The sequence below is a fragment of the Burkholderia anthina genome (assembly GCF_902498995.1).
Lineage (GTDB): Bacteria > Pseudomonadota > Gammaproteobacteria > Burkholderiales > Burkholderiaceae > Burkholderia > Burkholderia anthina.
Map to the genome: position 1 here is coordinate 1 of NZ_CABVLY010000006.1, position 54915 is coordinate 54915.

51 protein-coding genes, 3 pseudogenes and 3 riboswitches (1 of these 57 only partly in view) are annotated in these 54915 nt (G+C 69.1%); of the genes and pseudogenes, 19 read left to right on the forward strand and 35 right to left on the reverse strand.

All coding sequences use genetic code 11. The annotated features are described in order from the left end of the window. Positions 1 to 161 (forward strand): annotated as a pseudogene (locus BME24068_RS09870) (ISNCY family transposase); the annotation flags it as partial. A 367-nt stretch (positions 162 to 528) separates the two neighbouring features. On the opposite strand, the gene BME24068_RS09875 reads toward BME24068_RS09870, so the two are convergent. Next, on the reverse strand, positions 529 to 1746 hold the full coding sequence (locus tag BME24068_RS09875; RefSeq protein WP_174925949.1) for an alpha-hydroxy acid oxidase: 1218 nt from the start codon (positions 1744 to 1746) through the stop codon (positions 529 to 531). A 103-nt stretch (positions 1747 to 1849) separates the two neighbouring features. Between BME24068_RS09875 and BME24068_RS09880 the strand changes: the two genes are divergently transcribed. Beyond that, positions 1850 to 2737 carry a LysR family transcriptional regulator gene (locus tag BME24068_RS09880; RefSeq protein WP_174925950.1) on the forward strand — a complete coding sequence of 296 codons (888 nt, stop codon included), beginning with the start codon at positions 1850 to 1852 and terminating at the stop codon, positions 2735 to 2737. Between the two features lie 63 nt (positions 2738 to 2800). Here BME24068_RS09880 and BME24068_RS09885 read toward each other — a convergent pair whose 3' ends face one another. After that, on the reverse strand, positions 2801 to 4120 hold the full coding sequence (locus tag BME24068_RS09885; protein WP_174925951.1) for an MFS transporter: 1320 nt from the start codon (positions 4118 to 4120) through the stop codon (positions 2801 to 2803). Between the two features lie 401 nt (positions 4121 to 4521). Here BME24068_RS09885 and BME24068_RS09890 point away from each other — a divergent pair, with 401 nt between their 5' ends. The 4 genes from BME24068_RS09890 (at position 4522) to BME24068_RS09905 (ending at position 6625) form a co-directional block, all read left to right on the forward strand. Beyond that, a complete protein-coding gene (locus BME24068_RS09890; protein WP_174925952.1) occupies positions 4522 to 4941 on the forward strand; it encodes an organic hydroperoxide resistance protein in 420 nt (139 codons plus the stop codon). Positions 4942 to 5004: 63 nt separating this feature from the next. Then, positions 5005 to 5337: a DUF4148 domain-containing protein gene (locus tag BME24068_RS09895; protein ID WP_174925953.1), complete on the forward strand. Its 333-nt coding sequence runs from the start codon at positions 5005 to 5007 to the stop codon at positions 5335 to 5337. 73 nt (positions 5338 to 5410) lie between these two features. Beyond that, positions 5411 to 5740 carry a DUF4148 domain-containing protein gene (locus tag BME24068_RS09900; RefSeq protein WP_096505248.1) on the forward strand — a complete coding sequence of 110 codons (330 nt, stop codon included), beginning with the start codon at positions 5411 to 5413 and terminating at the stop codon, positions 5738 to 5740. A gap of 141 nt (positions 5741 to 5881) precedes the next feature. Continuing rightward, positions 5882 to 6625 (forward strand): GNAT family N-acetyltransferase, encoded by a 744-nt coding sequence (locus tag BME24068_RS09905; RefSeq protein ID WP_174925954.1) that lies wholly within the window; start codon positions 5882 to 5884, stop codon positions 6623 to 6625. A gap of 120 nt (positions 6626 to 6745) precedes the next feature. On the opposite strand, the gene BME24068_RS09910 is transcribed toward BME24068_RS09905, so the two are convergent. The 6 genes from BME24068_RS09910 to BME24068_RS09935 form a co-directional block, all read right to left on the reverse strand. Then, on the reverse strand, positions 6746 to 7201 hold the full coding sequence (locus tag BME24068_RS09910; RefSeq protein ID WP_174925955.1) for a MarR family winged helix-turn-helix transcriptional regulator: 456 nt from the start codon (positions 7199 to 7201) through the stop codon (positions 6746 to 6748). Between the two features lie 242 nt (positions 7202 to 7443). Further along, the gene (locus tag BME24068_RS09915) at positions 7444 to 7815 is read right to left on the reverse strand and encodes a GFA family protein (RefSeq protein ID WP_174925956.1); all 372 of its coding nucleotides are present in this window, start codon (positions 7813 to 7815) and stop codon (positions 7444 to 7446) included. 141 nt (positions 7816 to 7956) lie between these two features. Then, positions 7957 to 9057, reverse strand: a complete 1101-nt coding sequence (locus BME24068_RS09920) for an NAD(P)H-dependent flavin oxidoreductase (RefSeq protein WP_174925957.1) — start codon at positions 9055 to 9057, stop codon at positions 7957 to 7959. A 271-nt stretch (positions 9058 to 9328) separates the two neighbouring features. Then, a complete protein-coding gene (locus tag BME24068_RS09925; protein WP_174926077.1) occupies positions 9329 to 10594 on the reverse strand; it encodes an MFS transporter in 1266 nt (421 codons plus the stop codon). Continuing rightward, positions 10591 to 11796, reverse strand: a complete 1206-nt coding sequence (locus tag BME24068_RS09930; protein WP_239008033.1) for a YbfB/YjiJ family MFS transporter — start codon at positions 11794 to 11796, stop codon at positions 10591 to 10593. The genes BME24068_RS09925 and BME24068_RS09930 overlap by 4 nt, the downstream gene beginning before the upstream one ends. Before the next feature lie 116 nt (positions 11797 to 11912). Next, positions 11913 to 12839 (reverse strand): LysR family transcriptional regulator, encoded by a 927-nt coding sequence (locus BME24068_RS09935; RefSeq protein WP_096505262.1) that lies wholly within the window; start codon positions 12837 to 12839, stop codon positions 11913 to 11915. A 157-nt stretch (positions 12840 to 12996) separates the two neighbouring features. On the opposite strand from BME24068_RS09935, the gene BME24068_RS09940 reads away from it, so the two are divergent. Further along, a complete protein-coding gene (locus BME24068_RS09940) occupies positions 12997 to 14124 on the forward strand; it encodes an SGNH/GDSL hydrolase family protein (protein WP_239008032.1) in 1128 nt (375 codons plus the stop codon). Positions 14125 to 14616: 492 nt separating this feature from the next. Then, entirely contained in the window at positions 14617 to 16074 is a 1458-nt protein-coding gene (locus BME24068_RS09945) for an MFS transporter (protein WP_174925960.1), read from the forward strand. Positions 16075 to 16144: 70 nt separating this feature from the next. Here the strand turns inward: BME24068_RS09945 and BME24068_RS09950 are convergent, their stop codons facing one another. The 5 genes from BME24068_RS09950 to BME24068_RS09970 all read right to left on the reverse strand — a co-directional run bounded on the left by BME24068_RS09950 (position 16145) and on the right by BME24068_RS09970 (position 20776). Further along, a complete protein-coding gene (locus tag BME24068_RS09950) occupies positions 16145 to 17038 on the reverse strand; it encodes a LysR family transcriptional regulator (RefSeq protein WP_174925961.1) in 894 nt (297 codons plus the stop codon). Positions 17039 to 17138: 100 nt separating this feature from the next. After that, the gene (locus BME24068_RS09955; RefSeq protein ID WP_174925962.1) at positions 17139 to 17966 is read right to left on the reverse strand and encodes an alpha/beta hydrolase; all 828 of its coding nucleotides are present in this window, start codon (positions 17964 to 17966) and stop codon (positions 17139 to 17141) included. A 237-nt stretch (positions 17967 to 18203) separates the two neighbouring features. Continuing rightward, positions 18204 to 18587, reverse strand: a complete 384-nt coding sequence (locus BME24068_RS09960; RefSeq protein ID WP_034207330.1) for a VOC family protein — start codon at positions 18585 to 18587, stop codon at positions 18204 to 18206. A 15-nt stretch (positions 18588 to 18602) separates the two neighbouring features. Beyond that, the gene (locus tag BME24068_RS09965) at positions 18603 to 19565 is read right to left on the reverse strand and encodes a hydroxymethylglutaryl-CoA lyase (protein WP_174925963.1); all 963 of its coding nucleotides are present in this window, start codon (positions 19563 to 19565) and stop codon (positions 18603 to 18605) included. Between the two features lie 20 nt (positions 19566 to 19585). Next, complete coding sequence (locus BME24068_RS09970; protein WP_174925964.1) at positions 19586 to 20776, reverse strand: CaiB/BaiF CoA transferase family protein; 1191 nt, start codon at positions 20774 to 20776, stop codon at positions 19586 to 19588. Between the two features lie 250 nt (positions 20777 to 21026). Here BME24068_RS09970 and BME24068_RS09975 point away from each other — a divergent pair, with 250 nt between their 5' ends. Further along, positions 21027 to 21992, forward strand: a complete 966-nt coding sequence (locus BME24068_RS09975; protein WP_174925965.1) for a D-2-hydroxyacid dehydrogenase — start codon at positions 21027 to 21029, stop codon at positions 21990 to 21992. Positions 21993 to 22241: 249 nt separating this feature from the next. Here BME24068_RS09975 and BME24068_RS09980 read toward each other — a convergent pair whose 3' ends face one another. Beyond that, positions 22242 to 22454: a hypothetical protein gene (locus tag BME24068_RS09980; RefSeq protein WP_096505276.1), complete on the reverse strand. Its 213-nt coding sequence runs from the start codon at positions 22452 to 22454 to the stop codon at positions 22242 to 22244. Between the two features lie 214 nt (positions 22455 to 22668). Between BME24068_RS09980 and BME24068_RS09985 the strand changes: the two genes are divergently transcribed. Then, positions 22669 to 22962: a DUF4148 domain-containing protein gene (locus BME24068_RS09985; RefSeq protein ID WP_174925966.1), complete on the forward strand. Its 294-nt coding sequence runs from the start codon at positions 22669 to 22671 to the stop codon at positions 22960 to 22962. 137 nt (positions 22963 to 23099) lie between these two features. Here BME24068_RS09985 and BME24068_RS09990 read toward each other — a convergent pair whose 3' ends face one another. The 5 genes from BME24068_RS09990 to BME24068_RS10010 form a co-directional block, all read right to left on the reverse strand. Further along, positions 23100 to 23537 carry a hypothetical protein gene (locus tag BME24068_RS09990; RefSeq protein WP_096505280.1) on the reverse strand — a complete coding sequence of 146 codons (438 nt, stop codon included), beginning with the start codon at positions 23535 to 23537 and terminating at the stop codon, positions 23100 to 23102. Between the two features lie 208 nt (positions 23538 to 23745). Further along, the gene (locus BME24068_RS09995; protein ID WP_174925967.1) at positions 23746 to 24669 is read right to left on the reverse strand and encodes an ABC transporter permease; all 924 of its coding nucleotides are present in this window, start codon (positions 24667 to 24669) and stop codon (positions 23746 to 23748) included. Next, the gene (locus BME24068_RS10000) at positions 24669 to 25538 is read right to left on the reverse strand and encodes an ABC transporter permease (RefSeq protein WP_096505284.1); all 870 of its coding nucleotides are present in this window, start codon (positions 25536 to 25538) and stop codon (positions 24669 to 24671) included. The genes BME24068_RS09995 and BME24068_RS10000 overlap by 1 nt, the downstream gene beginning before the upstream one ends. 37 nt (positions 25539 to 25575) lie before the next feature. Beyond that, complete coding sequence (locus tag BME24068_RS10005) at positions 25576 to 26655, reverse strand: ABC transporter ATP-binding protein (protein ID WP_174925968.1); 1080 nt, start codon at positions 26653 to 26655, stop codon at positions 25576 to 25578. A gap of 49 nt (positions 26656 to 26704) precedes the next feature. Continuing rightward, the gene (locus tag BME24068_RS10010; protein WP_174925969.1) at positions 26705 to 27871 is read right to left on the reverse strand and encodes an ABC transporter substrate-binding protein; all 1167 of its coding nucleotides are present in this window, start codon (positions 27869 to 27871) and stop codon (positions 26705 to 26707) included. 491 nt (positions 27872 to 28362) lie between these two features. Between BME24068_RS10010 and BME24068_RS10015 the strand changes: the two genes are divergently transcribed. After that, a complete protein-coding gene (locus tag BME24068_RS10015; RefSeq protein ID WP_096505292.1) occupies positions 28363 to 29067 on the forward strand; it encodes a glutathione S-transferase N-terminal domain-containing protein in 705 nt (234 codons plus the stop codon). A 122-nt stretch (positions 29068 to 29189) separates the two neighbouring features. Here the strand turns inward: BME24068_RS10015 and BME24068_RS10020 are convergent, their stop codons facing one another. Then, complete coding sequence (locus tag BME24068_RS10020) at positions 29190 to 29702, reverse strand: MarR family winged helix-turn-helix transcriptional regulator (RefSeq protein WP_174925970.1); 513 nt, start codon at positions 29700 to 29702, stop codon at positions 29190 to 29192. A gap of 132 nt (positions 29703 to 29834) precedes the next feature. On the opposite strand from BME24068_RS10020, the gene BME24068_RS10025 reads away from it, so the two are divergent. After that, positions 29835 to 31034, forward strand: coding sequence for an MFS transporter (locus BME24068_RS10025; RefSeq protein WP_174925971.1), 1200 nt, complete (start codon positions 29835 to 29837; stop codon positions 31032 to 31034). A 49-nt stretch (positions 31035 to 31083) separates the two neighbouring features. Here the strand turns inward: BME24068_RS10025 and cobM are convergent, their stop codons facing one another. Genes cobM through cbiE form a run of 4 tightly spaced genes read right to left on the reverse strand, consistent with a single transcriptional unit; the run spans position 31084 to position 34925 of the window. Continuing rightward, positions 31084 to 31812 (reverse strand): precorrin-4 C(11)-methyltransferase, encoded by a 729-nt coding sequence (gene cobM / locus BME24068_RS10030; RefSeq protein WP_174925972.1) that lies wholly within the window; start codon positions 31810 to 31812, stop codon positions 31084 to 31086. Positions 31813 to 31855: 43 nt separating this feature from the next. Then, positions 31856 to 32587 carry a cobalt-precorrin-6A reductase gene (locus BME24068_RS10035; protein WP_096505456.1) on the reverse strand — a complete coding sequence of 244 codons (732 nt, stop codon included), beginning with the start codon at positions 32585 to 32587 and terminating at the stop codon, positions 31856 to 31858. Positions 32588 to 32592: 5 nt separating this feature from the next. Continuing rightward, complete coding sequence (locus tag BME24068_RS10040; protein WP_174925973.1) at positions 32593 to 33681, reverse strand: cobalt-precorrin-5B (C(1))-methyltransferase; 1089 nt, start codon at positions 33679 to 33681, stop codon at positions 32593 to 32595. Further along, positions 33681 to 34925: a precorrin-6y C5,15-methyltransferase (decarboxylating) subunit CbiE gene (cbiE, locus tag BME24068_RS10045; RefSeq protein WP_096505302.1), complete on the reverse strand. Its 1245-nt coding sequence runs from the start codon at positions 34923 to 34925 to the stop codon at positions 33681 to 33683. Before cbiE ends, BME24068_RS10040 begins: the two co-directional genes overlap by 1 nt. Positions 34926 to 35129: 204 nt before the next feature. Then, positions 35130 to 35320: riboswitch (cobalamin riboswitch) on the forward strand. A gap of 106 nt (positions 35321 to 35426) precedes the next feature. On the opposite strand from cbiE, the gene cobG reads away from it, so the two are divergent. The 4 genes from cobG to cobJ are packed head-to-tail and all read left to right on the forward strand — an operon-like array spanning position 35427 to position 39862. Next, positions 35427 to 36782, forward strand: coding sequence for a precorrin-3B synthase (gene cobG, locus BME24068_RS10050; RefSeq protein ID WP_279608829.1), 1356 nt, complete (start codon positions 35427 to 35429; stop codon positions 36780 to 36782). Beyond that, entirely contained in the window at positions 36775 to 37401 is a 627-nt protein-coding gene (locus tag BME24068_RS10055; RefSeq protein ID WP_174925975.1) for a precorrin-8X methylmutase, read from the forward strand. Before cobG ends, BME24068_RS10055 begins: the two co-directional genes overlap by 8 nt. Next, positions 37398 to 38132 (forward strand): precorrin-2 C(20)-methyltransferase, encoded by a 735-nt coding sequence (locus BME24068_RS10060; protein WP_174925976.1) that lies wholly within the window; start codon positions 37398 to 37400, stop codon positions 38130 to 38132. Before BME24068_RS10055 ends, BME24068_RS10060 begins: the two co-directional genes overlap by 4 nt. Beyond that, entirely contained in the window at positions 38129 to 39862 is a 1734-nt protein-coding gene (gene cobJ, locus BME24068_RS10065; RefSeq protein WP_174925977.1) for a precorrin-3B C(17)-methyltransferase, read from the forward strand. The genes BME24068_RS10060 and cobJ overlap by 4 nt, the downstream gene beginning before the upstream one ends. Before the next feature lie 32 nt (positions 39863 to 39894). On the opposite strand, the gene BME24068_RS10070 is transcribed toward cobJ, so the two are convergent. The 4 genes from BME24068_RS10070 to BME24068_RS10085 form a co-directional block, all read right to left on the reverse strand. After that, the gene (locus BME24068_RS10070; RefSeq protein ID WP_096505310.1) at positions 39895 to 40638 is read right to left on the reverse strand and encodes an IclR family transcriptional regulator; all 744 of its coding nucleotides are present in this window, start codon (positions 40636 to 40638) and stop codon (positions 39895 to 39897) included. A gap of 60 nt (positions 40639 to 40698) precedes the next feature. Beyond that, on the reverse strand, positions 40699 to 41865 hold the full coding sequence (locus tag BME24068_RS10075) for an acyl-CoA dehydrogenase family protein (RefSeq protein WP_174925978.1): 1167 nt from the start codon (positions 41863 to 41865) through the stop codon (positions 40699 to 40701). A gap of 115 nt (positions 41866 to 41980) precedes the next feature. Beyond that, complete coding sequence (locus BME24068_RS10080; protein WP_174925979.1) at positions 41981 to 43282, reverse strand: CitMHS family transporter; 1302 nt, start codon at positions 43280 to 43282, stop codon at positions 41981 to 41983. A gap of 111 nt (positions 43283 to 43393) precedes the next feature. After that, a complete protein-coding gene (locus tag BME24068_RS10085; protein ID WP_174925980.1) occupies positions 43394 to 44563 on the reverse strand; it encodes a CaiB/BaiF CoA transferase family protein in 1170 nt (389 codons plus the stop codon). Between the two features lie 279 nt (positions 44564 to 44842). On the opposite strand from BME24068_RS10085, the gene BME24068_RS10090 reads away from it, so the two are divergent. Beyond that, on the forward strand, positions 44843 to 45085 hold the full coding sequence (locus BME24068_RS10090) for a hypothetical protein (protein ID WP_096505318.1): 243 nt from the start codon (positions 44843 to 44845) through the stop codon (positions 45083 to 45085). A 139-nt stretch (positions 45086 to 45224) separates the two neighbouring features. After that, positions 45225 to 45653 (forward strand): NUDIX hydrolase, encoded by a 429-nt coding sequence (locus BME24068_RS10095; protein ID WP_096505460.1) that lies wholly within the window; start codon positions 45225 to 45227, stop codon positions 45651 to 45653. 25 nt (positions 45654 to 45678) lie between these two features. On the opposite strand, the pseudogene BME24068_RS10100 reads toward BME24068_RS10095, so the two are convergent. Beyond that, positions 45679 to 45980: pseudogene (locus BME24068_RS10100) on the reverse strand (low molecular weight protein tyrosine phosphatase family protein). Between the two features lie 63 nt (positions 45981 to 46043). Further along, a complete protein-coding gene (locus BME24068_RS10105) occupies positions 46044 to 46616 on the reverse strand; it encodes a DUF1993 domain-containing protein (protein WP_174925981.1) in 573 nt (190 codons plus the stop codon). A gap of 78 nt (positions 46617 to 46694) precedes the next feature. Between BME24068_RS10105 and BME24068_RS35370 the strand changes: the two are divergent. Then, positions 46695 to 46850 (forward strand): annotated as a pseudogene (locus BME24068_RS35370) (elongation factor P maturation arginine rhamnosyltransferase EarP); the annotation flags it as partial. A gap of 7 nt (positions 46851 to 46857) precedes the next feature. On the opposite strand, the gene BME24068_RS10110 reads toward BME24068_RS35370, so the two are convergent. The 5 genes from BME24068_RS10110 to cobW form a co-directional block, all read right to left on the reverse strand. Beyond that, complete coding sequence (locus BME24068_RS10110) at positions 46858 to 47310, reverse strand: YaiI/YqxD family protein (RefSeq protein WP_124604742.1); 453 nt, start codon at positions 47308 to 47310, stop codon at positions 46858 to 46860. Positions 47311 to 47377: 67 nt separating this feature from the next. After that, the gene (locus BME24068_RS10115) at positions 47378 to 47992 is read right to left on the reverse strand and encodes a vWA domain-containing protein (protein ID WP_174925982.1); all 615 of its coding nucleotides are present in this window, start codon (positions 47990 to 47992) and stop codon (positions 47378 to 47380) included. A 68-nt stretch (positions 47993 to 48060) separates the two neighbouring features. After that, positions 48061 to 49146, reverse strand: coding sequence for a magnesium chelatase ATPase subunit I (locus tag BME24068_RS10120; RefSeq protein ID WP_174925983.1), 1086 nt, complete (start codon positions 49144 to 49146; stop codon positions 48061 to 48063). Then, complete coding sequence (gene cobN, locus BME24068_RS10125; protein WP_174925984.1) at positions 49143 to 52988, reverse strand: cobaltochelatase subunit CobN; 3846 nt, start codon at positions 52986 to 52988, stop codon at positions 49143 to 49145. Before cobN ends, BME24068_RS10120 begins: the two co-directional genes overlap by 4 nt. A gap of 6 nt (positions 52989 to 52994) precedes the next feature. Then, on the reverse strand, positions 52995 to 54083 hold the full coding sequence (gene cobW, locus BME24068_RS10130) for a cobalamin biosynthesis protein CobW (RefSeq protein ID WP_174925985.1): 1089 nt from the start codon (positions 54081 to 54083) through the stop codon (positions 52995 to 52997). Positions 54084 to 54413: 330 nt separating this feature from the next. Beyond that, a riboswitch (cobalamin riboswitch) is annotated at positions 54414 to 54679 on the reverse strand. 125 nt (positions 54680 to 54804) lie between these two features. Beyond that, a riboswitch (cobalamin riboswitch) is annotated at positions 54805 to 54915 on the forward strand (it continues 126 nt past the right edge of the window).

Sequence of the window (54915 nt, forward strand, 5' to 3'; positions counted from 1 at the left end):
CCGCCGAAGGTTTATCAGCCGCGAGCGCGCCGGGCTTGCCTCGGCGAACTGATCCAGATCGACGGCAGCGATCATCGATGGTTCGAGGAACGGGGCCGGCCTGCACGCTGCTGGTGTATGTGGACGACGCGACGAGCCGGCTGATGATGCTGCACTTCACATAGACCGAATCGACCTTCAACTACTTACGCGCCCTCCTTCATCGCCGCCTAAAACGCGCGCTTCGCGAAATCGCCGAAGCGCGACCTCGATACGCATCGGCCGCTACACCCGCGCGGCCGACGACGCTCTTTTCTCTCCTCCAACGAAGCCAGACAATCGCGTTGCCTTGCATGGTCTGGATTGCTCTCCGAACGCCCGAAATGGCGCGTGATGTACCGATCTCCTTCCCCCGATACCGATCGCCCTTCACCCTGCGATGCACGTCGAAAATGGAACCCAGCCACGTTTTCGCACACGAGAGTTTCGATCTAAAACAAATCTATTGTGATAAGAAAAGTTATCCAGATAGATGCATGAATTTCCGAATCATGCTTTCCGGATCAACACGTCCTGCGTTACACGGCTGCATCGATCGACGCCCAGCATCGCCATGTTCCGGTCCACTTCGTCGCGCAACAGGCCGATCGCGTGCAGCACGCCCGCTTCCCCGGCCACCGCCGCCGCATAATTGAACGGCCGCCCGACGAACACCATCCGTGCGCCCATGGCGACCGCCTTCAGCACGTCCGATCCGCGCCGAAAGCCGCTGTCGATCATCACCGGATAATCGGCGCCGAGCGCGCGAACCACGTCGGGCAGGATTCGCATCGGCGACACCGCGCCGTCCAGCTGGCGGCCGCCATGGTTGGACAGGATGATCCCGTCCGCACCCGCGTCGCGCGCGATGACGGCGTCTTCCACACTGAGGATGCCCTTGATCACCAGCTCGCCCTTCCACGCCTGCCGGATCCGCGCGAGATGCCCCCAATCGAGATGGTCGCGCGCGGAGAAATCCCGCAGCACCGACGACGACACAATCGGTGCACCGCGTGTCGCAAAGGAATTTTCGAAATGCGGCATGCCATGCGCGAGAAGCGTCCGCGCGAAGGTGCCCGCGAGCCAGCGCGGGCGCGTGATGCCGTCCCAGAACAACCGCGGGCCGGGGCGCAGCGGCGTGCTGAAACCGGTGCGCACGTTGTTCTCGCGATTGGCGGACACGGGGATGTCGACCGTAATCACGAGCGTCCGGTAGCCGGCGCGCGCGACACGTTCGAGCAAGGCGGTGATGCGCTCGGCATCGCCGGGCAGGTACGCCTGGAACCACGTGCCCGGCGCGGCGGCGGCCACCTCCTCCAGCGGGATGAGCGACGAGCCGCTCATGATCGACGCGATGCCCGCGCGCTGCGCGGCGCGCGCAAGCACGATATCGCCGCGATAGGCCGACAGCGCATGGATACCCATCGGCGCGATGCCGAACGGCGACGCATAGCGCCGTCCGAACAGCTCGACCGCCTGCTGCCGTTGCGACACGTTGCGCAGCACGCGCGTGGCAAACCCGTACTCGTCGAACACGGCACGGTTGTCGTCGCGCGTGCGGTTGTCTTCCGCCGCGCCGCTGACATAGCCGAAGATCGGGCGCGGCAGCACGCGGCGTGCCGCGGCCTCGAAATCGTGAAGACTCAGCATGTTGCGCAGCACGCGCGGCGGACGCGTATCGGCCTGCGGGCGGCTTGCTGCGGAAAGGGAGGATGCGGACGGGGTCATTTCAGCGGCCTGTTGTCGAATCGATGCGGGAATTTTAGGTCCGCGCGAGGTTCATAAAAAGCGATAATCTTCCAATGAATTTGTTCGATAAAAGCGAAAGACAATGGCGACCCCGACTCTCAAGCAACTCGATGCGTTCTACTGGGCTGCGACGTGCGCCAACTTCTCGACCGCGGCGCAACGGCTGCATCTGTCGGTGTCGTCGTTGTCCAAGCGCATCAACGAACTGGAACAGGTCGTCGAGCGCACGCTGTTCGACCGGAGCGGCCATCGGGCCGTGCTGACCGACGACGGCGAGGCGCTGTTGCCGGCCGTGGTGCGCGTGCTGGAATCCGTCGCGGCGCTGCAGGACTCGGTGGCACGGGACGAAGGATTGAGCGGCCGGCTGCGCTTCGGGGTCGGCGAGCTGTCGGCGTTGACGTGGCTGCCGCGTTTCGTGGCGGCCGTCCAGAAGCAGCATCCGAAGCTGGCGCTGGAGCCGTATGTCGACGTGGGGGCGGCGCTCGAAGAGAAAGTCGATGCGGGCGAACTGGACTTCGCGGTCATCGCGGGCCGCTCGTCGCGCGGCAGCGTGCTGTCGCAGCCGGTCGCGGAAGCGCGCTTCGCGTGGATGGCGGCCGACGCGCTGGTCGGCCGCGAGCGCGTGCTGACGCCGGCGCTGATCGCCCGCCACGCGCTGGTGCTGCTGCCGTCCGGTTCGGGCGTGACGCGCATTCTCGACGACTGGCTGCTGGCGTGCGGCATCAATCACGCGCGCAGGATCGCGTGCAACAACTGGAGTGCGGTGGCCGGCATGTTGCGTGAAGGCGTCGGCATTGGCTTTCTGCCGGTCGACTGGGCACGCGCGCGGCTGGGCGGCGACCTCGTGGAGCTGGCGAGCGAGCCGCCGCTGGTGCCGCTTCCGTATGCGTTCCAGTGGCGTCGCGGCGACGTGCGCGGGCTGATTCCGTCGATGTTGTCGCTGGTGCGGCAATACGCGGATTTCCGCTGACAGGTCACAGGTACCGGGCCGCCCGGCGTTATGCGCGGGCGGCCCGGTAGCGGCGTGCGATCGTCACGCTTCGTCGATTCGCGACACGCGCTTGGGATCGGGCATCCACAGGTAGCACAGCAGCGAGACGAGCACGCAGGCCGACACGTAATAGAAGAACCACGCTTCGTGTCCGATGCTCTTCATCCACAGCGCGACGTACTCGGCGGTTCCGCCGAACAGCGACACCGTGATCGCGTACGGCAATCCCACGCCCAGTGCGCGCACGCCGACCGGGAACAGTTCGGCCTTCGCCACCGCGCTGACGGACGAATACAGGCTGACGATCAGGAGTGCGACGATGATCAGCGCGAGTGCGCCGCCGGTCGTCTGAACGCCGCTGAGGGCCTGGAAGATCGGCACGGTGCAGAGCGTGCCGAGTACGCCGAACGCGATGAGCAGCGGGCGGCGGCCGATGCGATCGGACAGGCTGCCGAAGATCGGCTGCATCACGACGAACGCCAGCAGACTGAGCACGGAAACCATGGATGCGTTGGCCTTGCTCATCCCCGCGCTGTTGACGAGGAATTTCTGCATGTACGTGGTGTACGCATAAAACGCGACGGTGCCGCCGAGCGTCAGGCCGGCCACGATCAGGCATTCGCGCTTGTGGCGAAACAGGTCCGCGATCGATGCGTGGCGACGCTTGCTCCGGCGATGCTGCTCGAACGACGCCGTTTCCTCCATGTTGCTGCGCAGGAAGATCGCGCTGCAGGCGAGCAGCGATCCAAGCAGGAACGGGATGCGCCAACCCCAGCTTTCGAGTTGCGCGGTGGTCAGGAAAAACTGCTGCAGCACCACCAGGACGCCCATCGCGAGCAACTGGCCGAGCGACAAGGTCGCGAACAGGAAGCTCGAATAGAAGCCGCGGCTGGACGGGTCGGCCATTTCGCTCAGGTACGTTGCCGAACTGGCGTATTCGCCGCCGAGGCTTAACCCTTGCAGCAGGCGCGCCATGACCAGCAGCACGGGCGCGGCGATGCCGATGGTCGCGTAGCCGGGCGTCAGGCCGATGATCAGCGAGCCGGCGCACATCGCCAGCACCGAGACGAGCAGCGCGGCCTTGCGCCCCTTGCGATCCGCGTACATGCCGACGAGCCAGCCGCCGATCGGACGCATGATGAAGCCGACGGCAAAGATGGCCGCCGTATTCAGCAACTGCACGGTCAGGTTGCCGTTCGGAAAGAATGCCTTCGCGAAGTACAGCGAAAACGCCGAATAGACGTACCAGTCGTAATACTCGATGAGGTTGCCTACCGATCCGCTGAAGATGGATCGCAGGTTCGCGAGGGTTCCGGTCCGCCGGGAATCCGTGGCGGTTGCAACAGGGCTGACGCGCGACACGTGAGGTCTCCGTTTCGATTGTGCTCGTTGTCCGGGCAAGCGCGGGCCGTGGGCGCCCCGCCTTGCGATCGGGTGCGGCAAGGTTAGAAGAGACGGTGCTTTGTAGAAAGCGAAATAATGACAATGAGTTTGTTCGCTTTATGGAAAGGCCAAGTGAGTGAATCGCCCTTCTCCACCGCTTGCCCGGAACCGGTCATCTTTCCGCGATTCCCTATTATCAGGGTTCGATCGTCGAAAAGCCTTGTCGGAAAAGGCGCTGTGCGTTTCAGATACGTTGAAATACAAAATATCGCATGCGATTTAATCGAATGCGCTTGACGTGCGGAGGCGCATCGACCAAACTGAATCGCATGCGATCAAATCGCATCTGAGGCAAACCTTCGAACCTGACGGAGTGAACGATGAGCAAGATCGAAAAAGTGCTGTACACGGGCAAGACGCATACGACTTCCGGCGGCCGCGACGGCGCCGCACGCAGTTCCGACGGCCGCCTCGACATTCAGTTGTCGTCGCCGGGCAGCGCGGGCACCGGCACCAACCCGGAACAACTGTTCGCCGCCGGCTGGTCGGCCTGCTTCATCGGCGCGATGCAGCTTGCGGCGCGCGCGGCGAAGGTGACGCTGCCGGCCGATCTCGCGGTCGATGCCGAAGTGGACCTCGGCACGGGCGGCAACGCGTACTTCCTGCAGGCGCGCCTGAACGTGAGCGCGCCGGGGCTCGACCGTGACGTCGTGCAGCACATCGTCGATACCGCGCATCAGACCTGCCCGTATTCGAAGGCGACGCGCGGCAACATCGACGTCGAGATCCGCATCGCCTGAACGCATCATCGGGCGGAGCGCCGCCCTCGCACCTGTCCTTCCATTTTCTTGTCGAGGTAAATGATGAAAACCCAACTGATCGCTGCCCTGCTCGTCGCCGTGTCCGCTGCCGTGGCTGCGCCGGCCTTTGCCAATGAATCCGGCGTGACGCGTGCACAAGTGCGCGCCGAACTCGTGCAGCTCGAGGCGGCCGGTTATGCGCCGGGCCGTGCGAACGATCCGCACTATCCGAACGACCTGCAGGCCGCGCTGGCCCGTATCCATGTCCATGCAAACGACGCCGTGACGGCCGATACGGCGACGTCCGGCTACGGCAGCGACACTGCCGCCGTCACGCAATCGGGCAGCCGTGCGCCGACACGCGTTGCCGAGCGCTCGATCTACTTCGGTCATTGAACGAAACCGCGAGCGGCGCCGGTTGCCGGCGTACCGCACGCAGCCCCGGAATCCTTTTTTCTGTATGAGGTGAATGATGAAGACCCGACTGATTGCAGCCCTGCTCGTCGCCGTATCGGCCAGCGTGACCGCGCCGGCATTCGCAAACGAAAGCACCGTGACGCGTGCGCAGGTGCATGCGGAGCTGGCCGCGCTCCAGAAGGCCGGCTATCTGCCGAACCGCCCGAACGATCCGAACTATCCGGACAACCTGCAGGCAGCGCTGAAGCGGATTCGCGACACCGATGCGACGGTGGCCGGCACGCAGGCATCCGGCTACGGCCGCAACGCCGACAGCGCAACGCAATCCGGCAGTCACGTCACGATCCGCACGGCCGAGCGCTCGATCTACTTCGGACATTGAGCGTCACGCCGAAATCGTCGGCATCGTCCATCAAATAAAGCGCATGCGATGTAATCGCGTGCGCTTTTTGTCGGTGTGCTGCCGGCGCGGACGATCCCGTCTATGCTGTGCGACGGACAGCCTTTACTCGAGGAACCGGCGATGCTGGAAGCAACGACAGGACCTGCGGCAGACACGCAGCACCCGCTCGACAACGCGGTATGGAACGCACTCGCCGGCGAGCAGCGCCGTTTCGCGCTGGGTGACGATCGCGCGTTGCGGTTTCCCCCGACGGTCGCGCCGTTTGCCGGCATGGCCGAGCGCAGCGCGGCCGCCTTCGACGCATTGCGTGGCTTGATCGACGAACACGGGCCTGCGGCGCTCGTCACGCCGGACGAAATCCCGACGCCGGCCGGCTTTTCCGTGGTCTGGCGCGCGGTGCTGCATCAGATGGTCTGGCAGGGAACGCTCGATGACGCGCATCCTTTCGAGCATGTCCCGCTGACCGAAGCCGACGTGCCGGAGATGCTCGAACTGATCGCGATGACGGAGCCGGGCCCGTTCGGCCCGCGCACGATCGAATTCGGCGGCTATATCGGTGTTCGCAGGGCGGGCAGGCTCGTGGCGATGAGCGGTCAGCGGCTGAGGGCCGGCGGGCATGTGGAGATCAGCGCCGTGTGCGTGGACCCCGCGTTCCGCGGCCAGGGGCTCGCGGCGGGACTGATTCGATCGTTGATCGCAACCTGTCGCGCACGCGGGGAAACGCCGTTTCTGCACGTGCTCGCGTCGAATCGCGTCGCGATCGAGCGCTATCTGGCGCTCGGCTTCGTCACGCGCCGCGACATGCATTTGCTGGTGCTCGGAAGCGCGGCAACCGCGGTGAGCGAGCCGGAGAAGCGGCCGTAACCGATGTGGCACGTCGGCCGCTGACGGCCTGACCGGCGCGGAAAATCGCGGAGACGGCAATGACCGGCGAAAGCCGTTTCGCCGGCCGGATATCGAATCGGCGTCGAGTCGCCTGGCCGCTTACTCGTTGACCGAGTCGATCAGATTGCCGCGCAGCGTGACGATCGCCTTCTGCATCTTCGCGAATTCGTCGGGTTTCAGGCCGGTCGCTTCGATCAGGTTCATCTCGAGCCCTTTCTCGCGCACGCGGCGGCCGCTTTTCGTCAGGCTCACGAGCACCTGGCGCTCGTCCGACGGATCGCGATGCCGCTCCAGATAGCCCATTGCCTCGAGCTTCTTCAGGATCGGCGTCAGCGTGTTCGATTCGAGGAACAGCTTTTCGCCGAGTTGCCCGACCGTCTGATTGCCCGCTTCCCACAACGCAATGAGGGTGATGTATTGCGTGTACGTGAGGCCGAGCTCTTCGAGGATCGGTTTGTACGCCTTGCCGAACGCAAGGTTCGTCGAATAGATCGCAAAACACAGAAACTCGGACAGCTTCGGCGTGGCAGGCGATTGTGCTTCGGTCGGTTTCATGAACGTCCTCCATCGACGCGCGATCGGTCGCAGATGAACGCATTATATATCGCGTGCGATCTTATCGGAAGCATGATTATCGTTTCCGATCAAGAGGATGTGTGAGCCCTGGACGCCCGTTCGGGGTCAGCGGCGCGCGCCGCTCCGCTGCCGGCTCACCGACAGCAGCGAGCACTGCACCGGATGCGCGATTTCGGTCGCAAGGCCGCCCGCGGCAAACAGCAGGATCATCAGCCAGCGCTTCATGCGTCCTCCACGATGGAAAGACTCGCGCCGTCGGCGACCGACGCGTCGAGCGCATACGGATCGACACCGTCGAGGCAGCCGAGATTGACGCGCCAGCAGCCGGGGTCCTTGCGCGTCTGGTGGAACGGATAGACGCCGCAGCGGCTGCAGAAATAGTGACGGGCGGTGCGCGTGTTGAAGCGGTAGAGCGTGAGCGCGCCCTCGCCTGCGACGATTTTCAGGTCGCGCGCGGGGAACATCGGGCTCATCAGCGCACCGCGGCGGCGGCAGAGGCTGCAGTTGCAGCGAGCCGCCGGCGCAAGCGCGGTAAGGACTTCGAATCGGACGGTCCCGCAATGGCAGGACCCGTTGAACCACGTGGCAGACATGATGCGCTCCTCGAGAGGTCATGCCTGCGTTATAGCGGATGCGTGTCGATGCGTTGTATCGCGCTGTATCCGCACGGCGCGCAGATACAGCGCGTTGCAATTTTGCGGCGCCGGATGCGTGTGGCCGCGTATATCGGGAAATCAGTCCAGCGCGTGCTGCAGCCGCGCGATGGCCGCGCGCGTTTCGCGCTCGAGCGTCGCGAACAGTTCCGCGGCCGGCAGCGACCGGACGAGCGGCGCGGCCTGCCCGGCCCATTGCGCGCCGTAGCCGAACTCGCCTTTCGCCTTCGCGGCCGCATGCAGCGCCTTGCCCGCGTCGTAGGCGATCGGATAGGCCGGCGTGGCGGGTGCATGCGGATCGTCACCGAGCGCGGTCAGCCGGTTCGCGATGCCGCGCGCGATGCGGCCGGAAATCGCGCTCGTGAACGTCGTGCGCCATGCGGCCTCGCCGAGGATCGCGCGACGATAGCCGTCGTCGATCGACGTCTCCGGGCAGGCGACGAAGGCCGTGCCGAGCTGCGCGGCCTGCGCGCCGAGCGCGAGCGCGGCGGCCACGCCGTCGCCGTCCATGATGCCGCCTGCCGCGATCACCGGCAGCGCGCATTCGCGCACGATCAGGCGTGTCAGCGCGAACGTGCCGAGCCGGTCGTCGCGAGCCGTCGAGTCGAACACGCCGCGGTGCCCGCCGGCCTCGATGCCCTGCGCGACGATCGCATCGATGCCGGCCGCGGCAATCTGCCGGGCTTCGTCGAGATTCGTCGCGGCCGCGAACAGCGTGATGCCCGCGCGCTTCAACGTGGCGATCGCCTCGTCGGACGGCAACCCGAAATGGAAGCTGACGACGGCGGGTTTTTCATCGAGCAGCATCGCGAGCATCGCGTCGTCCGCGACGAAGCTCGTGTAGATCTCCGACAGCGACGCGGGCGGCGTCGCGCCCTGTTCGCGAAACGCCGGCGCGAGCCACTCGAGCCACGCGCGTTCGACGGCGGCGTCGGCGACGGCCGGCTGGTGGCAGAACAGGTTGACGTTGAACGGCCGGCCGGTGAGCGCGCGCGTGTCGCGGATCATCTTGCGCGCACCGTCGGCGTTCGTCGCACCGACGCCCAGCGAGCCGAGGCCGCCCGCGTTCGACACGGCCGCCGCCAGCGCCGGCGTGCTGACGCCGGCCATCGGCGCCTGGATGATCGGGACGCGGATGCCGAGCGCGCGCAACAGGGTCCGGTTGTCGGTCGGGGGATTCATCGTCGGTTGTCTCCTGCAATGTCCGGAATTGGAATGCCCCGCCGCATGCGGACGAAGCTGCCGGGTCGGGGTCGGCATACTGCGCATTTCAGCGGTTTCGCGCAGGGCCGGTGATGCGAAAAGCGGTTTCGAGCGTGTCAGGGCAGCCGTGCGATGATGCTAGTCCAAACGTGCGGCCAAGGCGTGATATACCGTCGGTTTGTCGCGGCGCTGCAACCGAGGCGCCCCGCAACTGCGTCCATGCTACGCCACTACCCAGCCCGCCGGCCCGTTATCGGGCAACGCGGCCGCGCACGCGGTAAACAAACGTCGCGCAGATCGCGAGCAGCGCGGCCGTCACGAAGAACACCGAGTGCAGGCCGAGCGCGACGCCGATCTGGCCGCCGATTACCGGTCCGATTACCTGTCCGCTGAACTGCGCGGATTGTAGATAGCCGAGCATCTGCCCCGTCGCGTGCTCGTCGACGGATTGCCGGACCAGCTTGCCGATCGACGGCAGCAGCCCCGCGAGCGTCATTCCCATCAGCCCGCGCAGCGCGGCGAGCTGCCACCACTGTGTGACGAACGCCTGCGGCACCATCGCAAGCGCGGTCAGCAGCAGGCAGCAGACGATCACGTTCCAACTGCCGATCCGATCGGCGAGCGCGCCGAGCCTGGCGGCGGTCAGCATGCTGCCGAGCGCCGAACATGCCATCACGACGCCCGCAACGCGCGCGAGATGATCGGTGCCGACGCCGAGCCCGCCGATATAGACCGTGATGATGGGCTCGATCGACATGTTTGCGAGCAACACCATCATCGCCGTCACGAGCAGTGCCGCGAGCGCCGCGGAATCCGTACGCCGCGGCGCGCCTGGCGTATTCGTTCGAGTGCGCGTCTTCGCGTCGATTTCCGGGCGAAAGTCCTCTTTCACGATGACGATCGTCAGCAGCGCGGCGACAGCGATCATGGCGCCTCCCGCGAAGAATGTGCCGCGAATGCCGAGCCAGCCCGGCAGCAATCCGCCGACGAGCGGGCCGACGAGGTTGCCCGCGAGCGCGCCTGTCGACAGGATGCCGAGCGCCCAGCCCGCGCGCTCGCGCGGCGCCTGGGTGCCGACCATCACGGTCGATGCCGATGCATAGCCGCCGACGAGCCCGGCGATGAGCCGCAGCGCGACGAGTTGATGGACGGTATGCGCGACGCCGATCAGCGACATCACGACGGCCATCCCGATCGCCGCGCGCACGAGCATCGGTTTGCGGCCAAAACGGTCCGCGAGACGGCCCCATAACGGCGCCGTGACCGCAGTGCCAAGAAAGGTGGCGCTGAACGCGACGCCCGACCACCGGATCACGTCCGACTGCGTGTCGACACCGAGTTGCCGCACGTACAGCGGGAGGAACGGCAGCAACATGCTCAGGCTCACGAGCGTCGTGAACGAACCGAACACGCACACGGCCAGATTGCGCCGCCAATAGCGCTCATGGCGTTCGGTATAGCTAGTCGTGGGCCGCTCGGGGCGTGCCGCGGCCGGGGCCTGGGCGGTCGTGCTCATCGCGTCCTCGCCGTGGCGACCAGGTCGACCGCGAATGCCAGCGCCAGCGCGACGGCGCCGACGGTAAACAGGGTTTCGTAATGGCCACCGCCCGATGCGAACAGGAACGACAGGCCGTAGGCGGCCACCGCCTGCATGATCGCGAAGCTGGTCGTCGCGCTGCGCCATGCGCTCTTCGCGACCGACGGATGATGTGCAAGCAGTTCGTTCACGCGTCCAAGCGCGAGCGGCACGATACCCGGCGTGAACGCACCGACCAGCACGCTCGACACGATCAGCGCAGCCGGGCCCATGCCGAGCCCCGGCAGCACGACGGCGACGGCCTCGATCGCGAACGCGATACGCAGCGCGCGGCCGAAGCCGGCGCGATCGGCCAGGTGCCCGCACGCGAGCGGCCCGACGGTCGCGCCGAGACCGTACAGCACCCAGTACTGCGCGCCCGCGTCGACGCCTCTGCCGAGCCCGCGCGCGACATAGTCGACGAGAAAGATCATGTGCGGAACGAGTCCCACCGCGTTTAGCCCGTATTCGACGTACAGCGCGCGCAGGCTGCCGGTCGGCACGTCGCGTCCGTGCGCGGCATGCGACGGGACGGCCGCCGTGGGGGGCACATCGTTCGCGGGCCAGCCGTGCCATGTGGCGGCGGTCAGCAGCAGCGACACGATCGCGAGCCCGAGCCACGTCTCGGTGAGGCCCTGCCGCAGCAGGATCGGTACGATCGTGCCCGATGCCGCGATACCGAGACCGATTCCGGTGAAGATGCCGCCGCTCGCGAACCCGCGCCGTGCCGGCGGCACGTGCGTGAGGATCGCCGGCGCGGCGAGCACCATCAGTGCGCCGCCCGACAGGCCGGACGCGAAACGCCAGACGAAGAACCACAGGAACGACACGGGCGCCGCGCACGCGACGAATGCGAGCGTCGCGAGCAGCATCATCGCGCGCAGCACGGACGTCGAGCCGGCGCGGCGCGCCAGTGTGCCGGCAACGAGTGCCCCGGCCAGATAGCCGCCGAGGTTGGCTGCGCCGAGATATGCGGCGCTCGACTCGGGAAACCAGTGCGCGCCGATGATCGCCGGTAGCAGCGGCGTGTACGCAAACCGTGCCAGGCCGATGCCGATCAGGCTCGCGCTGGCGCCGGACACCGTGCCGCGCCACACGTTGAACGCCGGCGCATGCGGCCGGTCGAGATGCGCTTTTTGCAAGTGGACCTCCATTCACGGGACGGGCGTCCGTACGCCCGTCGGTTGAAGGGAGTCTAGATTGAACCGAAGATCGGGTGAATCCATGAAATGCGGAAGCCATTCTTCCGAATTTCGGTTCAATCTCCGTCGGTCATGGCGGCTAGTTGCGCGAAATGTTCGCGCAGCCGGGGTGTGGCGAAATCGACGAACGTCCGTACCTTCGGGACCGTCAGCCGTCCGTATGGCGTGACCAGATGGATCGGCAGCGGCGCGTGCTCGCTGTCGCGCAGCACGATCCGTAACGCGCCGTCCCGGACCTGCTCGGCGACGTGATACGAGAAGAGCCGCGTGACGCCGTGGCCGGCGAGCGCCGACGCGACGGCGCCGCGGATCGTGTTGACGATGAAGCGCGGCGTGAACTGGACGACCTGCGGAAGCGCCGACCGTCCCGATGGCGGGAAGCTCCACGAATCGAGCCCGAAATGCGTCATCGAGATGATCCGCTGTTGCGCGAGATCGGCGGGAACGGCGATCGGCGGATGCGATGCCAGATAGTCGGGCGCGGCAACGACGACCCGTCGTACCGCGCCGACCGGAATCGCGACGAGCGTCGAATCGGTCAGGTGCGCGATGCGCAGCGCGACGTCGATCCCCTCGTCGATCAGGCTGACGGGGCGGTCGAGCAGTTGCAGCCGAATCGACACGGCAGGATGGCGATCGATGAATTCGTCGAGAAGCGCACGCAGCACGCCTTCGCCCGCGGCGACCGGCGCGGTGACCGTCAAGAGCCCGCGCGGTGCCGAGTGCTCGTCGGCAATCAGCATGTCGGCTTCCTCGAGATCCCCGAGAATGCGGCGGCATGCCGCCGCATAGCGCTCACCGGCTTCGCTCAGGCGGATCGTGCGCGTGGTGCGATACAGCAACGCAGTGCCGGTATGCGCTTCGAGAAAGGCAATCGCACGGCTGACTGCCGCCGGCGAGCGGCCGAGTCGGCGGCTCGCGCCCGCGAGACTGCCCTCGTCCAGCGTGGCGACGAATACCTTCATCGCATCGATTCGGTCCATGGCGTATGAGTGAGCGCAGATGTGGGGGTGTTCGGCGGCGGGAAGGCCAGCGCGCAGTCTACCGTACGCGCGCCGTATCTCCCGACCGGCTCCGTCGGGCCGCTTCATGAAATACTCTTTATCCACGCTTTCTTCCGGAATTGCCGCGATGCGCGAAATGCCTGCCGTGCCCTCGGCCTTTTTCACCGTCACGCGTCGCGCGCTGGCGTGCGTCGCGGCGTTGCTGTTCGCCGTGCCCGAATTTGCCGGTTCGACCCCGGACTCGCCTGCCGGGCCGTCGTCGCCTGACGGCCGCACGACACAACACATCCTGTTCGTCGGCGACAGCCTCACGCACGGCCGCTACACGCCCGTGCGTTCGTACGGCGCGATGCGTACCGGCAGCCAGGCGGCCGATGGCGACGCGTCGGTCGTCGACGAAAACGACGGGCAAACCGGCGTGCGCGCGGAACGCGAACCGGGCCCGTGGGGCGGCATTCCGGGCATCGTCGCGCGTTTCGCGCTCGAAGCCGGGCTCGACTATGACGTCCATCTCGAGGCGATGTCGGCGACGAGCCTCGCGAAACACGACCGCGTCGCATCGGACGTGATCGATCGCCCCGTCTGGGATGCGGTCGTGCTGCAGGAACTGAGCGCGAAGCCGCTGCCGTTCGCGCTCACGCACAGCCGCGCCAGCGATCCGGCCGGCTTCTGCGCCAGCGTCGCGAAGCTGGCGCGCGGCATTCGGGCGGCCGCACCGCAGGCACGCGTCTATCTGTACGAAACCTGGCCGCGCGCCGATCTCGCGAAAGCGCTCGCCGGTGCGCCGGACAGCGACGGTTTTCACGCGCGCTACGTCGAGCGTCTCGCCGAGCTCGTCGCCGCGTATCGCGATGCGTACGAAGGCGCGCGCCGGACCGACCCGTCGATCGTCGCCGTCGCACCGGTCGGGCGCGCGTGGCAGCGTGCGTGGGCGACGGGGGTCGTCGCCGCCGATCCGTATGCGCCGTCCGGCGCGCCGCTGCTGTGGTACGGCATCCGCGCGCAGAACGACCCGCCGATCTCGCGGCCCGACTATCTGCATCCGGGCGTGCTCGGCGCGTATCTGAGCGCGCTCGTGCTGTTCCAGCAGATCAGCGGCGTCGACGTCCGCACGTTCGGGGCGCGCGAGCAGGCGGCCGCGCAGCTCGGCATCGCGCCGGACATGGCGGCAAGCCTGCAGGCCGTCGCGTCGGATACGGTGCGGCATGAGCAGGCGGACGCAAATGCGGCGGCCGAACACGCCGATCCGTGCGCATTGCCGTGAACCCGGACGGCGCACGCCAGTCGTTGAGCTGACGAGCTGACGAGCTGACGAGCTGACGAGCTGACGAGCTGACGAGCTGACGAGCTGACGAGCTGACGAGCTGACGAATGCGCGAGGTGCGCCGCGCCGGTGCATTCAACCGTGCGCGGATGTGCAATGGCGCCGCGCGCAGTCATGACTCGCCGCAGCCGTTCGGCTTCAACGCCCCATGGTTTTCCCTGCCCCGGCGCTCGCCCGCTGGCCGGGCCCGCATCCGACGCCCGCCCGGCGGGCGTTTCGCAGCCTTTCTGCGCAGGAAAGGATGCTTGAGGCATCCGCAATTATCGCGCCGCGCGAATTCGCCGACCATGTTTCGGACGATCGGCGCCGCCCGCGCATCCGGCCTTTGACGGGCCGCGCGCGCCCCGCCGTCGCGTCGCGCGACCGGGCCCGTGATGCCGGCCGCGAACGGCCGGGCGCTGCGCCACGGCATATCGATAATCAGGAGACACGATGAACAGCCAATCCCTCGACCTCGGCGGCAATGCGGGCGGACCCGCGTCCGCAAGACCGTCCGCGGCCCGGGCCGGCGCCGATGCGGCGCCCCTTCCCGCCCGCAGCGTCACGCTCGGCGAATTCATGGACGACTTGCCGGTCGGCGCCTTGCACCGGTTCGTCGTGTGGGTGATCGGCATCGGGCTGTTCTTCGACATGTACGAGATCTTCCTCGTCAGCACGATCGGCACCGCGTTGCAGCACGAATACGGACTGAGCCGGCAAAGCGCCGATTTCAAGCTGCTGCTCGCGTCCGCGTTCATCGGGATGTTCGTCGGCGCGGTCTGCCTGGGCAGCCTCGCCGACCGCATTGGCCGCCGCAAGGCGTTCCTGATGACGCTCGTCTGGTACAGCGCGTTCTCGCTGGTCGGCGCATTCTCGGTGAATGCCGACATGCTGGTCGCATGCCGGTTCCTGACGGGCATCGGCGTCGGCGCGATCTATCCGGTCGCCGACAGCTTCCTGTCGGAAATCCTGCCGAAAGAAAAACGCGGGCGACTCGCCGCGTGGGCCTATACGACTTCCTACGTCGCGGTGCCGCTGGTCGGCTTCCTCGCGCTGTGGCTCAATCCGCTGCATATCGCGGGCGTGGCCGGCTGGCGCATCATCCTCGCGATCGGCAGCCTCGGCGCCGTGTACGTGCTGCTGATCCAGCACCGGTTGCCGGAAAGCCCGCGCTGGCTGCTCGCGCAAGGTCGCACGGCGGAAGCGCATGCCGCGGCGCGGCGCTTCGCGCAAAGCGCCGGCGTACGCGCACCCGAGCAGTTCGCCGAATCGGCCGAACCGCAGCGGCCGCTGCGCATCGGCGAGCGCATTGCGCTGCTGCGCCGTCAGCCGTACGGCAAGCGCTACCTGATGCTCGCGGTGTTCCATCTGTTCCAGGGCTTCGGCTATTACGGGTTCGGCACGCTCGCGGGCACGGTCGTCAAGAGCCGCGGCTTCGACGTGACGGACAGCACGCTGTTCATCGCACTGTCGTTCATCGGTTATCCGATCGGTTCGCTGCTGTCGATTCCGCTGCTGAACTGGATCGAGCGCCGCACGCTCGTGATCGTGTCGATCCTGGCGATCGCCGCATTCGGGCTGGGCTTCGCGTATTCGGGCAATACGGCGCTGATCGTCTGCTTCGGTTTCCTGACGACCTGCGCGTCGAACGTGTTCAGCAACGCGTATCACGTGTACCAGGCCGAGATCTTCCCGGCGCGCGTGCGCTCGACGGCGATCGGCAGCACGTATGCGCTGTCGCGCATCGTCAGCGGCGCGCTGCCGTTCATGCTGCTGCCGGTGCTCGCCGATTACGGCGCGGGCGCGATGTTCGGCGTGATCTCGGTCGCGCTCGGCATCGTTGCCGTCACGCTGCGCGTGTTCGGGCCGCTGACCACGCGGCGCAGCCAGGACGACATCAACCCGGTGTAATGCCCGCTGGAATGCGACAACCGCGCGGGGCGTGCCGATGCATGCCCCGCGCGTCGCGTTTGCGGCGCGCTCAGCGCGCCGACATGAAATCGAACAGCTTCGCGATGTCGGTGGTCAGCACGGTGCCGGCCTTCACGCCGACCCACAGCGTGCGTGTCGCCCACGCATCGTCGAGCTTCACGACCCCAAGCCGCGCTGCGCGCTCATGCGTCACCGCATCGCGCGGCAGCACGCCGATGCCGAGCCCAGCCTCGATCATCCGGCTCACGCCGTCGAAATTCGATACCTGGATGCGCAGCTTCAGCGAGCGCTCGGCCGCGAACGCGGCGTCGGTCATCCGCGTGAGCAGCGAACTGCCGTCGCTCAGGCCGACGTAGTCTTCATCGAGCGTATCCGCGAAGCGGATGCTGTCGTGTGCCGCGAAGCGATGCCCGCGCGGCACGAGCAGCACGAGTTCGTCGCGCCGGTACAGCCGGCGTTCGATGCCCGGCGCCGGCACGTTGTCGGCGAACACGCCGAGATCGGCCTTGCCGGACGCGAGCGCGTCGACGATCTCGTGGCTCAGCCGCTCTTCGAGACTGACCTTGATACCCGGGTTGCCGGTGAGGAACGCGGCGAGATCGGCCGGCAGGAACTGGACGATGGCCGACGTGTTGGTCCACACGTGGATGTGGCCGCGCACGCCGGCGACGTAGTCGCTCATCTCGTGCGCCATCCGGTTGACCTGCTCGATCACCTTCGCCGCATGGTCGAGCAGCGCGCGGCCCGCGGGCGTCAGCTCGACGCCGCGCGCATGCCGGACGAACAGCGCACTGCCCGTCACGCTCTCGAGTTCCGCAATGCGCTTGCTGACCGCGGACAGCGTGAGCTGCCCATGTTCGGCCGCTTTGGTCAGGCTGCCGTGCTCGGCGACGAGCGCGAACACGCGCAGGGACTGCAGATCGAAATGAAGCGGGTTCACCATGTCGTGGGTCCTGGGGGAAAGCCGTGCGGCGCGCGCGGCCAGTGCCGGAGCGGCCTGATGCCGATCATACGCGCGGCCGGGCGGCCGCGAAACGGCCCGGTCAGCGCGACGTCAGCGCCTGCCATGCCGCGAGCATCGCGCCGTCCGGTTTCGCGAGATCGTCGAGCACCGAGAAATGCCGCATGCCGGGCAACCATGCGCGCGCAACGTGTTCGCCGGCTGCTTCGCATGCGTCGGCGTATTCGTGCGCTTGCCGCACGAGCTCGGGCAGCTCGGCCGCGCCGACCGCGACGACGGTCGGCGCACCGGGCCCGACGTGGTGCAGCGGGCTGTACGCGGCGATCTCGTGCGCGGTGAGTGTCAGCTTGTCGCCGAGCACGCACAGCGAGATCGGTTCGAGATCGACGAGCGGGCTGATCGCGAGCGCCGACACGACGGCCGGATGCGCGCGATGCACGGCCGTCAGGTGGCCGCCCGCCGAGTGTCCGCTCAGGTGGAGCGGCCTGCCGGCGGTGCCGATGCCGTCCGGATCGGCCGCGAGATGATCGAGCAACGCGCCGATCTCGGCGACGATGCCGGTCATCGATGCGGCCGGCGCGAGCGTGTATTCGGCGAGCACGACGTCGAAGCCGCGTGCGAGCGGACCGGCCGCGGCGTACGCGAAATCCTCTTTCGCGCAGTGTTGCCAGTAGCCGCCGTGAATGAACACGAACAGCGGCGCGTCGGGCCGGCCGCAGCGCAGCCAGTCGAAGCGCTGCGCGGGGCGCGGGCCGTAACGCAGGTCGCGGCTGCCGGGCGTCGCGTCGTACAGCGCCGCGCTGCGTGCCTGGCAGGACGCGAGCACCGCCGGGAAATCGGGAATGGCCTTCGTGTTCAGGTAGGCGGCGTCGAGTGCCGCGCGGTCCATGCCGCGATAGAGGATCGTCATTCGGGAAGCACCTGGTCGGATTGCGGATGCGCGGGCCCCGCGCGGCGCCCGCCGCGAGGGCGGCGGACGGGCCGGCGCCGTCGTTCCATTATCCGCAGCGCGGGCGGGCCCGGCTATCCGGAATCGGCGAGCGGGGTGCGCGCCTGTCCGCTTTCGGCGACGGACTGCGGCGCCGCATAGTGCGCAGTGCATGGCCGCGTGGACAGGCGCGGTGAAGCGCTGCGTCGCCCTGCTCCGTCAGATCGGCTCCGAGATCTCGATCAGGTTCAGGTCCGGATCGCGCACGTACACCGAGCGGATTTTCTGCGTCGCGCCGGTGCGCTCGACCGGCCCTTCGACGATCGGCCAGTCGACGCGCCGCAGATGCGCGATCACGTCATCGAGCGGCACCGACGCGATGAAGCACAGGTCGAGCGCGCCCGGCACCGGCACGTGCGCCTTCGGCTCGAACTCCGCGCCGCGCACGTGCAGATTGATCTTCTGGTTGCCGAAACGGAACGCGAGCCGCCCCGCGCCGAAGGTTTCGAGCTGCATCTGCAGCACCTCGGTGTAGAAGTGCTTCGTCCGTTCCGGATCGACGCAGGTCAGCACGAGGTGGTCGAGGTGGTCAATCAGCGCCATGTGATTCGCTCCTGTTCATGAGAAAGCCCGCTGCGCCGGCATGTCGCCGGCTTCGGCGCGCGGCGCCGGGTGAAGGTCCGCGCGCCGCCCCGCCTTCAGGATCTGGCTCGGCACGTCGTGCCCGATCAGCGCGGGCAGCCGCGCGGCCGCGGCAAGCACGGCCGCGAGGTCGATGCCGGTATCGTAGCCGTCGAGCGCGAGCATGTGCACGAGCTCTTCGGTGCACGCGTTGCCGGTCGCGCCCGGCGCGTACGGGCATCCGCCGAGCCCGCCGAGCGACGCGTCGAAGCGGTCGATGCCCGCGTCGAGCGCGGCGAGCGTGTTGGCGAGCGCCATCCCGCGCGTGTTGTGAAAGTGCAGCGTGAGCTGCAACGCGCCGAAGCGCTCGCGTGCGCGTTGGCCGAGATCGCGAACCTGCGACGGAAACGCCATGCCGGTCGTGTCGCACAGCGTGAAGCCGTGCACGCCGAGATCCGCGAACCGCTGCATCCACGCGAGCACGGTTTCGGCGCGCACGTCGCCCTCCATCGGGCAGCCCATCGCGGTCGACAGCGACACGTTGATCGCGACGCCCGTGCCGCGCACCGCGTCGATCACGTCGCGCAGCTGCGCGAACGACTGCTCTCGGGTCATCCGCAGGTTCGCGCGGTTGTGGCTCTCGCTCATCGACATCACGAGGTTCACTTCGTCGACGCCGCACGACAGCGCGCGTTCCGCGCCGCGCACGTTCGGCACGAGCACCGTATAGACGACGCCCGGCGCGCGCGCGATGCCGTGCATCACGGCCTCGGCGTCGCGCAGCGCGGGAATCGCCTTCGCCGACGTGAACGACGTGACCTCGATCTTCGCGTAGCCGCACGCGCTCAGCGCATCGACGAGCGCGATCTTGTCGTCGGTGTCGACGAAGGCCGCTTCGTTCTGGAAACCGTCGCGTGTCGCGACTTCGTGGATGTAGAGTCGTTTGGGTTGTGTGCTCATGTCGTCGCTCCAGGGTCCGTTCAGATCACGCCGCGCGTGCGCCAGTCGTCGCGCGTCGCGGCATCGATGCCGATCGATTCGAGTACGGCATCGGTATGCGCGCCGAGCGCGGGCGCCGCACGCTCGATGTGTCCCGGCGTCGCGCCCAGTTTCGGCACGATGCCCGGCACGAGTACCGGCGTGCCGTCGGGCAACGCGGCGTCGACGATCATGTCGCGGGCGCGGTAATGCGGGTCGGCCGCGATGTCGGCGACGTCGTAGATGCGCCCGGACGGAATGCGCGCTTCGTTCAGCGCGGCCAGCACGTCGTCGAGATCGTGCTGCGCGCTCCATTCGCCGATCGCCGCATCGATGCGCGCGACCTGCGCGACGCGGCCGTCGTTGTGCGCGAGCGCCGGATCGTTGCCGAGATCGGGGCGCACGATCAGTTCCATCAGGCGCCGGAAGATGCTGTCGCCGTTGCCGGCGATCAGCGCGTACTTGCCGTCGCGGCACCGGTACGCGTTGGTCGGCGCGATGCCGGGCAGGCTGCTGCCGGCCGCCTCGCGCACCGCGCCGAACGCCGAGTATTCGGGCAACAGGCTTTCCATCATGTTGAAGACCGACTCGTACAGCGCGACGTCGACGACCTGCCCCTTGCCGCCCTGCTGTTCGCGATGCCGCAGCGCGAGCAGCACGCCGATCACGCCGTGCAGTGCCGACAGCGAATCGCCGAGCGACACGCCCACACGCACCGGCGTGCGGCCGGGCTCGCCGGTCAGGTGCCGCAGGCCGCCCATCGCTTCGGCGATCACGCCGAAGCCGGGCCGGTCGCGGTACGGGCCGGTTTGCCCGAAGCCGGACACGCGCAGCATCACGAGCCCCGGATTGATGGCGGACAGCGTGTCCCAGCCGAGTCCCCAGCCTTCGAGCGTGCCGGGCCGGAAGTTCTCGATCAGCACGTCGGTTTCGGCGACGAGGCGGCGCACGACGTCCTGCCCTTCGGCGGTGCGCAGGTCGAGCGCGAGCGAGCGCTTGTTGCGCGACTGCGCGGCCCACCAGACCGACGTGCCTTCGTGCAGCAGCCGCCATTTGCGCAGCGGGTCGCCGACGCCGGGCGGCTCGACCTTGATCACGTCCGCGCCGAATTCCGCGAGCATCCGGCCCGCGAACGGCCCGGCGATCAGTTGGCCGAGTTCCAGCACGCGGATGCCGTCCAGGGGTCTCGTCATGACTGTCTCCGATGAAATCGTGTTGTCGATGAGGCGATCATGACGGCGTTCGCGCGCTGCGAAAATCGATCGATGCTCAACCAGCCTTTCCCGGACGGAAAGGCTGGCGGGCAGGAAAATGTGGCATCCGCTGCACCGGCCTTTCCATCCGGGAAAGCGCGCTCGCGCAACGATCAAGCCGCGCCGCGCGCGCCGTTGGCAGAATCGTTGCCGTTGCGCGCCCGCCGGGCGCCCGTCAGCGAGGCCCGCCATGTTTTCCAGCGCTTCTCCCGCGAAGATCGTGTTTCTCGACCGCGCGACGCTGTCGCCGCAGACCGTGCTGAAGCCGTTGCCGTTTCCGCACGCGCTCCATACGTTCGAGCGGACGGCCGCGAACGAGGTGGCCGAACGCATCGGCGACGCGGACATCGTCGTCACCAACAAGGTCCGGCTCGACGCGGCGGCACTCGCCGATGCACCGAACCTGAAGATGATCGCGATCGCGGCCACCGGCACCGACATCGTCGATCTCGACGCATGCGCGGCGCGCGGCATCGTCGTCAGCAACATTCGCGGGTATGCGGTGCGCACCGTGCCCGAGCACACGTTCGCGCTGATCTTCGCGCTGCGGCGCAGCCTCGTCGCGTATCGCGACGCGGTGCGGGCGGGACGCTGGCTCGACAGCGGACAGTTCTGCTTCTTCGATCACCCGATTCGCGACCTGGCCGGCTCGACGCTCGGGATCGTCGGCGACGGCGTGCTCGGCCGCGCGGTGGCCGGCATCGCCCGCGCGCTCGACATGCGCGTGCTGTTCGCCGCGCACGGCGATGCGCGGGGAGACGATCACGTGCCGCTCGACGCGCTGCTGCGCGACAGCGACGCGATCACGCTGCACTGTCCGCTCACGCCGGCCACGCGCAACCTGATCGACGCACGCGCCTTCGAACGGATGGCGCGCCGCCCGTTGCTGATCAATACCGCGCGCGGCGGACTCGTGGATGAAAGCGCGCTGGTCGACGCGCTGCAGTCGGGGCAGATCTCGGGGGCCGGGTTCGACGTGCTCACGCAGGAGCCGCTGCCGGCCGCGCATCCGTTTCACGCGATCCTGTCGCATCCGGCCTTCATCCTGACGCCGCATGTCGGATGGGCGAGCGACGAGGCGATGCAGGCGCTGGCCGACCAGCTCGTCGACAACGTCGCCGCCTTTGCGGCGGGCGAGCCGCGTAACGTCGTGTGATGCGTCCGGGAAGCGGCGATCGCTTCGGTCGCGCATTTCGACCGCGCAAACAGAACGGCCCCGCTCGATTGCTCGAAGCGGGGCCGGCTGGATTCAGGGGCTACGGGTGCCGACGACCCGACGCGTTGATCAGTGCGTGTACATCCGCGCCGTCTTGCGGCCGGGTACGGATTCCCCGAGCGCGCTACGTGAACGAACGCCGGCCGCCAAAGCGGCCGGACGCGTCTGAAATGGATTTCGATGCGCGTATCAGTACGCGGACATCTCGACGCAAGGATCGACCTTCGACGGCGAGCAGATGGCCGAGTACTTGGCGCTTTCGCGCATCAGCGCTTCGCCTTCGTGCAGGGCGATCTTGATCTCGGGATGACGCTCGTACGCGAGGAATGCGGAGCAGACGACCGCGGACATCACGATCAGGGAAAACACAAATTTTTCAAGGGATTGGAAACGTTCGGGCATGGTTCGACCTTTCTTCTACCCGGTGATTATATCTCGAATTAAGGGTTTTCCCTATATGTCGATCCGCATATCGAAAATAGGTTCTGCCGATAGCGGACTGATGTTCGCGCCCTTTTTCAGGTTAATCCGGACTTAAGCGTGGGTCGAACAAGATGGACTCACCGTTGCGGCGCGTGTGCCGTGCCGGGTACCCCGTTTTTCGGAGATCCTGAAGATGAAAACCAAGCTTTCCATGCTCGTTCTCGCCGCGGCGCTGGCGGCCCCTGCCGTGTCGTTCGCGCAATCGCTTGCCGCACCCGTCACGCGAGCCGAAGTCGTCGCGCAGTTGCGCCAGCTCGAGCAGGCGGGCTACAAGCCGCTGAAGGGCCAGTATCCGGACGACATCCGCGCCGCCGAAGCGCGTCTCGAACAAGCGTCGGGGATCGGCGCGGATGCCGGCGCGGCGAGCGCGGCGGGCCGCCCGGCGCCGGGCGCACCCGCTGCCGGCATAGCGGGTCGCGGGCGCTGAGCTGTGCACCGGTGCGCTCGTCGCGACCGGCGGAGGCATCCGTTATCGGGGGCAGGCCTTCGACGAACGGCGCGCGACGGTGCGGCGCGCATCGGCTGCATCGCACACCGCAATCGTCAGAACGGCCGCCCGGGGCATTACTGCGGCGCCGACGCGGCGCTGGCCGCATTGCCGGGCCATGCCTTGCCGATCCGGTCGATCATCGACTTGGCGGCGCCCGTCGCGATGGCCGCATCGACGCCCGACGTCTGCCACGAACCGTCGGCGGCCTGCACGAACGTGAGGTTCGCGCGCGACGGCGAGTAATCGGTATTGCGCCACGTGACCACGACGTCGCACGTGTAGGTGCGCTCGCCGGCCTTCTTGCAGTCGCCGTCGGGTTTCGCCGAGATCACGTCGGCCGACACGGGCAGCGGCTGGCCGAACAGCGCGTTCAGGCCGCCGTGGTTTTCCGCCTCGAGCGCGCGGCGCACCGCGGCGTCGACGTCGCTCGATCCGGGACCGTCGTGGAGCAGGTTGCAGGCGGCAAGCAGCGAGGCGGCACAGCCGAGCGTGAGCAGCGTTTGGAACTTCATGGATATCCGTGCATCGGGTGAACGTCGGGCGGCATGCGGCGCTGCGCGATGAACGCAGCGCGTGGCCGGTACGCCGCGTAGTCTGCAACGTCCGCGTGTCGTTCGCGGTATCCATTTGTAACCAATTGCACGGATGCGTGCGGGCCAACGTCCGCGCGGCGCAATGCAATCACGCGGCCGCCCTGCTGCCGCGTCGATCGGGTCGCGGTTACTGCCGCTCTTGCTTCACGCGGCTCACCAGCTGCGTCGGGCTCACGAACTGCAGCGCGATCACGACCCAGATGAGCGTGATGGCCATGTAGATCATCGCCATCGCATCGATCGACTGCGGCGCGCGCACGCCGGTCGAAAACACCGCGTAATACAGCGCGACGACGAGCGTCTGCGTGCTCGGGCCCGCGGTGAAGAAAGTCAGCTCGAACATCCCGATCGTGCGCACCAGCACGAGCAGGCCCGCGGCGAGCATGCCGGGCACCAGCAGCGGCAGCAGCACGTAGCGGAAATAGCGCCACGTGTTCGCCCCGAAGATCCGCGCGGCGGATTCGAGATTCGGGTCGATCTGCTCGATGAACGGCGTCATCACGAGGATCACGAACGGCAGCGCCGGCACCAGGTTCGCGAGGATCACGCCCGGCAGCGTGCCCGCGAGTCCGACCTTGTACATGACGGTCGCCATCGGGATCCCGTACGTGACGGGCGGCACCATCAGCGGCAGCAGGAACACCAGCAGCGCGAAGCGCTTGCCGCGAAACTGCACGCGGGCGAGCGCATACGCGGCCGGCACGCCGAGCGCGACCGACAGCAGCACGACCGCGCCGACGACTTCGACGGTCACCCACAGCACGCTCGCGAGCTGGAAGTCTTCCCATGCCTTCGCGTACCAGTGCAGCGTGAAGCCCTGCGGCAGCGGCGTGCCGAACCAGCGTGTCGCGACCGAATTCACCGCGACGGTCGCGATCAGCAGCATCACGTTCAGCAGGAAGAACGCCATCAGCCCCCACACGAGCGCCTTCCACGCGCGGCCGGCGAGGCTGCCGCGCAGCTTCCGCGGCTTCATCGCGTTGACGGGCTGTGCGCCGGGCGGGTTGTGCTTCGGCGGCCAGGCTGGCGCGGCATGATTGTCGGTCCCCATCAGCCCTTGCCTCCCGTGACCGGACCGGTATAGAAGAAGCGGCGCGCGCCGAGCATCGAGGCGACCACCAGCAACTGGACGAAGCCCATCACGATCGCGATCGCGGACGCGAGCGAATAGTCGTAGCTCTCGAACGCGGCTTCGGCGGCCGCGATCGAGATCACGCGCGTCGGCCCGGCCGGCGCGCCGAGCAGCACGGCCGACGGAAACACCGAGAACGCCTGCACGAACGACAGGCACGCGGCCATCGTGAGCCCCGGCACCAGCAGCGGCAGGTAGATCTGCCGGAACTGCTGCCACGGGTTCGCGCCGAGGGTGGCCGCGGCGCGCGCGAGCGTCGGATCGATGCCGCTGACGTACGACAGCATCAGCAGGAACGCGAACGGAAAGCCCGACACGATCAGCGACAGCAGCACGCCCCAGTAGTTGTGCGTGAGGCGCACTTCGTCCGTGTACAGGTGCAGCCCCTGCAGCGCCTGCGGGAACCAGCCGTTCGGGCCGAAGTACGTGAGCATCCCGTCGGCGACGAGCACCGTGCCGAGCGTGACGGGAATCACCAGCAGCGTCGTGACGAACTTCTGGTACGGAGAATTGCGGCGCAGCGCGAACGCGACGGGCACCGAGATGCCGACGTTGATCAGCGTGGCCGGCACCGCGAGCTTCAGCGTGACGAGCACGGTCGGCCACATCGCGGTATCGGTGAAGAACTGCACGTAGTTCGCGAGCGCGCCGCCGCCGTTCATCGGCTGGAACGACAGCACGAGGCCGTAGGCGAACGGATAGATGAACAGCGCGACGATGAACGCGAGCGCGGGCGTGACGAGCCACGCCTTCGCGTCGCGCCGCGTACCGGCCGCGAGCGTGCTCATGCGGCCTCCCGGCGGCCCAGCGCCGCGCGTGCGTCGTTCATTTCGCGTCTCCCGCGTAGACGAGCGTGCGCGCCGGCGCCACGCGCAGGCGCAGCCGTTCGCCTTCGGCGAATTCGCCGGCCACGCGCGCCCAGATCGGGCCGAACGGCGTGGTGGCGCGGATCAGCGAATCGCGGCCGCCGTACTCGAGCGTGTCGACGGTCGCGTCGAACGCGTTGTCGGCGCTTTCCGTCGCGCGTTCGATATCGTCGGGACGCAGCGCGACCAGCACGTCCTTGCCGTCGAAACCGGCCATCGGCACGCCCGCGAGGCGCACGCCGGCGGCCGTGACGTTCACGTGATCGCCGGCCATCCCTTCCAGCGTGAACGGCAGCACGTTGCGATAGCCCATGAAGCGCGCGACGTGCAGGTTGTGCGGGCGCGTGTACACGTCCTTCGGCGACGCGACCTGCTGCACGACGCCCTCCTTCATCACGACGATCCGGTCGGCCATCGACAGCGCCTCGTCCTGGTCGTGCGTCACGTAGATCGTCGCGCGTTCGAGCTGCGTGTGGATGCGGCGGATCTCGGCCCGCATCTCGATGCGCAGCTTCGTGTCGAGGTTCGACAGCGGCTCGTCCATCAGCACCAGCGGCGGCTCGATGACGATCGCGCGCGCGATCGCGACGCGCTGCTGCTGGCCGCCCGACAGCTGCCCGGGCAGCTTGCCTTCGTGGCCGACGAGCTGCACGAGTTCGAGCGCCTGCTGCGCGCGCCGCCGCGTTTCCTGCTTCGGCACGCCGCGCATCTTCAGCCCGAAGCCGACGTTCTCGAGCACCGACATGTGCGGAAACAGCGCGTAGTTCTGGAACACCATCCCGAAGCCGCGGCGCTCGGGCGGCAGCACGTCGATGCGCGTGTCGTCGAGCCAGATGCCGCCGCTCGTGAGCGGCTGCAGCCCGGCAATGCAGTTCAGCGCGGTCGATTTGCCGCAACCGGACGGGCCGAGCAGCGCGATGAACTCGCCGCGCCTGATATCGAGATCGAGCCCGTTCAGTGCGGCGACCTGCGCGCCCTCCGCATTGGTGAAGCTGCGGCACACGCCGTCGAGCCGCAGCCGTTCGAAACTGTGCTTCATTACGCGAACTCCGTCGGCGCGGGCGCCGCAGCGCCCGCGGGTTCATGCGTCATTTCGACTTCTGCGAACCGATCTCGCGGTCCCACTTCTGGAACGCGGCGACCATCGCCTGCGCGCTGAGCGGCTGCACGTGCGGATGATCGGCCAGCAGCCTGGCGTACTCGGGGCGGCCGAATTTCTTGATGACGTCCTGGCTGTGCGCGGGCGCCATCTCCAGCGTCACGCCCTTTACCGCCGGGCCCGGATAGAAGTAGCCGTCGTCGTAGGTCATCGCCTGCTGCGGCGGCTCGAGCAGGAAGTTCATCAGCTTGAACAGCACGTCGAGCTTGTCCTTCGGCACGCCCTTCGGGATCACCATGTAGTGCGCGTCGTTGACCCACGTCATATTGTCGAACGCCTGGATCCGGAAATCGGCCGGCACGATGCCGAGCGCGCGCGGGTTGATGTCCCAGCCGGTGACGGTCACGGTCATGTCGCGCGTGCCTTCGCCGAGCTCCTTCATCACCGCCGACGTGCCGCCCGGGTAGTACGGGATGCAGTCGTCGAGCTGCTTCAAGAACGCCCAGGTCTTGTCCCAGCCGTTGATCGGATCCTGCGGGTTCTTGTCGCCGAGCACGTACGGCAGCCCCATCAGGAACGTGCGGCCCGGGCCCGAGTTCGCCGGGCGCGCGTAGATCAGCTTGTTCGGATGCGCCTTGCACCACGCGAGCAGCTGGGCGGGCGTCTTCGGCGGATCGCCGACCTTGGCCGGGTTGTATTCGAGCAGCGGGCCGGCCGGCATGTAGGTCACTTCGAGGCCGAAGCCCTGCGCGAGATCCTGCATCTTGCGCGGGCCGGGCGCGTACTTGTCGAGCACGCCGGGGAACGCGCCCGCGTTGTCGGGCAGCAGCTTGAGCCAGAGGTTCTGCTCGATGCCGGCGGCCAGCGCGTCGGTGCCGGTCAGCACGAGGTCGATGTCGGAGCGCCCCGCCGCCTGCATCGCCTTGATCTTGCCCGGCAGCTGCGGCGCGGGCGCATTCGTGAACGTGACGTTCGACACGAGATTCGGGTTCTTGTCCTTGAAGGCCTCGATGGCCTTCTGCGTCAGTTGCAGGTTGCCCGCGACGTCGACGACATTCAGCGACACGGGGGCCGCGACGGCCGCCGCGGCCGACAGCGTGAAGCCCAGCGCCAGGGCGATTCGGCAGACGCGGCGCCCGATCGTGGTTGTGTTCATGTCTCCTCACTTCGGTCGGTGGATGGGACCTTTCTTTCAGGAAATCATGACGGCGTTATACGATGTCGGTCAACAAAAAACCGAGCGGCGCGGGGCGGGAGTTTCCCTAACAAAAACCTTCCGTTTGTTGAGGATTTACTGATTGACCGACTTCGTGGCGCCGCGTGGCAATGGACGTGCGGCGTGTTAGGACGTCGTATATCAATAGCCGCTGAAATGAAATCGGTTCATGCCGCCGCGCCGGCCCGGGTACGGATGCGGCACGACTTCCGACGACGCGGTGCCGTGCCGTGCGGCACGGCGCGATGCATGCCGCGACGCCGGGTCGCCGTCTGCAGCGATCGCGGGGATCGGCTACAGTGGGCGTTTTCGGCGCGCCCCGCCCGCCATGCCGATGCGATCGTCCCGTTCCTGCCGCCGTGCCGGGGGCCCGCGGCGACGCGCGGCAGGCCGGCGGCGCGCGGATCCTCCACGTTGACGAGCGAACCTCCATGCCCGATCTGTCCGCCTTCCCGATCACGAAAAAATGGCCGGCCCAGCATCCCGACCGTCTCCAGCTGTACTCGCTGCCGACGCCGAACGGCGTCAAGGTGTCGATCATGCTCGAGGAAACCGGCCTGCCGTACGAGCCGCATCTCGTGCGTTTCGACACGAACGACCAGTTGTCGCCCGAATTCCTGTCGCTGAACCCGAACAACAAGATCCCGGCGATCATCGATCCGGACGGCCCGGACGGAAAACCGCTGCCGCTGTTTGAATCGGGCGCGATCCTGATCTATCTCGCGGACAAGACGGGCCAGCTGATTCCGAAGGACCTCGCCGGCCGCTACGAGACGATCCAGTGGGTGATGTTCCAGATGGGCGGCATCGGTCCGATGTTCGGCCAGGTCGGCTTCTTCCACAAGTTCGCCGGCCGCGACTACGAGGACAAGCGGCCGCGCGACCGCTACGTCGCCGAATCGAAGCGCCTGCTCGGCGTGCTCGATGCGCATCTGGCGAACCGCAAGTGGGTGATGGGCGATACGTACACGATCGCCGACATCGCGATCTTCCCGTGGGTGCGCAACCTCGTCGGGTTCTATGAGGCCGGCGATCTCGTCGGCTTCGGCGAGTTCCGCCACGTCGCACGCGCGCTCGAAGCGTTCGTTGCGCGCCCGGCCGTCGCGCGCGGGCTCAATATCCCGGCTCGCGACTGAGCTGCGCAGCGGGCTGCCCGCTGCCTGTCCGGCTCGCCGCATCGCGCGGCGGGCGGTTTTCCCGCTTCCCTTCTGCGTGTCCGGCTTCCGCTCGTTGCGTCCGGCGTGACGATCCGGCGCAGCTATTTCACGGCCGACGCCGACGCTTGTTTCCCCCATCCCGCCAGCAGTTTCTCCAGCAACGTCGAAAGTTGCGCCTGCTCCGCCTCCGACAACGCGGCCAGCATCGCGCGCTGATTGTCGACGTGCGCGACCACCGCGTCGTCGATCAGCGCGCGGCCGGCGTCCGTCAGCGCGACGAGCGTGCCGCGTCCGTCGGCCGGGTTCGGCCGGCGCTCGACCCAGCCGGCCTTCTGCAGCCGGTCGATGCGTGCGGTCATGCCGCCCGACGACATCATCAGCGCGTCGTACAGCGCGGTCGGCGTCAACGCGAACGGCGCGCCGCTGCGCCGCAGCGTCGCCAGCACGTCGAATTCGCCCGGCTGCATCCCGTAGCGCGCAAACAGCGGATTGAGGCCGTCGCGCGCGATCACGAGCGCCGCCTCCTGCAACCGTCCCATCACGAGCATCGACGACGCATCCAGATCCGGACGCTCGACGCGCCACTGCGCGAGCGCATACGCGGCTCGATCCATTAACCCTCCTCGGTTCACCAGTTATCTTGACGTCGAGACAAATCAGCATTTATCTTGATGTCGAGATACTTTACATGAAAACGCACGGTTCCCCCGACGGCGGCGCCGTGCATCGATATCGAGGGCCGTTTGATGAATCGCTCGACTTCCCCCGGCTGGCGGCTGGCCGCCATCGTACTGGTCGGACTGAACCTGCGGCCGGCGCTGGCCGCGATCGGTCCGCTGCTCGACATGATCCAGCGCGCGACCGGCATCGGCGACGGCGCGGCGAGCCTGCTGACCACGATCCCGATCCTGCTGATGGGCCTCGGCGCATTGAGCGCGCGGCGATTGCAGCGCGCGACGGGCATCGCGGGCGGCGTATGGCTCGGTGTCGCGTTGATCGGGTTCGCGTGCGCATCGCGCATCGGCGCGCAGCATGCGTGGCTGCTGCTGGCGAGCGCGTGCTGCGCGGGCATCGGAATCGCGCTGGTGCAGGCGCTGCTGCCGGGATTCATCAAGGCGCAATTCGCGACGCGCATCGGTGGCGCGATGGGCGTTTATTCGACGTCGATCATGGGAGGCGCGGTGCTCGCGAGCGTCGTCGCGCCGTTTGCCGCGGCGCGCTGGGGCTGGCTCGCGGCGCTTGCGGGCTGGGCGTTGCCGGCCGCGATCGCGGCGATCGCATGGCCGCTGGCCAGCCGCGGCGGCGATGCGGACGCGTTCGGCGCGGCTGCGGCTTCGACGCCGGCCACGCATGCGCAACCGTCACGCCCGTCGCGCTCGCCGCGCGCATGGCGGCTCGCGGCGTTCTTCGGGATCGCGACGGGCGCATACACGCTGGTGCTGGCATGGCTGCCGCCGTACTACATGCGGCTCGGCTGGTCGCCGACAGCGGCCGGCACCCTGCTCGGCGGCGTGACGCTCGCGGAAGTGGTCGCGGGGCTGACGATCTCGGCGACGATCGACCGCCTGCCCGATCGCCGGCCCGCGCTGCACGCGGCGATCGCGTCGCTGCTCGCCGGGTTGCTGGTGATGCTGGCCGCACCGCAGGCGCTCGCGTTGCCGGCCGCGCTGCTGCTGGGAGCCGGGATCGGCGCGCTGTTTCCGCTGTCGCTGATCGTCACCGTCGATCACGCGGCGACGCCGGCCGATGCGGCATCGCTGACGGGGTTCGTGCAGGGTATCGGCTATCTGATCGCGGGGCTGTTTCCGTTCGCGGCGGGCGTGGTGCGCCAGCATCTCGCGGATCTGTCGCCCGCGTGGATCGCGATGGCTTGCCTGTGTGTCGTGCTGTTCGCGCTGGCCGCGGGATTCGCGCCGCAGTTTGCGCGTCGCGCCGCGCGGGCGTAACGCACGTCAGATGCGGGGGATGACGGGCGAGCCTGATCGTACGACGGCCTCAGCCTCCGCTCGCATAGAGCGTCGAATCCGCGAACCCTTCGGCATCGAGCACGCGCCCGATCAGGATCAGCGCGGTGCGTTCGATCTGCGTGCCCTGCACCTTGCCGACGATGTCGGCAAGCGTGCCGGTCACGCGCGCCTCGTCGGGCCAGCTCGCGCGATAGATCACCGCGACCGGGCACGCGGGCCCGTAGTGCGGCAGCACTTCGTCGACGATCCGCGCGAGATGCCGCACGCCGAGATGAATCGCGAGCGTCGCGCGATGCGCGGCGAGCGAACCGAGCGCTTCGCCTTCAGGCATCGTCGTCTTGCCCGCGAAGCGCGTGAGGATCACCGTCTGCGCGATGCCGGGCAGGGTCAGCTCGACGCCGAGCGTCGCCGCGCACGCGGCCGTGGCCGTCACCCCGGGGACGATTTCATACGGAATCCCGAGCGCCTTCAGCCGGCGCATCTGCTCGCCGATCGCGCCGTACAGCGACGGATCGCCCGAATGCACGCGCGCGACGTCCTGCCCTTTCGCATGCGCGTCGGCGAGCAGCGTGACGATCGTATCGAGGTCGAGCTCGGCCGTATTGACGACCTGTTCCGCGCGATGGCCGTCGAGCACGGCCGGCGGCACGAGCGAACCGGCATACAGGATCACCGGGCACGCGCGCACGAGGCGCTGGCCCTTCACCGTGATCAGCTCCGGGTCGCCGGGGCCCGCGCCGATGAAATACACCGTCATCGAAAATTCTCCGTCAATTCATTGTGCAGCCGGGCGCGCCGCATCACGCGCGCGCGGCCGGATCGAGTGCATCGAGCAGCGCGGCGGCCGAGTCGAACGCGCGATCGGCATCGGGCAGCGGCGGCCGGCGCAACATCACGACCGGCAGCCGGCGTTCGCGTGCAACCTCGAGCTTGGCTTCGGTCGCCGCGCCGCCGCTGTTCTTGCTGACCACGACGTCGATACCCGCGAGCGCGAGCAGCGCGCGTTCGCCGTCGAGCGTGAACGGCCCGCGCGCGGCGACGACCTGTGCGCGCGCGTTGCCGGGATGCGGATCGAGGCAGCGCACCAGCCAGAACTGGTGCGGCGGGATGTCGTCGAGATGCGCGAGCGGTTCGCGGCCGAGCGTGAACAGCGGCCGCCGGAACGGCGCGAGCGCGGCTTCGATGCCGGCCCAGTCGTCGACCATCCGCCAGTCGTCGCCGGGCCCGGGCGTCCACGGTGCGCGGCGCAGCGCCCATAGCGGCACGCCGGCGCCGCGCGCGGCGGCCGCCGCGTTCGCGCTGATTTGCGCGGCATACGGATGCGTGGCATCGATCACGAGACCGATATCCGCGCTGCGCAGATAGGCGGCAAGCCCCGCCGCGCCGCCGAAGCCGCCAACGCGCACGTCGCAGCGCAAATCGTCGGGCACCTTGCCGAGGCCCGCGAGGCTGTAGACGTGTCGCGGGCCGAGCGCGCGTGCGATCTTCAGCGCGTCGCCGGTGCCGCCGAGCAACAGGATGCGGGTGTTCATGGCGTTCATCGCGCGTCTCCGACGAAGCGGCCTTGCCGGTCGATCGCGAACATCTCGACGGCGACCGAGGCCGGCACGATGTCGCGCGCGACGCGCAGTGCATGCGCGCAGACGATGTCGCCGAGCGGTACGCCGCCGGCCTGCGCGAGCTTCAGCGCTTCCTGGCTCGTGTTCGCGGCGCGCATCGCGGCCTGCAGCGCGTCGTTCGCGCCGGCCTCCGACGCCCACTGCGCAAGCAGCGGCAGGTCGATGCTCGAATGGCGGCTGTGCAGGTCGAGATGGCCGGCCGCGAGCTTGCTGAGCTTGCCGAACCCGCCGCACATCGACAGGCGCGCGACGGGCGCGCGGCGCAGGTGCTTGAGCACCGCGCCCGCGAAATCGCCCATTTCGATCAGCGCCATGTCGGGCAGGCCGTAATGCGCGCGCATCGCGTCCTCGCTCGCGTTGCCGGTACACGCGGCGATGTGCGCGATGCCGTTCGCGCGCGCGACGTCGATGCCCTGGTGGATCGACGCGATGTACGCGGAACACGAGAACGGCCGCACGATGCCGGTCGTGCCGAGGATCGACAGCCCGCCGACGATCCCGAGGCGCGGGTTCATCGTCTTCAACGCGAGCGCCTCGCCGCCCTCGACGCCGATCGTCACGTCGAAGCCTCCCGTATGGCCGTATTCGGCGGCGAGCGCGTCGAGGTGGGTTGTCATCATCTGGCGTGGCACCGGATTGATCGCCGGTTCGCCGACCGGCAGCGTGAGCCCCGCGCGCGTGACCGTGCCGACACCCGGCCCCGCATGAAAGCGCACGCCCGGCGTCGCGGCGAGCGCGACGCGCGCGAAGATCAGCGCGCCGTGCGTGACGTCGGGATCGTCGCCGGCGTCCTTCAGCGTGCCGGCTTCGGCGCCGTCGGCCGTGGTGCGGCAGAACTCGAGCCGCATCATTACGCGCTGCCCCTTCGGCAGCACGATTTCGACTGCATCGTCCGCGCGGCCCGCGAGCAGCAGGCGCGCGGCGGCGAGCGACGTCGCGGTCGCGCAGCTGCCGGTCGTGTAGCCGAACCGCAGCGGCGCCGGTTGTTCGGGAGTTTCGTCGCGCATCACGCGAGGTCCGCGAGGTTCGACAGGCCGGTTGCCGTGGCGTCCGGCTTGCGCACGTCGTACAGCGTGACGGGCAACGGTTGCCGCCACGTGTCGAAGCGGCCGAGCGGCTCCGCGTGCGCGAGCGATACGCGCATGAGCGTGCCGCCGTGCGCATCGCGCCACGCGGCGAGCGCCAGCTCGCCCTGCAGCGTGACCGCGTTCGCGACGAGCCGGCCGCCGGGCTTCAGCGCCGACCAGCACGCGTCGAGCACGCCGGGCGCCGTCGCGCCACCGCCGACGAAGATCGCGTCGGGCGCGGCGAGCCCCGCGAGCGCATCGGGCGCACGCCCCGCGACGAGTTGCAGGCCCGGCACGCCGAGCGCGTCGCGGTTGTGCTCGATGAAGCGCTGCCGCTCGGCGTGCGATTCGATCGCGATCGCCTGGCACGATGGATGCGCGCGCATCCATTCGATGCCGATCGAGCCGCTGCCCGCGCCGACGTCCCACAGCAGTTCGCCGGGTGCGGGCGCGAGGCGCCCGAGCGTGAGCGCGCGCATGTCGCGCTTGGTGAGCTGGCCGTCGTGGCGGTACGCATCGTCGGGCAAGCCGGGCGTGAGCGCGCGGCGCGGTGCGTCGGGGCCGGCCCGGCAGTCGAGCGCGACGAGATTGAGCGCGGCCGTTTCGTCGACGCTCCAGTCCTGCGCGAGGCCGTCGATGCGCCGTTCCAGCGGGCCGCCGAGATGTTCGAACACGCTGATGCGCGTCGGGCCGAAGCCGCGTGCCGTGAGCTCGGCGGCGACCGTGGCCGGCGTGCGGCCGTCCGCGCTCAGCACGAACAGGCGCCGGCCCGGCAACAGGTGGCGCGCGAGCGTCGCGAGCGGGCGACCGACGAGCGACACCGCGCCGATGTCCTGCAACGCCCAGCCGAGCCGCGCGGCCGCGAGCGACAGCGACGACGGGGCGGGCAGCACGCGCCACTCGTCGGGGAGCAGTTCGCGCGCGAGCGTCGCGCCGACGCCGAACAGCATCGGGTCGCCGCTCGCGAGCACGCAAACGGGCGAGCCGCGGCGCGCGAGCAGGCCCGACAGGTCGAACGGAGACGGCCACGTTTCGCGCGCGGCCGGCAGCCGCGCGGGCAGCATGTCGAGGTGCCGCTTCGCGCCGACCACCCGCGTCGCGTCGAGCAGCGCGCGCCGCGCGCTGCGTCCGAGCCCCGCGTAGCCGTCGTCGCCGATGCCCACTACCGTCAGCCACGCCGTCATGCACCCTTCCCCATCGTTCGATTCCATCGAGTCGCCGCGCGGCGGCCGTAAAGGCGCCGGTGCGGCCGTCCGCATTGCGAAAGTCGGCATGGTACCGTGTTCCACCGCGCGTTTCATCTGCCGGCCCGCCGCCCCGCACCGTGTTTTGCCCCGGCTCCGGCGCATGGCCGGGCGGTCGCGAAGCGCCGTCGAAATCGGGTATCCTACGGCCGTTCGATCGCCGGTGCCCTTCGGGGCCGAAGAGGGAACACGGGGCGCGCGTCGCGCCGCCGTGGCTGCCCCCGCAACTGTAGACAGCGAGCCGATCTCCCTTTCATGCCACTGGTTTCACCGGGAAGGCCGGGAGCAGGCGCCGACCTGTCAGCCAGGAGACCTGCCGGCCTGAAAGTGCGTGCGTGCCAGCCGGCGTCGGGCGGGGTGTACCGATGCGTTGGCCGCTGCGCGACACTGTCCCGTATTCCGTTGAGTTCCGCCCCCGTCTCGATTCCTGTGTCGCCCGCCGTGCGCCCGTCGGCCTGCCCGGGACTCGTGCGCGTCGTCGCGGCCGCCGACGGCGGACTGTGCCGCATCAAGCTGCCGGGCGGCCGGCTCGACGCGCGACAGGCGCGCGCGATCGCCGCTGCCGCGCGCGCCTATGGCTCCGGTGCGATCGACGCGACCAATCGCGCGAATCTTCAGCTGCGCGGCATTCGCGGCGGCGCGGCCGATCCGCTGGCCAGCGCGTTGCTCGACGCGGGCCTCGGCCCGCGCGCCGCCGATGCCGCCGACGACCGGGCCGCGCTCGCCATGAGCGACGACGTCCGCAACCTGATGCTCAGCCCGCTCGCCGGGCGCGACCCCGACGCGCTGCTCGACAGCCGCGCACTCGCGACACCCCTCTTCGACCTGTTGGCGCGCGAGCCGCGTCGCGGCGAACTGTCACCGAAATTCTCGATCCAGCTCGATGGCGGCGAATCGGTCGCGGCGCTCGATCATCCGCACGATATCTGGCTGGCCGCCTGGCGTCGCGGCGACGGCGCGCTGCGCATCGCCGCGGGCCTAGCCGGCTGCGTGCCGGTCGCCCCTGGCGACACGCCCGCGTCGATCGACGTGTCGCCCGACCAGGCCGTCGCGCTCGTGCGTGCGTTGCTGCTCGCGTTCCTCGATCTCGCGCCGGCCGACGTCGCGCGGATGCGCGCGTTGCTCGCGACCTGCGGCGAACGCGCGCTGCTCGAACGTGCGCAACACGCTCTGCCCTTCCCGCTGGCGGCCGACCCGGCGCTCGCCGGCTGGCGACGCGCGCCGTCCGATGCCGCGCTGCGTTTCGGCGCGCGGCCGTCGCTCGACGCGGCCCGCTGCAGCGTCGGCGCGCAATGCGCGCTCGGCCGGCTCGACGCGACGCAACTGGAACGGCTTGCCGACATATCGGAAGCCGACGGCGACGGCACGCTGTCGATGACGCCCTGGCAAGGCGTGTTCGTGCATGGCGTGACACATGACCGCGCGCCGGCCGTGCTCGACGCGCTCGCGTCGCTCGGTCTCGTGTGCGCGCCGACCGATCCGCTCGCATCGCTCGTCGCGTGCACGGGCAGCGCAGGCTGCGCGAAATCGCGCGCCGATACGAAACGCGACGCGCTCGCGCTGGCCGCGCGCATCGACCGTCCGCTCGACGTACACCTGACAGGTTGCGCGCGCCATTGCGCGCTGCCGCACGCGGCGACGCACACGCTCGTCGCGGTCGCGCCCGGGCGCTACGACCTTTACCGGCGCGACGCCGCCGCGGGCCTCGGCGCCCCGCTCGCGCGCCATCTGACGATTGACCAGGCCGCGGCCCGACTGACGGGCGCGCGGCACAGCCAGGACACCACCGATGCTTGACTACATTCGCGACGGGCAGGAAATCTACCGCCAGTCGTTCGCGACGATCCGCGCCGAGGCCGACCTGTCGCGGGTTCCGCCCGACCTCGAGAAACTCGCGGTGCGCGTGATCCATGCGTGCGGGATGGTCGACGTCGTCCACGATCTGCGCTTCTCGGCGGGCGCCGGCACGGCCGGGCGCGCCGCGCTCGCGGCCGGCGCGCCGATCCTGTGCGACGCGAAGATGGTGGCCGAAGGCATCACGCGCGCGCGGCTGCCGGCCGGCAATCGCGTGATCTGCACGCTCGGCGAGCCGGAAGTGCCCGATCTCGCGCGCCATCTCGGCAACACGCGTTCGGCCGCGGCGCTCGAACTGTGGCGCCCGCGGCTGGCCGGCAGCGTCGTCGTGATCGGCAACGCGCCGACCGCGCTGTTCCATCTGCTCGACATGATCGATGCCGGCGCTCCGCGCCCCGCGCTGATCCTCGGCTTTCCGGTCGGCTTCATCGGCGCGGCCGAATCGAAGGCGATGCTGGCCGCCGACAGCCGCGGCGTGCCGTACGTCGCGCTGCTCGGCCGGCGCGGCGGCAGCGCGATGGCCGCCGCCGCGGTCAACGCGCTCGCGACGGAGGCCGAATGACGGCCGCGCGCGGACGCCTGTTCGGCGTGGGCGTCGGCCCCGGCGACCCTGAACTGATGACGATCAAGGCGCTGCGGGTGCTGCAGGCCGCGCCGGTGGTCGCGTATTTCGTCGCGAAGGGCAAGAAAGGCAACGCGTACGGGATCGTCGAAGCGTACCTGGTCGATACGCAGACGCAGCTGCCGCTCGTCTACCCGGTGACGACCGAGGCGCTGCCGCCGCCGCTGTGCTACGAGACGGTGATCGCCGACTTCTACGACACGGCCGCCGGGATCGTCGCGTCGCACCTTGATGCGGGGCGCGACGTCGCGGTGATCTGCGAAGGCGATCCGTTCTTCTACGGGTCGTACATGTACCTGCACGACCGGCTCGCGCCGCGCTACGACACCGAGGTGATCCCGGGCGTGTGCGCGATGCTCGGCGGCACGGCCGTGCTCGGCCAGCCGCTCGTGTATCGCAACCAGAGCCTGTCGGTGCTGTCCGGCGTGCTGCCGGAGGACGAATTGCGCGCGCGGCTCGCGCAGGCCGACGCGGCCGTCGTGATGAAGCTCGGCCGCAACTTCGACAAGGTGCGGCGCGTGCTCGACGACCTGGGGCTCGCGAAACGCGCGCTGTACGTCGAGCGCGCGACGATGGCGACCCAGCGCATCGTGCCGCTCGACGCAGTCGATCCGATGGCGTCGCCGTATTTCTCGCTGCTCGTGGTGCCGGGGGAAAAATGGCAAGGATGACGACGCCGCCCGCGATCGTGATTCTCGGCGCCGGCGCGCTCGACACCGCGCGGCGCATCCAGGCGCGCTATCCGGGCGCCCTCGTGCACGGGCTCGCATCGCGCGTCGCGGCCGACGTGCCGTTCGACGAACTCGGCGCGCATCTGCGCGCGCTCTACGCACGCGGCCTGCCGATCGTCGCGCTGTGCGCGGCCGGCATCGTGATCCGTTGCCTTGCGCCGGCGCTCGCCGACAAGGGTGTCGAGCCGCCCGTGCTCGCCGTCGCGGAAGACGGCTCGGCCGTCGTGCCGCTGCTCGGCGGGCTGACCGGCGTCAACGTAATCGCGCGGGAAATCGCCGAATGCGTCGGCGTCGCGCCGGCGATCACGACGAGCGGCGAGTTGCGCTTCGGCGCGTGCGTGCTCAATCCGCCCGAAGGCTATGCGCTCGCGGATCTCGCGCAAGGCAAGCGCTTCGTGTCCGACCTGCTTGCGGGCGCGGCCACGCGCATCGACGGCGCGGCGCCGTGGCTCGACGACGTCGCGCTGCCGCGCGATGCCGCGGCAGCGCATGCGATCCGCGTCACGCCCGACGCGTGGCGCGGCGCGCGCGACGAACTCGTGATTCATCCGCGTAGCGTGGTGATCGGTATCGACGCGCATGGTGCGCGGGCGGATGCGTCGCCGCCGGTTGCCGCGCGGGTCGAAGCGTTGCTCGATGCACAGGGTCTCGCACGACCGGCGCTCGCCGCGCTCGTTGCGCCCGCCACATTGCTCGGCAACGTTCGACTGGAAGAAGCGGCGCAAACGCTCGGCGTGCCGCTGCGCTTTGCCGATGCCGAAGTCGATGCTGCTCACGCTCGCGCGGGCGACCCCGATGCCGCCGCATTGCTCGGCAGCACGTTGCGCGTCGCGCATACGCTGCGCGCCACCGCCGACGGTCTTGCCTGCGCCGTCGCTTCACACCCGATCGATCCGGCCACGCTCGGCCGCGCCCGCGGCCGTCTGACCGTGCTCGGCCTGGGCCCGGGCGGCGCCGCGTGGCTCACGCCCGCCGCGCGCAGCGCGCTCGCCGAAGCCACCGACATCCTCGGCTACACGACCTACGTGACGATGGCCGGCCCGTTCCGCGCCGATCAACGCGTGCACGGCACCGACAATCGCGAGGAAATGCAGCGCGCCCGCCATGCGTTCGAACTGGCGGCACAGGGCCGGCGCGTCGCGGTCGTATCGTCGGGCGACCCGGGCGTGTTCGCGATGGCCGCGGCCGTGCTCGAAGCGCTCGACGAAGCGCGCGACCCGCACTGGGCGGCGGTCGACCTGCGCGTGGAACCGGGCATCTCGGCGTCGCTCGCGACCGCCGCGCAGGCCGGCGCACCGCTCGGCCACGACTTCTGCGCGATCTCGCTGTCGGACAACCTGAAACCGTGGGACGTGATCGAGACGCGCTTGCGGCATGCGGCGCAAGCCGATCTCGTGATGGCGTTCTACAACCCGATCTCGCGTGCGCGGCCGTGGCAGCTCGACCGCGCGCTCGACATCGTGCGCGCGTACCGTGCAGCCGATACGGTCGTCGTGCTCGGCCGCGACATCGGCCGCCCCGGCGCGACGCTCGCGACGACGACGCTCGGCGCATTGCGCAGCGATCAGGTGGATATGCGCACGATGGTGATCGTCGGGTCGTCGACGACGCGGCGCTTTGCGATCGACGGCGGCCGCGAGTGGGTCTATACGCCGCGCTGGTATCGCTGAATGGCCGACGCGCGGCGCGCCACGCGGGGGCGCTAGCCGCGCCCCTGCTCGGCCAGCAGCCGCGCCTTCGCATCGACCAGCAGCGCCGCATGCGCGTCGCGATGCTGGCGGATCCGCTCGGTCGGCCCGACGACGGACAGCCCGTACCAGTCGCCGTCGAGCGTCACCGCGACCGCGATCGCCGACAGCTCGGGCGCGCTCTCGCCGAAATTCTCGGCCCAGCCGAGTGCGCGAAACCGCGCGGCTTGCGCGACGAGCGCCGGCAGGTCCGCGACGCTCGCGTCGGTGAAGCGTTCGAACGACAACTGCGCGCCGAGCGCCTGCTGCGCGTCGTCGGCGAGTTCCGCGAAGATCGCCTTGCCGATCGAGTTCGCATGCAGCGGGCGCAGCTCGCCGGGCTGGCGCGTATAGCGGATCGCCTGCTCGGATTCGACGACGTCGAGATACGTGACCGACGCGCCCTGGATCTTGCCGAGCACGGCCGTCTCGCGGCTCGCGTCGCGCAGCGCGACGAGATGCGGATGCACGAGGTCGACGACGGGGTCGGTCGCGTCGATCGCGGCGGCGATCGTCTGCAGGCGCCGCGTCGGATAGTAGCCGCCGCGCTTGCGGACTTCGTACAGATAGCCGCGGCTCACGAGCGTGCGCGCCATCGCCAGGCAACTCGACGCCGGCACGTTGAGCAGGCGCGCGAGTTCGGTGAGCGGCAGCGGCCGCCGTTCGGCGGCGAACAGCTCGAACAGGTCGAGCGTGCGGGCAACGAGTTTGACATCCATGGCGAGCGCTTGATTCGGAACGGGAAGCCGCGCGCCGCGCAGGCCGCCGGGTCGATACGGTCAGTACGACTTCGGCAGCCCGAGCACCTTCTCCGCGATGTAGCACAGAATCAGTTGCGGACTCACGGGCGCGAGCCTCGGAATCATACACTCGCGCAGGTAGCGCTCGACATGGTATTCCTTCGCATAGCCCATTCCGCCGTGCGTCGCGATCGCCGTCTGGCATGCCTGGAACGCGGCCTCCGCGCCGAGGTACTTCGCGGCGTTCGCCTCCGCGCCGCACGACTGCCCCGCGTCGTAGCGCGTCGCGGCCTTCATCACCATCAGCCACGCAGCCTCGAGCTGCATCCACGCCTGCGCGAGCGGATGCTGGATCGACTGGTTCTGCCCGATCGGCCGGCCGAACACGACGCGCTCGCACGCATACTGCGTCGCGCGCCGCAGCGCCGCCTGCCCGAGGCCGATCGCCTCGGCGGCGATCAGGATCCGCTCGGGGTTCAGCCCGTGCAGCAGATAGCGGAAGCCGTCGCCCTCGTTGCCGATCAGGTCGTCGCGCGGCACGCGCAGGTTGTCGATGAACAGCATGTTCGAGTCGACGGCCTTGCGGCCCATTTTCTCGATCTCGCGCACCTCGACGCGCGAACGGTCGAGGTCGGTATAGAACAGGCTCAGCCCGTCGGTCGGCTTCGCGACCTGGTCGAGCGGCGTCGTGCGCGCGATGATCAGCATCTTGTTCGCGACCTGCGCGGTCGAGATCCAGATCTTGCGCCCGCTCAGCACGTAATCGTCGCCGTCGCGGCGCGCCTGGGTGCTCAGGTGCGTCGTGTCGAGGCCCGCGTCGGGTTCGGTCACGGCGAAGCAGGCCTTGTCGCGCCCGGCGATCAGCGGCGGCAGGAAGCGCGCCTTCTGCGCGTCGTTGCCGAACACCTGCACCGGGTTCAGCCCGAAGATGTTCATGTGCACGGCCGACGCGCCCGACAGGCCGGCGCCCGATGCGCTGATCGTGCGCATCATCAGCGCGGCCTCGGTCATCCCGAGCCCGGCGCCGCCGTGTGCCGGGTCCATCGCGATGCCGAGCCAGCCGGCCTCGGCGAGCGCCGCGTGAAAATCGGACGGAAACCCGCCCGCGCGGTCGCGCTCGAGCCAGTAATCGTCGCCGAAGCGTTCGCAGATTTTCTCGATCGCGCTTTCGATCGCGCGCTGGTCGTCGGTCAGGTCGAACTGCATGGATTGCTCTCCCGGAAAACGTGAACGGCCGCGGCATGTGCAACGACGCGCCGGGCCGCCCGAAGGTTGACGGGCGCCTTCATGGCCCGGCGCGAAGCGACAGGCCCGCGGGCGCTCATAACGGAAACACGCCCGTCGCGACCGCGGCGAAGACCATCAGCACGGTGGCGGCGAACAGGAACGGAATCGTGAATTTCTGGTGCTCGGCGAGCTCGACGCCGGTCAGCCCGACGATCAGGAACGTCGCGGGCGTGAGCGGGCTGACCGGAAACCCGGTCGTCATCTGGCCGAGCAGCGCGGCCTGCGCCATCTGGATCGGCGGCACGCCGAGCAGCTTCGCGCTTTCCGCGAGCACCGGCAGCACGCCGAAGTAGAACGAATCGGGATCGAACAGCAGGCTGAGCGGCATCGACAGCAGGCCGAGCACGAACGGCATGTGGCGCGCATGCTCGACGGGCACGTGCGCGACGACGACCTCGGCCATCGCCTTGAGCATCCCGGTGCCGGACATGATCCCGGTGAACGCGCCGGCCGCGAGCAGCACGCTCGCCATCATCAGCGCGGCCTTCGCGTGCGCGTCGATCCGCTCGCGCTGCGCCTGCACGTCCGGATAGTTGATCACGAGCGCGGCCACCGTGCCGAGCATGAACATCACCATCGGGTCGACGATGCCGGACACCAGCGTGACGAGCACGACGAGCGTCAGCGCGAGGTTGATCCAGAAGCGCCCGGGGCGGCGCAACGCGCGTTCGGCGTCGGTCAGCTCGCGCGGCGCAATCGCGAGCGCTGCGGCGCCCGCGCGATCGAGCCCGAGCCGCTTCGCCTCGCGCACGCCGAGCACATACGCGGTGCCGAACACGAACACGAGCCCGACGATCTGCACCGGAATCATCGGCATGAAGATCGCCGAGCCGGGAATGTGCAATGCCGCCGACGCGCGCAGCATCGGCCCGACCCACGGCAGGAAGTTGACGCCGGCCGCCATCGACGCGACGCACGCGAGAATCCGCCGGTCCATCCCGAGCCGCGTATAGAGCGGCATCATCGCGGGCAGCGTGACGAGAAACGTGACGGCGCCCGAGCCGTCGAGATGGATCAGCAGCGCGAGCAGCGCCGAGCCCATCACGATGCGCGGCGGATGGCAGCCGATCACGCGCAGCACGCCCGCGATGATCGGATCGAGCATCCCCGCATCGGTGAGGATTCCGAAAAATAGAATCGCAAAAACGAACATCCCGGCGATCGGGCCGATGTTCTGCACGCCGTGCACGATGAACTTGCCGGTCTGAAGCCCGAACCCGGCCGCGAGCGATGCGGTCACCGGCACGACGATCAGCGCGACGAGCGGCGCGAGCCGTTTCGTGATGATCAGGCCGAACAGCGCGACGATCGCAATCGCGCCGATCCATGCGAGCATGATGTGTCTCCTCTTGCGCCGGCGCGCGTCGTGCGCGGCGCGGCGGGGTGTCCGAAGGGGCGTGCGGGGTGCGGCCGTGCGTCGTCGCGCGGCCGCCCGTCGCGATGCCGGTCAGCGCCGGCGATCGCCGTTGCCGTCGTGGTGCGCGTCGTCGGTAAAGACCTGTGCTGCGTGTTCGTTCAGCGCGGGCGGCGGCCGCCGGTACGTGGCCGGCGTGCGGCCGAGCTTGATCGGCGACGCGATGCCGCGATGCCGGCCGAGTTCGACTTTCATCCGCCGATGCGCGACGTGCGGATGGTCGAGCGCCGCATCGAGCCCGAGCACCGGTGCGCACGGCACGCCGCGGCGCATCAGCTGGTCGGCGAGCGCCGCGCCGTCGTGTGCGGCCAGCGCCGTTTCGAGCAGCGCGCGCAAGGCGGCGCGGTTCGCGCTGCGCGCGCGGTTGTCGGCGAAGCGCGGATCGTCGGGCCAGTCGCGCGTGCCGAGCACGTCGCAGAGCGCCGCGAACTGTCCGTTGTTGCCGACCGCGAGAAAGATGTCGACGCCCGCGGTCGGAAAGCTGTCGTACGGCGTGATGTTCGGATGCGCGTTGCCGGTGCGCACCGGCGCCTTCCCCGAATGGAAGAAGTTCGGCGTATGCGGATGCAGGATCGACAGCGCGCAGTCGAACAACGTGGATTCGACGAACTGGCCGCGTCCGCTCGCATCGCGTTCGCGCAGCGCCATCAGCACGCCGAGCGCCGCGTTCAGCCCGGTGACGAGATCGACGATCGGCACGCCCACGCGCAGCGGCGCACCGCCCGCCTCGCCGTTGACGCTCATCAGCCCGGCCAGCGCCTGCACGGCCGCGTCGTAGCCGGGCAGCCCGCCGAGCGGGCCGTCCGCGCCGAAACCCGACACGCGGCAGTAGACGAGACGCGGAAAGCGCGCGTGCAGCGCGTCGAAGCCGAGGCCCCAGCGCTCCATCGTGCCGATCTTGAAGTTCTCGACCACCGCGTCGGCCTGCCCGAGCAGCCCGAGCAGCCGCTCGCGGTCGTCAGGCTTCGTCAGGTCGAGCGCGATGCCGAGCTTGTTGCGGTTCACGCCGAGGAAATACGACGCGGTGTCACCGTCGAACGGCGGCCCCCAGGTGCGCGTCTCGTCGCCCGACGGCGGCTCGACCTTGATCACCTCCGCGCCGTGGTCGGCGAGGATCTGCGTCGCGTACGGGCCGCCCAGCACCCGCGACAGATCGATGATGCGCAACCCTGCCAGCGCGCCCTGCTGCTCGTGTTCCGCCATGCGTCTCGCTCCTGCTTCCGGTTGATCGGACCGCCGGTTCCGCCGCGCCGGCAACGGCGGCACGGGTTCCCCGGCTGGAACAATAATTCTTGTGTGTGAATTTATATTCACACTCGGGAATTTTGTTGTCAAGCTGGAAATGTCCCGGCCGACGGGCCGATAAAGCGGCCGCGCGCAACTGGGGACGACACCGAACGCAGGCGGGTTGCGGCGCGGGGCCGCCGTTCGCTAAGCTGGCGGGCAGTACACGGTTGAACTGATGAAGAAAGGCGAAGATTCATGAAACGCATGCTGCTCGCGGCCCTCGTGCTGGCGTCGACGTTGGGCGTCGCCCGCGCGCAAACCCAGACATTCCATTTCGGTGAAGGCCAGGTACAGCCCGGGGCTGCGTCGCCCGCCGCCCGCCCGGCGCCCCCGCGCCGGCATGTGGCGCCGCCGCCACATCACCGGCGCACCGTCCACAAGCGGCGCCACGTGCGACACGGCAAGCCCGCGCGCTCGGGACTCTACACGCACGCGTGACGCGAAAGCCGGTGCGCGGCACAGCGCACGGAACTGTCATGAACGCCCGGTAAGATCGGCGCGGCTGCCTGCATGCCGTCGCGCCCGAGTATCGGACGACGCGCATTTCCTCCACGATTCAGCACCTGTTTTGCCGAACATGAGTACCGGGCCCGATACCCTCGCCATCATCAAGGAACGCGCCACGATCGTCTGCCGTCAACGCAGCAGCGTGCTGCTGGTCGCCCGCAGCGCGGCGCGCTGGTCGCTGCCGGGCGGCACGATCCGGCGCGGCGAGACGCCGCTGGAGGCCGCGCAGCGCGAGCTGGCGGAGGAAACGCGGCTGGAGGGGCTCGCGCTCGACTATGCGGTGCAGTTCGGCGGGCTCACGAAGCTCCACCACGTATTCGTGGCCGATGTGCCCAGACACCTGACGCCGCGCGCCAGCAACGAAATCGCCCGCTGCAAGTGGTTCGACGTCGAACGGCTCGAAACGCTGCGCGCGAGCGTGCCGACGCGCAAGATCATCGAACTGTTGCACCTCGATCGTTTTTCGGTGCTTGCCGACGGGTCGCTGCGCGCGCGCTGAACGCGCCCGCGCCGGTCATAACCGGTCACGCACGCAGAAACGGGCCGGCCTTGCGCTCGAGCCGCGCGATCGGTTCGGGCTGCATGTCCGCATAGCGATCGGGAATGTCGAGGCAGATGACTTTCCGGTGCGCCAGATGCGCGCCGTGCGCGCGCTCCATCACGAACACGATTTCGGCCCATTCGAGCGGGTCCGCGCACAGGGGCGTGCCGCGTCGGGCGCAAGGCCCGCGAAGCCGGTTTCGACGCCCGGCCACGCGGCGAACACGGCCTCGGCCGTCGGGCTGCGCAGCCGGTCGCGGCTGCAAATGAAGCGCGCGCGGATCATCCCGGTTCGTGTGCGGATGCGTGCGCCGGCCGGCGGTGGCCGCCGCGTTCGCTCATCCGTTCGTCATCCTTGCGGAATCGTGCCGGGCCGCACGTACGCGAGCATGTGCGGCACATAATCGGCCTTGCCGAGATCGACGCCGTGATGGCGCAGGATCGCGTAGGCCGCGATCGTGTGAAAGTAGAACTGCGGCAGCGCCCAGTCGCGCGCGTACTGCTCGCCCGTCATGTCGAACGCGATGCCGTTCGGCAGTTCGAGGGCGATCGGCAGCGCCGCGCCGCCGTCGAGCGCGTCGGGCGCGAGTTCGCCGAGAAACGCGATCGTGCCCGCGACGATGCCTTGTGCGTCGCTCAGCGTGCCGGGTTGCGCATCGGCGTTCCAGCCGGCTTCCCGCAACGCCAGCAGCGCGGCCGGCAGCGGCTCGCCGCGCAGCCGGTACACGGGTTCCATTGCCTGGAAACACGAGAAGCGCACCTGCGCGGCGAGCGGATACATGTCGGGCGCGAGCTTCAGCGCCAGCATCGCATCGGGCATGTCGCCGGCGGCCTGCCGGTGCGCGGCCGCCTTGTCGAGCCACGCGGCTTGCGCGCGCAGCATCTGGGTCAATGTCGGAACGAGCAGTTGGGTCGGGGACATCCTTGCACTCCGGGTAATGGTTCGCGTCACACGATATCAGCGTCGGCGAAAAACCGCACCCTGCCGCCATCAAGGCGCCGGGGCGAAACCGGTGGCGTATCGCGCTTCCCGCGCAAGCCGTGCGTACGGCACCTCCGCCCGCGGTCGGACGATGCGCATCTGCCGAAGCTCGACGCGGCGCTCGCGCATGGGTCGGCGGGCCTCGCCGACGCGCTTCCGACGTGCCGCGCGCGGCGTGCGGTTACGGCTTGCCGTGGCGCGCAAGAAAGCGGTCGAGCTGCGACGCGAACGCCTTGCCGTCGCGTGCGCTGAACGGCGCCGGGCCGCCGGTGTCGATCCCCGCGCTGCGCAACTGATCCATCATCGCGCGCGTCGACAGGCGTTCCTCGATGTTCTCGCGGCTGAACCAGTTGCCGCGCGGGTCGAGCGCATGCGCGCCCTTGTCGAGGACGGCGGCGGCCAGCGGGATGTCGGCGGTGATCACGAGATCGCCCGCCTCCGCGAGTTCGACGATCCGCGCATCGGCCACGTCGAAGCCGGCCGGCACCTGCAGCGCCTTGATGAACGGCGACGGCGGCGTGCGCAGAAACTGGTTCGCGACCAGCGTTACGCAGATCTCGGCACGACGCGCGGCGCGAAACAGCATGTCCTTGACGACGGCGGGACACGCGTCGGCATCGACGAGTACTTGCATGGCAGGCGTTCCGGTAAGCAGAAACGGCGATCATAGCGCAGCGCCGACCATCGGCCTGCGCCGTCGATCAACCGGTCAATCCGCGGCAAAGCGATTCGGCCGTCACCCAGTGCGCGCCCCATGCGCCGGCGAGCCGTTCGCCCTGCCCGATCCGCACGGCCGCATCGTCGAAGTCGACGAACACGACGTGATCGGCGGCTGCCGGTTTCGGCGGCGTCTCACGCGTGCGCCCGTCGGACAGCACCCACAGCCAGCGCTGCTTGTCCGGCGCCGGCGTGCGCCGCGCGTCGCGCGCGAGCAGTTGCACGGCGGCGGCGATGCCGTCCGCGAGCGGCGTGCCGCCGCCGCCGCCGACCGGTTCGAGCCAGCGCGCATTCCACCAGCGCGGCACCGCCGGGCCGAAGCGGCGCGCGGCACCGTTGCCGCCGAAGCAGATCAGCGCGGTTTCCATGCGCTCACGCGCGGCCTGGTCGAAATACGCGACGATCAACCCTTTCGCGAGCGCGAGCCGGTCGTGCGACAGCATCGACGCCGAACAGTCGAGCACGAAGCAATGCAGCGCACGCGGCGCGCCGGCCTGTTGGCGAAAGCGCAGATGCGTCGCATGCAGCGGGCCGCCGCGCTTCGCGGCGAGCGTCGCGGGCCACGCAACGGCCGTGCCCGAGCGCGCGGTGCCCGGCACGCGCGCGGCCGCGCCTGAATGCCATCGAGGACCGCGAATGGCGTTCGCGGCGGCGTCGGCTCGATGGCTCAGCGTTTTTTTAGCGGCAGCGGCACGACGCGTTTCACGTCGCGCAGCCCGGCCGGCTCGGGCGGCAGATAGCCCCAGTCGCCTTGCGATGCGGTGGCGTCGTGCTTTGCTGCGCCCGGCGGTTCGCCAGGCTGCCGGCGCGTGTCCGGCGGCGATCGATCGTGCTGATCGCGGCGCCCGTCATTCGCCGGTGACGCGCCGGACGACGGCGGCGCACCGGCATGGCGCCGGTGCCGCAGCACCGCGTCGGCCACGCGTTCCACGTGCGACACCGTCACCGCATCGGCCTGCTCCAGCGCGGCAAGGGCCCGCGCGGCGCGCAGCATCACGAGATCGGCGCGCAGCCCGTCGACGGCCGCATCGATGCACAGCGCGCTGACGCGCGCATGCACCGCATCGTCGAAATCCAGCGTCGCCAGGCGCGCCCGCGCCGCACGAATCCGGTCGCCGAGTTCATGCTGCGCAGTCGCGTGACGCGCGCGAAACGCGCCGGGATCGAGATCGAACGCCAGCCGCGCCTTCACGATCCGTTCGCGCTGCGCGGCATCGAAGCAGTTCTCGAGCTCGACCATCAGCCCGAAGCGGTCGAGCAGTTGCGGACGCAGTTCGCCTTCCTCGGGATTCATCGTGCCGACCAGCACGAAGCGCGCATCGTGCGCATGCGACACGCCATCGCGTTCGACCACGTTCACGCCGCTCGCGGCGACGTCGAGCAGCGTATCGACGAGCCCGTCGGCGAGCAGGTTCACCTCGTCGACATACAGCACGCCGCGATGCGCGCGGGCCAGCAGCCCCGGCCGGAAGCGCACGCCGTTTTCGGCGAGCGCATGCGCGAGGTCGAGCGTGCCCGTCACCTGCTCGTCGCTCGCCGACAGCGGCAGCGTGACGAACTCGCCTTCGGGCAGCAGCTCCGCGAGCGCGCGTGCGGCGGTCGATTTCGCGGTGCCGCGCGGCCCGCTGACGAGCACGCCGCCGAGCGACGGGTCGATCGCCGCGAGCAGCAGTGCCTGCTGCAACGGCTGCTGCGCAACCAGTGCCGTGAACGGGAACACCGCGCGGGCGCGGTGTGTCGTCGAATCGGTCATCGCCGTCCTCCTTCCTGCAGTTGTTCGCTCGCGAGCCAGACCGCTTCGATCCGCTCGCGATAGTCGCCCGGCTGTTGCCACAGCCCGCGCTGCATCGCTTCGACGAAGCGTTCGCAGATGCCGTGCAGCGCCTTCGGGTTGTGCCGTTCGAGGAACGCGCGCGTGTCGTCGTCGAACAGGTAGGCGTCGGCGACGAGCGCGTACTGGTGATCCGACAGCACGCGCGCGGTCGCGTCATAGCCGTACAGATAGTCGACAGTCGCGGCCATTTCGGCCGCGCCCTTGTAGCCGTGACGCTTCACGCCGTCGAGCCATTTCGGGTTGACGACGCGCGAGCGGATCACGCGCGCGATTTCCTCGCGCAGCGTGCGCATCTTCGGCGCGACCGGGTTCGCATGGTCGCCGTGATAGATGCTCGGCTGCTGCCCGGACAGGTGCCGCACGGCCGCCGTCATCCCGCCCTGGAACTGGTAGTAGTCGTTCGAATCGAGGATGTCGTGCTCGCGGCTGTCCTGGTTCTGCACGACGACGTCGATCGTCGCGAGCCGCTCGCCGAACACGTCGGGCGCGGCATCGCCCGCGCTGTTTTGCGTGTAGGCATGGCCGCCCCACTGCCGGTACGCGTCGGCGAGATCGGCGTCGGTCTGCCAGCGGCGCTGGTCGATCAGGTCCTGCAGGCCCGCGCCGTAGCTGCCCGGCCGCGCGCCGAACACGCGCCAGCCGGCGCGGCGCCGTGCTTCGTCGGGCGCGACGCCCTGCGCGAGCCACTGCTCGCGTTCGCGCTCGATGCGCGCGCGGATCGGGTTCAGCGCCTCGGGCTCGTCGAGCGCGGCAACCGCCTGCACGGCCGCGTCGAACAGGTGCATCAGGTTCGGGAACGCATCGCGGAAGAAGCCCGACACGCGCAGCGTCACGTCGATGCGCGGCCGGTCGAAGATCTCGATCGGCAGGATCTCGAAGTCGGTCACGCGATGGCTGCCGTGCGCCCATTTCGGCCGCACGCCGATGAGCGCGAACGCCTGCGCGATATCGTCGCCGCCGGTGCGCATCGTCGCGGTGCCCCAGACCGACAGCCCGATCGCGCGCGGATAGTCGCCGTGATCCTGCAGATGGCGCTCGATCAGCTGCTGCGCGGATTTCAGTCCGAGCGACCACGCGGCCTGCGTCGGCACCGCGCGCGTGTCGACCGAGTAGAAGTTGCGGCCCGTGGGCAGCACGTCGGGACGGCCGCGCGACGGCGAACCGCTCGGCCCCGGCGGCACGAAGCGGCCGTCGAGCCCGCGCAGCAACTGGCGCATTTCCTCGCCGCCGCACGCGTCGAGCGCGGGGATCAGCGTCGCGCGCACGCGGTCGATCACCGCGAGCGTGTGCGGCCATTCGCCGGGCGGTGGTATGTCGATGCCGGAAGCACCGGAAGCACCGGAAGCACCGGGATGGCCGTCGTCGCCGCAAGCGGCCGGGCTCAGCCCGTCGAGCCACCGCTGCGCGAGCCATTCGAGCCGCTCGCGCGTATCGCCGGCATGACGCCACGGCGACGCATCGAGCGCCTGCAGGACCGGCGGCCGCGGCCCGGCCCACGGTGCGGCCCAGTCGGCCGCGAGCGGATCGAAACCGTCGCCGAGCGCGAGATCGCGCGCGAGCGCACCGATCAGCCCGGCCCGTTCGCCCTTGCCGTCGCCGACCGGAAAGCGCGCGAGCGCGAGCAGCGTGTCGCGCCGCTGGCGCTCGGCGGGCGACGCACCGAACACGTGCAGCCCGTCGCGGATCTGCGCTTCCTTCAGTTCGCACAGCCACGCATCGACGCGCGTGAGCAACGCATCCTCGTCGCCCGTGTCGCGCGGCGGCGATACGCTCAGCTCGTCGTGCAGCCGATGCTCGGCGATCGTCGCGAGGATGGTCTTGCGCAGCAGCTTCGCGCGCCGCGCATCGACCATCAACGCTTCGTAGTATTCGTCGACCTGCCGCTCGAGATCCTGCAGCGGGCCGTAGTTTTCCGCGCGCGTGAGCGGCGGCATCAGGTGATCGACGATCACGGCCTGTGCGCGGCGCTTCGCCTGGCTGCCCTCGCCCGGATCGTTGACGATGAACGGATACAGGTGCGGCAGCGGCCCGAGCGTCAGGTCGGGCCAGCACGCGTCGGACAGCGCGACGCTCTTGCCCGGCAGCCATTCGAGGTTGCCGTGCTTGCCGAGGTGGATGACCGCGTCGATGCCGAATGCATCGCGCAGCCAGAAATAGAACGCGAGATACGCGTGCGGCGGCACGAGGTCCGCATCGTGGTAGCTCGCATAGTCGTTCTCGTCGCGCGAGCGCGACGGCTGGATGCCGACGAACACGTGGCCCGCGCGCCAGCCGGCGATCGTGAAGCGCCCGTGCCGCAGCGTCGGGTCGGCTTCGGGCGGTCCCCAGCGTTCGTTCAGCGCGTCGCGCACCGCGGCCGGCAGCCGCGCGAAATGCGCGACGTAGTCGGCCAGCGCGAAGCTCTGGAACGCCGGGCGCAGTGCGTGCACGGCCGGGTCGTTGGTCACGCCTTCGGTGAGCCGCGCGATCAGCGCGTCGCCGTCGGCCGGCAATTCGGCTACCGCGTAGCCCGCGTCGCGCAACGCCGAGAGCACGCGCAGCGCGGACGCCGGCGTATCGAGCCCGACGCCGTTGCCGATCCGCCCTTCGCTGTGCGGATAGTTCGCGAGAATCAGCGCGATGCGTTTGTCGGCATTGTCGAGCGTGCGCAGCCGGCACCAGCCGCGCGCGAGCGCCGCGACGAACGCGATCCGCTCGGCATCCGGCTGATAGCGCACGACGTCGACTTCGGTGTGCGGGCAACGATACGCGAGCCCCTTGAAGCTCACCGCGCGCGTGACGATGCGCCCGTCGACTTCGGGCAGCGCGATGTGCATCGCGATGTCGCGTGCATGCAGCCCCTGGTTGTCGGCCACCCACGCGTCGCGATTGCCGCCGGACAGGATCACCTGCAGCACGGGCGCGTCGCCGGCCAGCACGTCGGGTTCGGGGCTGTCGATCGCGCCCGCCGCGAACGCGGTGGTGTTCAATACGAGCGCGACGTCGTGCGTGTCGCAGAGCTGCGTGATGACCTCGCGGCTCACCGCGTCCTTCAGCGACGTGACCGCGATCGGCAGCGGATTGAGCCCTTCGCGCACGAGCGCATCGGCGAGTGCGTCGAACACGGCGGTGTTCGCGGCCTGCCAGTGGGCGCGATAGAACAGGATCGCGACGACGGGCGCGCCGGGCGTCCAGCGCGCCCGCCAGTCGTCGACGCTCGCCGTGTCGCGTGCCGGGTGATACAGCGCCGCGGCCGGCAGCGGCCGCGGCGGTTCGGGCTCGTCGCCAAACCCGAGCGTATGGAATGCAATGCTGCGCAGCAGCGCCGCGGCGTTGTGCAGCCCGCCTTCGCGCAGGTAGCGCCACCACAGCCGGCACTGATCCGGCGTGACCGTGCTCTTCGCGACGAGGTTCGGGTCTTCCTGCAGGTCGCCCGAGAACATCGCGAGCTGCTGCTTCCGTTTCGACGCGAGCGACACGGCCTGCTCGATCCCGTACGGCCAGTACGCTTCGCCGCCGAGATGGTCGATCACGACCGTCTTCGCGTGACGCAGCACGTCGTCGACATAGAAATCGACCGACGCCGGCTGCCGCAGGAACGTGACGTTCGCGAGCCGGACGCTCGGAAAACCCGCCGGCATCGTCGGCACGACGCTTGCCAGCAGCGACAGCGTCGTGTCGGCCGAGCTCAGGATCACGATGTCGGCCGGCTGCTGGTCGATCCGGACGACGCCTTGCGTATCGTCGACGAAGCCGCCCGGCGTGGTGCGCAGCAAATGCATCGTGCGTTACGCCTGTTGCGTCCGGGCCGCGCACGCGGCGTCGAACGCGCGTTGCAGCGCGGCCGCGTCGAGATCCTCGCCGATCAGCACGAAGCGGCTCGCGCGCGTTTCGCCATCCTGCCAGCGACGATCGAAATAGCTGTCGAAACGCCGGCCGACGCCCTGGATCACGAGCCGCATCGGCGCATCGGGCAGCGCGGCGAAGCCTTTCGCGCGGTAGATCGTATGCGTCTCGACGACACGCTGCAGCGCGGCGATCGTCGCGTCGCGCGAACCCGCATCGCCCGACACGACGACCGAATCGAAATCGTCGTGATGGTGGTCGTGATCGCCGTCGTCGGCCGAGCCGTGATGGTCGTGACGCAGATGGATCGTGTCCTCCGACGCCGATTCGAGCCCGAGCAGCATCGCGAGATCCAGTTCGCCGCGCGTCGCGCGCACGATCTTCACCTGCGGCGGGATCTCTTCGCGGATCGCGGCTTCGACTTCGGCGAACTGCGCGTCGCCGACGAGATCGGCCTTGTTCACGATCACGAGATCGGCCGACGACAGTTGATCGGCGAACAGTTCGTGCAGCGGCGATTCGTGGTCGAGGTTCGGATCGGCGCGGCGCTGCGCGTCGACGGCCTGCGGATTCTCCGCGAACTGGCCGCTCGCGGCGGCCGGCCCGTCGACGACGGTCACGACCGCGTCGACCGTGAAGCTGCTGCGGATCGTCGGCCAGTTGAACGCCTGCACGAGCGGCTTCGGCAACGCGAGGCCCGACGTTTCGATCAGCACGTGGTCGATGTCGGCGCGGCGCTCGACGAGCGCCTCCATCACCGGATAGAACTCTTCCTGCACGGTGCAGCACAGGCAGCCGTTCGCGAGTTCGTACAGCTGGCCCGACGCTTCGCCCGGCGCGCCGTTTGCGTCGTCGCAGCCGATGCCGCAGCCCTTGAGGATCTCGCCGTCGATGCCGAGCTCGCCGAACTCGTTGACGATCACCGCGATGCGGCGGCCTTCGGCGTGCTGCAGGATGTGGCGCATCAGCGTGGTCTTGCCGCTGCCGAGAAAGCCCGTGACGATCGTGACGGGCAGCTTGCGCATAGTCATGGTAGATCCTGTGTCGAAAATGGAATCAGGCCGGGATCGTCGAGCCGAATGCGGCGCGGCATGTCATCTGGCGGATCGCGGGGATCGTGCGGCGCAGTCCGGACGGACGGCCGCGGAACGGACGGAACGACGAATCGGACATGACGCTTCCTTGCGAACGGTCGACATGGTGAATGCCAACACGGCCGTCGCTGCCCTGCCCGCGCCGCCTGCCGCTCGCCGCGCCGGCCCGGGCGCGCATGCGCGGCGGGCCGATCGGCGGAGGAAGCGGGAAACGTTCGGGCGTCGGGCGTGCTGCGGCCGTGGACGATGCGCCGCCTCCCCGCGGCGCTGAACCCCAATGTCTCGGCCGGTATCCGGGCTGACGAACACGCCGCTTCGCCTTCCCGGATGCGCGCGGCATCCAGTGGCGGTCGTCCGCATGCGGCGGGCATGCGGCGAAGCGGCGCTGCGTGGCGCTTGCGCGCGACGCGTTCGCTTACCGTTGCGGGGGCAGCACAGGTTGGCTCGACTGCGGTGCAGTCACGCTCCCTGTTTCCCGTTTAACTGCGCACGCCGGAGGAGCGCGCGCGAGCACCAAAACGCGTGCGAGTGTAGGCGGCGGTGCGGGGAGCGTCAAGGCGAAACGGGCCGCCGCCGGGCGTTCGGCATGGCCGCGGCGCCGCGCGCAAGGCCGCCTCCGGCGCCCGCGCGGCGGGTTCGCGCGGATCGGTCGCTGTGCTATCGTATGCGCCGCGTTCGGTGCTCGCACGCGCATTTGCGCGCATGCAGTTAAACGGGAAACAGGAGGCGGATGTCCGCCCGGCCTGTGCTGTCCCCGCAACGGTACGCC

What these genes read in the sequence shown, in the direction of transcription:
- BME24068_RS09875 (WP_174925949.1), bottom strand. Translation starts at nt 1,746, where the DNA reads ATGACCCCGTCCGCATCCTCCCTTTCCGCAGCAAGCCGCCCGCAGGCC.
- BME24068_RS09880 (WP_174925950.1), top strand. Translation starts at nt 1,850, where the DNA reads ATGGCGACCCCGACTCTCAAGCAACTCGATGCGTTCTACTGGGCTGCG.
- BME24068_RS09890 (WP_174925952.1), top strand. Translation starts at nt 4,522, where the DNA reads ATGAGCAAGATCGAAAAAGTGCTGTACACGGGCAAGACGCATACGACT.
- BME24068_RS09895 (WP_174925953.1), top strand. Translation starts at nt 5,005, where the DNA reads ATGAAAACCCAACTGATCGCTGCCCTGCTCGTCGCCGTGTCCGCTGCC.
- BME24068_RS09900 (WP_096505248.1), top strand. Translation starts at nt 5,411, where the DNA reads ATGATGAAGACCCGACTGATTGCAGCCCTGCTCGTCGCCGTATCGGCC.
- BME24068_RS09905 (WP_174925954.1), top strand. Translation starts at nt 5,882, where the DNA reads ATGCTGGAAGCAACGACAGGACCTGCGGCAGACACGCAGCACCCGCTC.
- BME24068_RS09910 (WP_174925955.1), bottom strand. Translation starts at nt 7,201, where the DNA reads ATGAAACCGACCGAAGCACAATCGCCTGCCACGCCGAAGCTGTCCGAG.
- BME24068_RS09915 (WP_174925956.1), bottom strand. Translation starts at nt 7,815, where the DNA reads ATGTCTGCCACGTGGTTCAACGGGTCCTGCCATTGCGGGACCGTCCGA.
- BME24068_RS09920 (WP_174925957.1), bottom strand. Translation starts at nt 9,057, where the DNA reads ATGAATCCCCCGACCGACAACCGGACCCTGTTGCGCGCGCTCGGCATC.
- BME24068_RS09925 (WP_174926077.1), bottom strand. Translation starts at nt 10,594, where the DNA reads ATGAGCACGACCGCCCAGGCCCCGGCCGCGGCACGCCCCGAGCGGCCC.
- BME24068_RS09935 (WP_096505262.1), bottom strand. Translation starts at nt 12,839, where the DNA reads ATGGACCGAATCGATGCGATGAAGGTATTCGTCGCCACGCTGGACGAG.
- BME24068_RS09940 (WP_239008032.1), top strand. Translation starts at nt 12,997, where the DNA reads ATGCCTGCCGTGCCCTCGGCCTTTTTCACCGTCACGCGTCGCGCGCTG.
- BME24068_RS09945 (WP_174925960.1), top strand. Translation starts at nt 14,617, where the DNA reads ATGAACAGCCAATCCCTCGACCTCGGCGGCAATGCGGGCGGACCCGCG.
- BME24068_RS09950 (WP_174925961.1), bottom strand. Translation starts at nt 17,038, where the DNA reads ATGGTGAACCCGCTTCATTTCGATCTGCAGTCCCTGCGCGTGTTCGCG.
- BME24068_RS09955 (WP_174925962.1), bottom strand. Translation starts at nt 17,966, where the DNA reads ATGACGATCCTCTATCGCGGCATGGACCGCGCGGCACTCGACGCCGCC.
- BME24068_RS09960 (WP_034207330.1), bottom strand. Translation starts at nt 18,587, where the DNA reads ATGGCGCTGATTGACCACCTCGACCACCTCGTGCTGACCTGCGTCGAT.
- BME24068_RS09965 (WP_174925963.1), bottom strand. Translation starts at nt 19,565, where the DNA reads ATGAGCACACAACCCAAACGACTCTACATCCACGAAGTCGCGACACGC.
- BME24068_RS09970 (WP_174925964.1), bottom strand. Translation starts at nt 20,776, where the DNA reads ATGACGAGACCCCTGGACGGCATCCGCGTGCTGGAACTCGGCCAACTG.
- BME24068_RS09975 (WP_174925965.1), top strand. Translation starts at nt 21,027, where the DNA reads ATGTTTTCCAGCGCTTCTCCCGCGAAGATCGTGTTTCTCGACCGCGCG.
- BME24068_RS09980 (WP_096505276.1), bottom strand. Translation starts at nt 22,454, where the DNA reads ATGCCCGAACGTTTCCAATCCCTTGAAAAATTTGTGTTTTCCCTGATC.
- BME24068_RS09985 (WP_174925966.1), top strand. Translation starts at nt 22,669, where the DNA reads ATGAAAACCAAGCTTTCCATGCTCGTTCTCGCCGCGGCGCTGGCGGCC.
- BME24068_RS09990 (WP_096505280.1), bottom strand. Translation starts at nt 23,537, where the DNA reads ATGAAGTTCCAAACGCTGCTCACGCTCGGCTGTGCCGCCTCGCTGCTT.
- BME24068_RS09995 (WP_174925967.1), bottom strand. Translation starts at nt 24,669, where the DNA reads ATGGGGACCGACAATCATGCCGCGCCAGCCTGGCCGCCGAAGCACAAC.
- BME24068_RS10000 (WP_096505284.1), bottom strand. Translation starts at nt 25,538, where the DNA reads ATGAGCACGCTCGCGGCCGGTACGCGGCGCGACGCGAAGGCGTGGCTC.
- BME24068_RS10005 (WP_174925968.1), bottom strand. Translation starts at nt 26,655, where the DNA reads ATGAAGCACAGTTTCGAACGGCTGCGGCTCGACGGCGTGTGCCGCAGC.
- BME24068_RS10010 (WP_174925969.1), bottom strand. Translation starts at nt 27,871, where the DNA reads ATGAACACAACCACGATCGGGCGCCGCGTCTGCCGAATCGCCCTGGCG.
- BME24068_RS10015 (WP_096505292.1), top strand. Translation starts at nt 28,363, where the DNA reads ATGCCCGATCTGTCCGCCTTCCCGATCACGAAAAAATGGCCGGCCCAG.
- BME24068_RS10020 (WP_174925970.1), bottom strand. Translation starts at nt 29,702, where the DNA reads ATGGATCGAGCCGCGTATGCGCTCGCGCAGTGGCGCGTCGAGCGTCCG.
- BME24068_RS10025 (WP_174925971.1), top strand. Translation starts at nt 29,835, where the DNA reads ATGAATCGCTCGACTTCCCCCGGCTGGCGGCTGGCCGCCATCGTACTG.
- cobM (WP_174925972.1), bottom strand. Translation starts at nt 31,812, where the DNA reads ATGACGGTGTATTTCATCGGCGCGGGCCCCGGCGACCCGGAGCTGATC.
- BME24068_RS10035 (WP_096505456.1), bottom strand. Translation starts at nt 32,587, where the DNA reads ATGAACACCCGCATCCTGTTGCTCGGCGGCACCGGCGACGCGCTGAAG.
- BME24068_RS10040 (WP_174925973.1), bottom strand. Translation starts at nt 33,681, where the DNA reads ATGCGCGACGAAACTCCCGAACAACCGGCGCCGCTGCGGTTCGGCTAC.
- cbiE (WP_096505302.1), bottom strand. Translation starts at nt 34,925, where the DNA reads ATGACGGCGTGGCTGACGGTAGTGGGCATCGGCGACGACGGCTACGCG.
- BME24068_RS10055 (WP_174925975.1), top strand. Translation starts at nt 36,775, where the DNA reads ATGCTTGACTACATTCGCGACGGGCAGGAAATCTACCGCCAGTCGTTC.
- BME24068_RS10060 (WP_174925976.1), top strand. Translation starts at nt 37,398, where the DNA reads ATGACGGCCGCGCGCGGACGCCTGTTCGGCGTGGGCGTCGGCCCCGGC.
- cobJ (WP_174925977.1), top strand. Translation starts at nt 38,129, where the DNA reads ATGACGACGCCGCCCGCGATCGTGATTCTCGGCGCCGGCGCGCTCGAC.
- BME24068_RS10070 (WP_096505310.1), bottom strand. Translation starts at nt 40,638, where the DNA reads ATGGATGTCAAACTCGTTGCCCGCACGCTCGACCTGTTCGAGCTGTTC.
- BME24068_RS10075 (WP_174925978.1), bottom strand. Translation starts at nt 41,865, where the DNA reads ATGCAGTTCGACCTGACCGACGACCAGCGCGCGATCGAAAGCGCGATC.
- BME24068_RS10080 (WP_174925979.1), bottom strand. Translation starts at nt 43,282, where the DNA reads ATGCTCGCATGGATCGGCGCGATTGCGATCGTCGCGCTGTTCGGCCTG.
- BME24068_RS10085 (WP_174925980.1), bottom strand. Translation starts at nt 44,563, where the DNA reads ATGGCGGAACACGAGCAGCAGGGCGCGCTGGCAGGGTTGCGCATCATC.
- BME24068_RS10090 (WP_096505318.1), top strand. Translation starts at nt 44,843, where the DNA reads ATGAAACGCATGCTGCTCGCGGCCCTCGTGCTGGCGTCGACGTTGGGC.
- BME24068_RS10095 (WP_096505460.1), top strand. Translation starts at nt 45,225, where the DNA reads ATGAGTACCGGGCCCGATACCCTCGCCATCATCAAGGAACGCGCCACG.
- BME24068_RS10105 (WP_174925981.1), bottom strand. Translation starts at nt 46,616, where the DNA reads ATGTCCCCGACCCAACTGCTCGTTCCGACATTGACCCAGATGCTGCGC.
- BME24068_RS10110 (WP_124604742.1), bottom strand. Translation starts at nt 47,310, where the DNA reads ATGCAAGTACTCGTCGATGCCGACGCGTGTCCCGCCGTCGTCAAGGAC.
- BME24068_RS10120 (WP_174925983.1), bottom strand. Translation starts at nt 49,146, where the DNA reads ATGACCGATTCGACGACACACCGCGCCCGCGCGGTGTTCCCGTTCACG.
- cobN (WP_174925984.1), bottom strand. Translation starts at nt 52,988, where the DNA reads ATGCATTTGCTGCGCACCACGCCGGGCGGCTTCGTCGACGATACGCAA.
- cobW (WP_174925985.1), bottom strand. Translation starts at nt 54,083, where the DNA reads ATGACTATGCGCAAGCTGCCCGTCACGATCGTCACGGGCTTTCTCGGC.